This window comes from Pseudothioclava alba (genome assembly GCF_033100795.1).
In the GTDB taxonomy this organism is placed as follows: Bacteria; Pseudomonadota; Alphaproteobacteria; order Rhodobacterales; family Rhodobacteraceae; genus Pseudothioclava.
In genome coordinates this window covers 276,635-330,332 of the sequence record NZ_JAWLVI010000004.1, presented here as the reverse complement: position 1 = coordinate 330,332, position 53,698 = coordinate 276,635, and the positions used below count along the sequence as shown (strand labels likewise).

The 53,698-nt window shown below is 62.4% G+C and carries 58 protein-coding genes, 1 tRNA gene and 2 pseudogenes (2 of these 61 cut by a window edge); 30 read left to right on the top strand and 31 right to left on the bottom strand.

Going from position 1 to position 53,698, the window contains the following annotated elements; genetic code table 11:
• A protein-coding gene (locus tag RYZ20_RS11720; protein ID WP_036700979.1) for an HlyD family secretion protein crosses the window boundary here: on the bottom strand, positions 1-736 show its 5' portion. It extends 332 nt beyond the left edge of the window; the window shows 736 of its 1,068 coding nt (coding positions 1-736); its start codon is at positions 734-736; its stop codon lies beyond the left edge, outside the window.
• A gap of 261 nt (positions 737-997) precedes the next feature.
• On the opposite strand from RYZ20_RS11720, the gene RYZ20_RS11715 reads away from it, so the two are divergent.
• Positions 998-1,630 (top strand): TetR/AcrR family transcriptional regulator, encoded by a 633-nt coding sequence (locus RYZ20_RS11715; RefSeq protein ID WP_170294000.1) that lies wholly within the window; start codon positions 998-1,000, stop codon positions 1,628-1,630.
• A 527-nt stretch (positions 1,631-2,157) separates the two neighbouring features.
• Here the strand turns inward: RYZ20_RS11715 and RYZ20_RS11710 are convergent.
• The 4 genes and pseudogenes from RYZ20_RS11710 to istA form a co-directional block, all read right to left on the bottom strand.
• Positions 2,158-2,355 (bottom strand): annotated as a pseudogene (locus RYZ20_RS11710) (ATP-binding protein); the annotation flags it as partial.
• Entirely contained in the window at positions 2,292-2,618 is a 327-nt protein-coding gene (locus RYZ20_RS11705; RefSeq protein ID WP_071166597.1) for a Rossmann-fold NAD(P)-binding domain-containing protein, read from the bottom strand. The pseudogene RYZ20_RS11710 and the gene RYZ20_RS11705, both read right to left, overlap by 64 nt.
• Positions 2,619-2,653: 35 nt before the next feature.
• On the bottom strand, positions 2,654-3,448 hold the full coding sequence (gene istB, locus RYZ20_RS11700) for an IS21-like element helper ATPase IstB (RefSeq protein ID WP_071166598.1): 795 nt from the start codon (positions 3,446-3,448) through the stop codon (positions 2,654-2,656).
• Entirely contained in the window at positions 3,438-4,970 is a 1,533-nt protein-coding gene (gene istA, locus RYZ20_RS11695; protein ID WP_071166599.1) for an IS21 family transposase, read from the bottom strand. The genes istB and istA overlap by 11 nt, the downstream gene beginning before the upstream one ends.
• A 109-nt stretch (positions 4,971-5,079) precedes the next feature.
• Here istA and RYZ20_RS11690 point away from each other — a divergent pair.
• The 3 genes and pseudogenes from RYZ20_RS11690 to RYZ20_RS11680 form a co-directional block, all read left to right on the top strand.
• Positions 5,080-5,442 (top strand): annotated as a pseudogene (locus tag RYZ20_RS11690) (YcbK family protein); the annotation flags it as partial.
• Complete coding sequence (locus RYZ20_RS11685; protein ID WP_071166600.1) at positions 5,439-5,684, top strand: hypothetical protein; 246 nt, start codon at positions 5,439-5,441, stop codon at positions 5,682-5,684. The pseudogene RYZ20_RS11690 and the gene RYZ20_RS11685, both read left to right, overlap by 4 nt.
• Complete coding sequence (locus RYZ20_RS11680) at positions 5,647-5,838, top strand: hypothetical protein (protein ID WP_299913590.1); 192 nt, start codon at positions 5,647-5,649, stop codon at positions 5,836-5,838. Before RYZ20_RS11685 ends, RYZ20_RS11680 begins: the two co-directional genes overlap by 38 nt.
• Positions 5,839-5,890: 52 nt before the next feature.
• Here the strand turns inward: RYZ20_RS11680 and RYZ20_RS11675 are convergent, their stop codons facing one another.
• Positions 5,891-6,604, bottom strand: coding sequence for a B3/B4 domain-containing protein (locus RYZ20_RS11675; protein ID WP_071167252.1), 714 nt, complete (start codon positions 6,602-6,604; stop codon positions 5,891-5,893).
• Between the two features lie 165 nt (positions 6,605-6,769).
• Here RYZ20_RS11675 and RYZ20_RS11670 point away from each other — a divergent pair, with 165 nt between their 5' ends.
• The 6 genes from RYZ20_RS11670 (at position 6,770) to RYZ20_RS11645 (ending at position 11,042) form a co-directional block, all read left to right on the top strand.
• Positions 6,770-7,387, top strand: a complete 618-nt coding sequence (locus RYZ20_RS11670) for an XRE family transcriptional regulator (protein ID WP_071166602.1) — start codon at positions 6,770-6,772, stop codon at positions 7,385-7,387.
• A 6-nt stretch (positions 7,388-7,393) separates the two neighbouring features.
• The gene (locus RYZ20_RS11665; protein WP_071166603.1) at positions 7,394-8,029 is read left to right on the top strand and encodes an FMN-binding negative transcriptional regulator; all 636 of its coding nucleotides are present in this window, start codon (positions 7,394-7,396) and stop codon (positions 8,027-8,029) included.
• The gene (locus tag RYZ20_RS11660; RefSeq protein WP_155065521.1) at positions 8,026-9,210 is read left to right on the top strand and encodes a trans-sulfuration enzyme family protein; all 1,185 of its coding nucleotides are present in this window, start codon (positions 8,026-8,028) and stop codon (positions 9,208-9,210) included. The genes RYZ20_RS11665 and RYZ20_RS11660 overlap by 4 nt, the downstream gene beginning before the upstream one ends.
• Before the next feature lie 14 nt (positions 9,211-9,224).
• On the top strand, positions 9,225-9,887 hold the full coding sequence (locus RYZ20_RS11655) for a pyridoxamine 5'-phosphate oxidase family protein (RefSeq protein WP_317673662.1): 663 nt from the start codon (positions 9,225-9,227) through the stop codon (positions 9,885-9,887).
• Between the two features lie 215 nt (positions 9,888-10,102).
• Positions 10,103-10,306 carry a DUF4172 domain-containing protein gene (locus RYZ20_RS11650; protein WP_317673660.1) on the top strand — a complete coding sequence of 68 codons (204 nt, stop codon included), beginning with the start codon at positions 10,103-10,105 and terminating at the stop codon, positions 10,304-10,306.
• 31 nt (positions 10,307-10,337) lie between these two features.
• The gene (locus tag RYZ20_RS11645) at positions 10,338-11,042 is read left to right on the top strand and encodes an IS6 family transposase (RefSeq protein ID WP_317673658.1); all 705 of its coding nucleotides are present in this window, start codon (positions 10,338-10,340) and stop codon (positions 11,040-11,042) included.
• Between the two features lie 634 nt (positions 11,043-11,676).
• On the opposite strand, the gene RYZ20_RS11640 is transcribed toward RYZ20_RS11645, so the two are convergent.
• Both RYZ20_RS11640 and RYZ20_RS11635 read right to left on the bottom strand, forming a co-directional pair.
• Positions 11,677-11,752 (bottom strand) — tRNA-Ala (locus tag RYZ20_RS11640).
• 231 nt (positions 11,753-11,983) lie between these two features.
• Entirely contained in the window at positions 11,984-12,307 is a 324-nt protein-coding gene (locus tag RYZ20_RS11635; protein ID WP_317673656.1) for an FYDLN acid domain-containing protein, read from the bottom strand.
• A 156-nt stretch (positions 12,308-12,463) separates the two neighbouring features.
• On the opposite strand from RYZ20_RS11635, the gene RYZ20_RS11630 reads away from it, so the two are divergent.
• From RYZ20_RS11630 to RYZ20_RS11610, 5 genes are all read left to right on the top strand, one after another.
• A complete protein-coding gene (locus tag RYZ20_RS11630) occupies positions 12,464-13,147 on the top strand; it encodes a M48 family metallopeptidase (protein WP_317673654.1) in 684 nt (227 codons plus the stop codon).
• Positions 13,148-13,182: 35 nt separating this feature from the next.
• Positions 13,183-13,830 carry a GntR family transcriptional regulator gene (locus RYZ20_RS11625; protein ID WP_317673652.1) on the top strand — a complete coding sequence of 216 codons (648 nt, stop codon included), beginning with the start codon at positions 13,183-13,185 and terminating at the stop codon, positions 13,828-13,830.
• A gap of 464 nt (positions 13,831-14,294) precedes the next feature.
• A complete protein-coding gene (locus tag RYZ20_RS11620) occupies positions 14,295-14,945 on the top strand; it encodes a protein-L-isoaspartate O-methyltransferase family protein (protein ID WP_317673650.1) in 651 nt (216 codons plus the stop codon).
• Positions 14,946-15,070: 125 nt separating this feature from the next.
• Positions 15,071-16,462, top strand: a complete 1,392-nt coding sequence (locus RYZ20_RS11615; protein WP_317673648.1) for a TolC family outer membrane protein — start codon at positions 15,071-15,073, stop codon at positions 16,460-16,462.
• Between the two features lie 132 nt (positions 16,463-16,594).
• Positions 16,595-17,584 (top strand): hypothetical protein, encoded by a 990-nt coding sequence (locus RYZ20_RS11610; protein WP_317673646.1) that lies wholly within the window; start codon positions 16,595-16,597, stop codon positions 17,582-17,584.
• 76 nt (positions 17,585-17,660) lie between these two features.
• On the opposite strand, the gene RYZ20_RS11605 is transcribed toward RYZ20_RS11610, so the two are convergent.
• The 3 genes from RYZ20_RS11605 to RYZ20_RS11595 form a co-directional block, all read right to left on the bottom strand.
• On the bottom strand, positions 17,661-17,984 hold the full coding sequence (locus RYZ20_RS11605) for a DUF6280 family protein (RefSeq protein WP_317673644.1): 324 nt from the start codon (positions 17,982-17,984) through the stop codon (positions 17,661-17,663).
• A 335-nt stretch (positions 17,985-18,319) separates the two neighbouring features.
• On the bottom strand, positions 18,320-19,063 hold the full coding sequence (gene ygfZ / locus RYZ20_RS11600) for a CAF17-like 4Fe-4S cluster assembly/insertion protein YgfZ (RefSeq protein ID WP_317673642.1): 744 nt from the start codon (positions 19,061-19,063) through the stop codon (positions 18,320-18,322).
• A gap of 47 nt (positions 19,064-19,110) precedes the next feature.
• The gene (locus tag RYZ20_RS11595) at positions 19,111-20,829 is read right to left on the bottom strand and encodes an ABC transporter ATP-binding protein (RefSeq protein WP_317673640.1); all 1,719 of its coding nucleotides are present in this window, start codon (positions 20,827-20,829) and stop codon (positions 19,111-19,113) included.
• 183 nt (positions 20,830-21,012) lie between these two features.
• Between RYZ20_RS11595 and RYZ20_RS11590 the strand changes: the two genes are divergently transcribed.
• Positions 21,013-22,215, top strand: a complete 1,203-nt coding sequence (locus tag RYZ20_RS11590; protein WP_317673638.1) for a pyridoxal-phosphate-dependent aminotransferase family protein — start codon at positions 21,013-21,015, stop codon at positions 22,213-22,215.
• Here the strand turns inward: RYZ20_RS11590 and RYZ20_RS11585 are convergent.
• Positions 22,206-22,385: a hypothetical protein gene (locus tag RYZ20_RS11585; protein ID WP_317673636.1), complete on the bottom strand. Its 180-nt coding sequence runs from the start codon at positions 22,383-22,385 to the stop codon at positions 22,206-22,208. The two genes, RYZ20_RS11590 and RYZ20_RS11585, sit on opposite strands and share 10 nt — an antisense overlap.
• A gap of 93 nt (positions 22,386-22,478) precedes the next feature.
• Positions 22,479-23,585 carry a pyridoxal phosphate-dependent aminotransferase gene (locus tag RYZ20_RS11580; RefSeq protein ID WP_317673634.1) on the bottom strand — a complete coding sequence of 369 codons (1,107 nt, stop codon included), beginning with the start codon at positions 23,583-23,585 and terminating at the stop codon, positions 22,479-22,481.
• A 121-nt stretch (positions 23,586-23,706) separates the two neighbouring features.
• Here RYZ20_RS11580 and RYZ20_RS11575 point away from each other — a divergent pair, with 121 nt between their 5' ends.
• Positions 23,707-24,492: a crotonase/enoyl-CoA hydratase family protein gene (locus RYZ20_RS11575; RefSeq protein ID WP_317673632.1), complete on the top strand. Its 786-nt coding sequence runs from the start codon at positions 23,707-23,709 to the stop codon at positions 24,490-24,492.
• On the opposite strand, the gene RYZ20_RS11570 is transcribed toward RYZ20_RS11575, so the two are convergent.
• The 4 genes from RYZ20_RS11570 to RYZ20_RS11555 all read right to left on the bottom strand — a co-directional run bounded on the left by RYZ20_RS11570 (position 24,493) and on the right by RYZ20_RS11555 (position 29,232).
• Positions 24,493-24,828: a DnaJ family domain-containing protein gene (locus tag RYZ20_RS11570; protein WP_317673630.1), complete on the bottom strand. Its 336-nt coding sequence runs from the start codon at positions 24,826-24,828 to the stop codon at positions 24,493-24,495. It lies immediately after the preceding gene.
• Positions 24,828-27,863: a valine--tRNA ligase gene (locus RYZ20_RS11565; RefSeq protein WP_317673628.1), complete on the bottom strand. Its 3,036-nt coding sequence runs from the start codon at positions 27,861-27,863 to the stop codon at positions 24,828-24,830. Before RYZ20_RS11565 ends, RYZ20_RS11570 begins: the two co-directional genes overlap by 1 nt.
• Before the next feature lie 96 nt (positions 27,864-27,959).
• Positions 27,960-28,730, bottom strand: a complete 771-nt coding sequence (locus tag RYZ20_RS11560; RefSeq protein ID WP_317673626.1) for a VOC family protein — start codon at positions 28,728-28,730, stop codon at positions 27,960-27,962.
• Between the two features lie 70 nt (positions 28,731-28,800).
• Entirely contained in the window at positions 28,801-29,232 is a 432-nt protein-coding gene (locus RYZ20_RS11555) for an Lrp/AsnC family transcriptional regulator (RefSeq protein ID WP_317673624.1), read from the bottom strand.
• Between the two features lie 225 nt (positions 29,233-29,457).
• Between RYZ20_RS11555 and RYZ20_RS11550 the strand changes: the two genes are divergently transcribed.
• Positions 29,458-30,603 (top strand): type III PLP-dependent enzyme, encoded by a 1,146-nt coding sequence (locus tag RYZ20_RS11550; protein ID WP_317673622.1) that lies wholly within the window; start codon positions 29,458-29,460, stop codon positions 30,601-30,603.
• A gap of 140 nt (positions 30,604-30,743) precedes the next feature.
• Positions 30,744-31,931 carry a DUF2235 domain-containing protein gene (locus RYZ20_RS11545; RefSeq protein WP_317673620.1) on the top strand — a complete coding sequence of 396 codons (1,188 nt, stop codon included), beginning with the start codon at positions 30,744-30,746 and terminating at the stop codon, positions 31,929-31,931.
• Here RYZ20_RS11545 and RYZ20_RS11540 read toward each other — a convergent pair.
• Complete coding sequence (locus RYZ20_RS11540) at positions 31,833-32,318, bottom strand: PaaI family thioesterase (RefSeq protein ID WP_317673618.1); 486 nt, start codon at positions 32,316-32,318, stop codon at positions 31,833-31,835. The two genes, RYZ20_RS11545 and RYZ20_RS11540, sit on opposite strands and share 99 nt — an antisense overlap.
• 125 nt (positions 32,319-32,443) lie before the next feature.
• Entirely contained in the window at positions 32,444-33,310 is an 867-nt protein-coding gene (gene metF, locus RYZ20_RS11535; protein ID WP_317673616.1) for a methylenetetrahydrofolate reductase [NAD(P)H], read from the bottom strand.
• Positions 33,311-33,401: 91 nt separating this feature from the next.
• On the opposite strand from metF, the gene RYZ20_RS11530 reads away from it, so the two are divergent.
• The 3 genes from RYZ20_RS11530 (at position 33,402) to RYZ20_RS11520 (ending at position 35,855) form a co-directional block, all read left to right on the top strand.
• Positions 33,402-34,307: a LysR family transcriptional regulator gene (locus tag RYZ20_RS11530; RefSeq protein ID WP_317673614.1), complete on the top strand. Its 906-nt coding sequence runs from the start codon at positions 33,402-33,404 to the stop codon at positions 34,305-34,307.
• Positions 34,308-34,368: 61 nt separating this feature from the next.
• Positions 34,369-35,160 (top strand): inositol monophosphatase family protein, encoded by a 792-nt coding sequence (locus tag RYZ20_RS11525; protein ID WP_317673612.1) that lies wholly within the window; start codon positions 34,369-34,371, stop codon positions 35,158-35,160.
• Between the two features lie 101 nt (positions 35,161-35,261).
• Positions 35,262-35,855, top strand: coding sequence for a hypothetical protein (locus tag RYZ20_RS11520; RefSeq protein WP_317673610.1), 594 nt, complete (start codon positions 35,262-35,264; stop codon positions 35,853-35,855).
• Here RYZ20_RS11520 and RYZ20_RS11515 read toward each other — a convergent pair.
• A complete protein-coding gene (locus RYZ20_RS11515; protein WP_317673608.1) occupies positions 35,852-36,547 on the bottom strand; it encodes a glutathione S-transferase family protein in 696 nt (231 codons plus the stop codon). The genes RYZ20_RS11520 and RYZ20_RS11515 overlap by 4 nt on opposite strands.
• Positions 36,548-36,658: 111 nt before the next feature.
• On the opposite strand from RYZ20_RS11515, the gene mscL reads away from it, so the two are divergent.
• A complete protein-coding gene (mscL, locus tag RYZ20_RS11510) occupies positions 36,659-37,087 on the top strand; it encodes a large conductance mechanosensitive channel protein MscL (protein WP_317673606.1) in 429 nt (142 codons plus the stop codon).
• Positions 37,088-37,132: 45 nt separating this feature from the next.
• Here mscL and ald read toward each other — a convergent pair whose 3' ends face one another.
• A complete protein-coding gene (gene ald / locus RYZ20_RS11505; RefSeq protein WP_317673604.1) occupies positions 37,133-38,251 on the bottom strand; it encodes an alanine dehydrogenase in 1,119 nt (372 codons plus the stop codon).
• A 147-nt stretch (positions 38,252-38,398) separates the two neighbouring features.
• On the opposite strand from ald, the gene RYZ20_RS11500 reads away from it, so the two are divergent.
• Positions 38,399-38,857 (top strand): Lrp/AsnC family transcriptional regulator, encoded by a 459-nt coding sequence (locus RYZ20_RS11500; protein WP_317673602.1) that lies wholly within the window; start codon positions 38,399-38,401, stop codon positions 38,855-38,857.
• Between the two features lie 76 nt (positions 38,858-38,933).
• Here the strand turns inward: RYZ20_RS11500 and rpsU are convergent, their stop codons facing one another.
• Positions 38,934-39,140 (bottom strand): 30S ribosomal protein S21, encoded by a 207-nt coding sequence (gene rpsU / locus RYZ20_RS11495; RefSeq protein WP_011748553.1) that lies wholly within the window; start codon positions 39,138-39,140, stop codon positions 38,934-38,936.
• Between the two features lie 104 nt (positions 39,141-39,244).
• Between rpsU and RYZ20_RS11490 the strand changes: the two genes are divergently transcribed.
• Both RYZ20_RS11490 and RYZ20_RS11485 read left to right on the top strand, forming a co-directional pair.
• Positions 39,245-39,913 carry a COQ9 family protein gene (locus tag RYZ20_RS11490; RefSeq protein WP_317673585.1) on the top strand — a complete coding sequence of 223 codons (669 nt, stop codon included), beginning with the start codon at positions 39,245-39,247 and terminating at the stop codon, positions 39,911-39,913.
• A complete protein-coding gene (locus RYZ20_RS11485; RefSeq protein ID WP_317673583.1) occupies positions 39,913-40,908 on the top strand; it encodes an NAD(P)H-quinone oxidoreductase in 996 nt (331 codons plus the stop codon). Before RYZ20_RS11490 ends, RYZ20_RS11485 begins: the two co-directional genes overlap by 1 nt.
• On the opposite strand, the gene RYZ20_RS11480 is transcribed toward RYZ20_RS11485, so the two are convergent.
• Entirely contained in the window at positions 40,901-41,548 is a 648-nt protein-coding gene (locus RYZ20_RS11480) for a ribonuclease T2 family protein (protein ID WP_317673581.1), read from the bottom strand. The genes RYZ20_RS11485 and RYZ20_RS11480 overlap by 8 nt on opposite strands.
• Positions 41,549-41,680: 132 nt before the next feature.
• Between RYZ20_RS11480 and RYZ20_RS11475 the strand changes: the two genes are divergently transcribed.
• Positions 41,681-42,427 carry a DUF1013 domain-containing protein gene (locus RYZ20_RS11475; RefSeq protein WP_317673579.1) on the top strand — a complete coding sequence of 249 codons (747 nt, stop codon included), beginning with the start codon at positions 41,681-41,683 and terminating at the stop codon, positions 42,425-42,427.
• A 46-nt stretch (positions 42,428-42,473) separates the two neighbouring features.
• On the opposite strand, the gene RYZ20_RS11470 is transcribed toward RYZ20_RS11475, so the two are convergent.
• The 6 genes from RYZ20_RS11470 to RYZ20_RS11445 all read right to left on the bottom strand — a co-directional run bounded on the left by RYZ20_RS11470 (position 42,474) and on the right by RYZ20_RS11445 (position 49,106).
• Positions 42,474-43,403 carry a Hint domain-containing protein gene (locus RYZ20_RS11470; protein ID WP_317673577.1) on the bottom strand — a complete coding sequence of 310 codons (930 nt, stop codon included), beginning with the start codon at positions 43,401-43,403 and terminating at the stop codon, positions 42,474-42,476.
• 156 nt (positions 43,404-43,559) lie between these two features.
• A complete protein-coding gene (locus RYZ20_RS11465) occupies positions 43,560-44,300 on the bottom strand; it encodes an SDR family oxidoreductase (protein WP_317673575.1) in 741 nt (246 codons plus the stop codon).
• 24 nt (positions 44,301-44,324) lie between these two features.
• Positions 44,325-45,770 carry an aldehyde dehydrogenase family protein gene (locus RYZ20_RS11460; RefSeq protein WP_317673573.1) on the bottom strand — a complete coding sequence of 482 codons (1,446 nt, stop codon included), beginning with the start codon at positions 45,768-45,770 and terminating at the stop codon, positions 44,325-44,327.
• Positions 45,767-47,353, bottom strand: coding sequence for an ABC transporter ATP-binding protein (locus RYZ20_RS11455; RefSeq protein ID WP_317673571.1), 1,587 nt, complete (start codon positions 47,351-47,353; stop codon positions 45,767-45,769). Before RYZ20_RS11455 ends, RYZ20_RS11460 begins: the two co-directional genes overlap by 4 nt.
• Complete coding sequence (locus tag RYZ20_RS11450; RefSeq protein ID WP_317673569.1) at positions 47,350-48,165, bottom strand: ABC transporter permease; 816 nt, start codon at positions 48,163-48,165, stop codon at positions 47,350-47,352. Before RYZ20_RS11450 ends, RYZ20_RS11455 begins: the two co-directional genes overlap by 4 nt.
• The gene (locus RYZ20_RS11445; protein ID WP_317673686.1) at positions 48,162-49,106 is read right to left on the bottom strand and encodes an ABC transporter permease; all 945 of its coding nucleotides are present in this window, start codon (positions 49,104-49,106) and stop codon (positions 48,162-48,164) included. The genes RYZ20_RS11450 and RYZ20_RS11445 overlap by 4 nt, the downstream gene beginning before the upstream one ends.
• Before the next feature lie 187 nt (positions 49,107-49,293).
• On the opposite strand from RYZ20_RS11445, the gene RYZ20_RS11440 reads away from it, so the two are divergent.
• Positions 49,294-50,250: a L,D-transpeptidase gene (locus tag RYZ20_RS11440; protein WP_317673567.1), complete on the top strand. Its 957-nt coding sequence runs from the start codon at positions 49,294-49,296 to the stop codon at positions 50,248-50,250.
• A 56-nt stretch (positions 50,251-50,306) separates the two neighbouring features.
• On the opposite strand, the gene RYZ20_RS11435 is transcribed toward RYZ20_RS11440, so the two are convergent.
• The gene (locus RYZ20_RS11435; protein ID WP_317673565.1) at positions 50,307-51,779 is read right to left on the bottom strand and encodes an ABC transporter substrate-binding protein; all 1,473 of its coding nucleotides are present in this window, start codon (positions 51,777-51,779) and stop codon (positions 50,307-50,309) included.
• Positions 51,780-51,983: 204 nt separating this feature from the next.
• Between RYZ20_RS11435 and panB the strand changes: the two genes are divergently transcribed.
• Both panB and panC read left to right on the top strand, forming a co-directional pair.
• Complete coding sequence (gene panB / locus RYZ20_RS11430) at positions 51,984-52,808, top strand: 3-methyl-2-oxobutanoate hydroxymethyltransferase (RefSeq protein WP_317673561.1); 825 nt, start codon at positions 51,984-51,986, stop codon at positions 52,806-52,808.
• The gene (gene panC / locus RYZ20_RS11425; protein WP_317673559.1) at positions 52,805-53,644 is read left to right on the top strand and encodes a pantoate--beta-alanine ligase; all 840 of its coding nucleotides are present in this window, start codon (positions 52,805-52,807) and stop codon (positions 53,642-53,644) included. Before panB ends, panC begins: the two co-directional genes overlap by 4 nt.
• Here panC and RYZ20_RS11420 read toward each other — a convergent pair.
• Positions 53,641-53,698 carry the 3' end of an acetylornithine deacetylase/succinyl-diaminopimelate desuccinylase family protein gene (locus RYZ20_RS11420; RefSeq protein ID WP_317673557.1) on the bottom strand. The gene runs 1,223 nt beyond the window's last position, so only the last 58 of its 1,281 coding nucleotides appear in the window; the start codon falls outside the window, past its right edge; its stop codon occupies positions 53,641-53,643. The genes panC and RYZ20_RS11420 overlap by 4 nt on opposite strands.

The following is a 53,698-nucleotide window of genomic DNA, read 5'->3' as shown; positions in this document are numbered from 1 at the left end:
GATCGACAAGGCTGAGGATACGTCCGCCCGAGCCGACGATCTCACCCTCTTGCGCGATACGATACTGGATGCGGCCAGAGCGCGGCGCTTTCAGCGTGGCATCGTCCAGCGTGGCCTGGATCGCATCGATCGAAGCCTTTGCCGCATCTACGGCGGCACCTGCATCAACGACCTGAGCCTCGGCGCTGCTCACCCCGGCCAGCGCCGCTGCATGGCTTGCTTCTGCCGAAGCCACCCCTGCACGGGCCTGGGCGTCACGGGCACGATCATCATCGAGCACCTGCTGCGAAATCGCGTTGGATCTGACCAGCTGCTCAGAGCGCGCCAGCCGCAGTGCGGCGGCTTCGGCAACCGACGCCGCCTGATCAACCGCTGCCAGCGCCGCGCGTTCCTGCGCCTCTGCCTGAGCCACCAGCGCCTTTGCGGTCTCGACACCGATCTCGGCCCGGGCAAGCTGCGCCTCGGACTGGCGTTTCTGCGCGTTCAGCTGAACGACGTCCATCTGAACCAGAACATCGCCGGCCTTGACCAGATCACCCTCAGCTGCATTGATTGCAGCGATCCGCCCGCCGGTCAGTGCCGCGATATCGACCTCCGTTGCCTCGATCCGACCATTGGCACTGGTAAAACCTGTCGGCAGACCCGCAGGCTGCAGCCGGTTCCAGGTCAACCACCCAAGTGCAGCTACAACGGCGAGGCCGCCCAGAATGATGGTGTTCCTGCTCGGTTTTGCCATGACCCGCCTCTGATGATGTGCTGATAGATACGTTGCGTATATTCTTCTGCGGTTTTCACTTTACAGATTGCAGTTGTCAACACTCGCTGACGCTGGAGAAATCCTATATTTTAAATACACATAAGTAAGCTGCCGATTGTTATCAGTCGATAAAACAGCTAAGCATAGCACCCTGATCTGAGCTAGATACGAAATATGTCATCGATCAGGGAACGACCACCAGTTGCATTTGTCAGGCACAGCGAACGAAACGAACAACGTATGCCCAGAACAGCGACATTAGCCAGCGGCACCGGCCGCAATTCGGGCCGCCAAAGTGGCAAAGAACGCATTTCGAATGCAGCGATGCTGCTTTTTGCCCGGATGCCTTATTGCGACACCAGTCTACGCGACATTGCGGCCGCCGCAGAGGTCGATGTGGCCTATGTCCATCGATCCTTCGGCTCCAAGGCAGAGATCTTTCGCCACGCGTTGGCGGCGCTTGATCCCTTGGATGACATCATGGTGGCGACAGATGGCCGCTCCATGATCTCCCGGCTCTGTGATCTGGCTTTCCTTCGCGATCCGCGGATACAGGAAGATGTACGCCCGCTACATCTGCTGATTCAATCCAGTCTCTGCAGCGAAGCGCGTGACATCATTGCGCAATTCATTGACACATCGCTTGCTCTCCCTCTGAGCAAGGCTTTCGGCTTTGAAAATCCGGGGCGAGCACATTTTGCTCTTAGCCTTTTGAGCGGATTTGTGACCCATCGTGCGGTGATGGGACCAGCAAACTTTCCGGGTATTCCCGAAGCAGATCAACGACGAATGCTCGAGACTGCACTGACCAATGCAATGTGTGACACAGACGGGAGAAGCGGTCCTGTCGACAAGTCAGCCGATATTGTATGATTTTGGAATCATAATTTTTAGGGGGCACTTCAACCGATACCTGGGAACTATTCTGTAGAACGGGTAGGGTGCGAGGTTCAATGCAGCTACTTGCCCTTCTGGCCGCCAGGGTCTGCAATTGCGCGTTCCATCTCATGCAATTTGCAAAGCATCTGAAACCGTCCGGTAAGCTGTATATGGGTGAGATTACCGTCCTGGTGCTGAACCCAGGATGCACGGATTGAGAAAGATTGGATGCATCAGCGCGCGGGTCCGCGATGACTGGCCTGATGGGCAGTGCAGACCCGCCGTGTCGGGGTTTGTCGACCCATCAGGTCAGAATCGCGACTCTGGAGGCAGCAGATCACGCGGATCTGGGCTGACCTGCGGGTTCATACGGTCCACTTCCATGCGTTGTCGCGCTCGGCGCGGATTCTGTCGATATGCGTCGCGGGCAGGACAGTGCGGAAGGGAGTGTTGAATGTTGCTGAGAACTGACCCGGGTTTGTCACCGAGAACTGACCCACCTTTCAGTTATGTTCTGTGGGTCATGTTTGGGTCAATGCACTTGCGGCTCCCTTCTTTGGTTTGACGGCTGCGGTGCTGGCCCTGAACCTGAAGCTGTCGTTTCCGGTCTCCAGAATATGGCAGCGATGAGTGAGGCGATCGAGCAGCGCGGTGGTCATTTTCGCATCACCGAAGACTGCGGCCCATTCGGCGAAGCTGAGGTTGGTGGTGATGACGACGCCAGCTTATCACGATGACCCGGCTCATGCCCGTTGAAGCCTTTGACGGCCGCGGCCTTCTCCCTCGTCGCTTCTGCATAGTCGTCGATGACGTTCTCAGGAAAGACACTCCGGGCGCGATCTTTCGGCGGCTTCGTGCGGAAGGCGCCCGGTTCGACGATGGTCGTGGTGATGCCGAACGGCGCCACCTCGTCCGCCAGCGACTCCGCCCACCCCTCCAGCGCGTTGTTGATTTCCACCCAGAACTGAGCCGGCATTTCCATCGAGAAGTGAGCCACCTCTGACTATGGATTTCCGGTCATTCAGTGGTCAAGGCGTGATTGTTCTCCTTCTTTTGGCGCGTTGCGGCGGCTGAACTGGCTTTGAAGCGGAAGCTGTCGTTTCCGGTCTCCAGGATGTGGCAGCGGTGGGTGAGGCGGTCGAGGAGCGCGGTGGTCATCTTGGCATCGCCGAAGACCGTGGCCCATTCGCTGAAGCTGAGGTTCGTGGTGATGACGACGCTGGTGCGTTCGTAAAGCTTGCTCAGCAGATGGAAGAGCAGCGCCCCGCCCGAGGCGCTGAACGGTAGATAGCCCAGTTCATCCAGGATCACGAGATCAAGGCGGGTCAGGCTTTCGGCAAGTTGCCCGGCTTTTCCCTTGGCTTTTTCCTGTTCGAGGGCATTGACCAGTTCGATGGTGGAGAAGAAGCGGACCTTGCGGCGGTGATGCTCGATGGCCTGGATGCCAAGGGCGGTCGCCACATGGGTCTTGCCGGTGCCCGGTCCGCCGATCAGGACCACGTTCTGTGCTCCGTCCATGAACTCGCAACGATGCAGTTGTCGCACCGTGGCTTCGTTGATCTCGCTGGTCGAGAAGTCGAAGCCCGAGAGGTCCTTGTAGGCCGGGAAGCGCGCCGCTTTCATATGGTAGGCGATGGAGCGGACCTCGCGCTCGGCCATCTCGGCTTTCAGCAGTTGGGACAGGATCGGCACGGCCGCTTCGAAAGCCGGCGCAGCCTGTTCGATCAGGTCCGTCACGGCTTGTGCCATGCCATGCATCTTCAGGCTGCGGAGCATGATGACGATGGCGCCACTGGCAGGATCATGACGCATGACGGCCTCCTGCAACGGGGGTGCGCAGGCCGTCATAGCGCTCGACATTGGCCTTGGGCTCGCGATGGAGAACCAGAGCCTGCGGGGTATCGAGCGGCGGCCCGCCAATGAGCTTGCCGTCGACCAGCCGGTGCAACAGGTTCAGCACATGGGTCTTGGTTGCCACGCCCTCGGCCAGGGCCAACTCCACCGCGGTCAGCACGGCCTGTTCGTCGTGCTGAAGAACCAGGGCGAGAATGTCGACCATCTCGCGGTCTCCGCCGGGTTTGCGGAGCATCTGCTCCTGCAGTTGCCGGAAGGCAGGCGGGAACTCGGCAAAGGGCGCGCCATTGCGCAAGGCACCGGGCTTGCGCTGAAGAACAGCAAGATAATGCCGCCAGTCGTAGATCGTCCGCGGCGGCACCTGGTGATTGCGCTGGAACACGCGACCATGCTCGCACAGGATGTTGCCCTCGGCCGCGACAACCAGCCGGTCCGGGTAGATCCGCAGGCTGACGGGGCGATTGGCAAAGGACGACGGCACGCTGTAGCGATTGCGCTCGAAGCTGATCAGGCAGGTGGGCGAGACGCGCTTGCTCAGCTCGATGAAGCCGTCAAAGGCGGGCGGCAACGGCATCAGTGCGGCCCGCTCCGCAGCCCAGACGTCATGGATCGTGCCGGGCAGCGTGCCGTGCGGGGTCTCCTGCCACACCTCCAGGCAACGCTGCTGCAGCCAGGCATTCATCATGTCAAGATCGGGAAAGCCCGGCATCTTCTGCAGGATCTGGCGGCGGGAGTCCTGAACGTTCTTCTCGACCTGTCCCTTCTCCCAGCCTGCGGCAGGATTGCAGAACTCCGGTTCGAAGACATAGTGGTTCGTCATGGCCAGAAAGCGGAGGTTGACCTGCCGCTCCTTGCCTCGGCCGACCCGGTCCACCGCCGTGCGCATGTTATCGTATATGCCGCGCTCGGGCACGCCGCCGAACACACGGAAGCCATGCCAGTGGGCATCGAACAGCATCTCGTGGGTCTGGAGCGGGTAGGCGCGCAACAGGAAGGCCCGGCTGTGGGACAGCTTGATGTGGGCCATCTGAAGCTTGGTGCGATCGTCGGCCAGATGCCCGTAGTCTTCGCTCCAGTCGAACTGGAACGCTTCGCCCGGTCGAAAGGACAGCGGAACAAAGGTGCCGCGTCCCGTGGTCTGCTGTTCGCGCTGGCGATCTGTCCGCCATTGCCGCGCAAACGCTGCAACCCGGCCGTAGGAGCCGGTGAAGCCAAGCTTGACGAGATCGGCATGCATCTGCTTCAGCGTCCGCCGCTGCTTGCGCGACTTGCCGGCTTCTGTCTTCAGCCAGCCGGCCAGCTTCTCGGCGAAAGGATCAAGCTTGCTCGGCCGGTCCGGCGTGGCGAACTTCGGCTCGATCGTGCCCCCCGCCAGGTGCTTGGTAATCGTGTTGCGCGACAGGCCGGTGCGCCGCGCGATCTCGCGGACCGACAGCTTCTGCCGAAAGTGCATGCGTCGGATGATGTTCAAAAGTCCCATGTGGATCACTCCCGTTACCCCCGCCGCTCACCGCTTTGGGGAAAGGTTCACATGGCTCACTTCTCAGTGGAAATTACGCGCCGATCCGGCTCAGTTCTGGGTGGAAATCAACATCCTGGGGTTCGGATACTACCCGCGGTCGGGCTTCATGCACATCGATCTTGGCCCTGCCCGGTCCTGGGGCGATCCCTTCCCGGCGCGAGCGGTGCCGTTTGCCCCGGAACTGCCACCCGCGCGCGAAGTCCTGTCGGACAGCCGCACCCTGCGCGGTGGCGGTGCTGCAGGCGCCGCAACTGTCGGCGCGGCCGGGGTCGAAGTGCTGCAGGACGTTCTTGCCGAAACGCAGACCACGATCCAGCCGCTGGTCCCCTACCTCGACACCCTACGCTGGGTACTGATCGCCATCGCGCTGATTGGCATCGCTGTCACGATCCACGCCCGGCTCGACGACTGGAAACGGGGCCAGCGGTGACCCTTTGGCTCCTCGCCCATGGCCCGGCGCGGAAGGCGCTGGGCCTGATCCTCACCGCGGCAGCGATCCTGCTGTTCCTCCTGAACCTGCGCCGCGCCGGTGAACGCGCCGAGCGCGCGGCCGAACGACTTGAAGCCCGAGAGAGAAACGATGCCATCCACCGCCAGATGCTCGACGCCGCCGCCCGCCGCCCTGCTAATCGTGATGCTCTGGCTGACCGGCTGCGCGATGGCAGGTTCTGATGCCCGTGCGCCATGTCCGCCTGTCGTCGACTACACGGCCGCGGATCAAGCACAGGCGGCCGACGAGGTCGAAGCACTGCCGGAAGGGGCCGTCATCGTCAGGATGCTGGGCGACTACGCCGTGTTGCGCGATCAGGCGCTGGCGTGCAGGTAGGGGCGGATAGCAGACAGTCGATGTTACTTCGTTCTTGCCGGATGCCAGGCCGTCACATCCCTGCAAGTGGCTCGCCGCGCGGGCTTGCGGCATCGAACATTTGGACCGACAGCGCCAATTCCGGTGCAATCCTCCGCAAGCCATCCACCAGCATCCGGCCCGCATCCAGCAAAGCCTCCACTGGCATCGGGTCGAGCCGTTCCAGAACGAACCACATGTCCTGGCTCGCTTCGGTGATCTGTGTGCGCGGACCCTGTCGCCAATTCCAACGACGGCAGGTGACGCCGAGGTCGTCGCGCCAGATGACCTCGGCCGCCTCGGGTGCTTCGATCACGGGCTGGCCTTCGGCCGTCGTATGGAAGGGTTCGTTTCCCCTGGCGAGACATAGGCGCGGTAGGCCCGCGTAGGTGGTGGCGTCCTCTCCGCCAACGGGAATAGCGAAGCGTAGGCTGACGGCGTTGTAGAGATCGACGACCGCGTTGAGCGGGCGCATCGCGCCATCCTTCACGGCGCGCTTGCGAAGGGCTTCGGCCGAGCACGGCGTTTTCTTCGGTTTCGCCCCGAAGGCGCGGTAGGCATCGCGCCATGCGTCCAGATGCGCCTCGGCCCAAGGAAAAGCGTCGAGGGACAGCAGCGCCTCGGCCAGCAGGGCCTCGCTGGTGGCATCGCTCGGGCCGTTGCGTCCTCCGCTCACATGGATGCTGAGGGCCATGAAATCCGGACGCAGGGCGAAGATCTCGGCGTCGATGATGGGGTGGAGTGTCATGTGGTCCTCGGTCCGTTGGGCGGGGNCGTCGATGATGGGGTGGAGTGTCATGTGGTCCTCGGTCCGTTGGGCGGGGGACTTCGTCGCATGCGACGCGCTACGTGTCAACAAAGTGAACCGAGATGGTCGTTGACTGTGGACTTTGAAGGGAAGTATCACATCATAATGACCGAAATAGCACGCCCACCCAGCCCCCCCCGCGCAGACGAACAGGAAGCGGTCCTCGCCGCCACGGTCGCCGCGCGTATCTTCGAACTTCGCAAAGCGAAAAGCCTGTCCTTCGACGCTCTCTCCCAGAAGGCCGGCGTCGCCAAAGGCACGCTGGTCCAGATCGAACAGCAGCGCGGCAATCCGAGCATCTCGACGCTTTGCCGCCTTGCCGCGGCGCTGGATGTTTCGGTGGCTGACCTCGTGGCACCGACCGAGGCGACCGCTCAGGCCGTGACAGTCCTTGGCCGTGACGATGCTCGGCAACTCTGGACGGGCCCATCCGGCGGCACCGCAACACTGCTTGCGGGGACGCAAGGTCCCGACATGCTCGAGATCTGGGACTGGGTCTTGATGCCCGGCGAGAGCTTCGAGGCGGCCGTGCATGGGGCCGGAACGCGGGAGCTGATCCATGTGACCGACGGCACGCTGGCACTGACCGTGGATGGGGCGACCCATCTGGTCTCGGCGGGAGGATCGGCCATCGCGCTGACCGACAGGCCACACGCCTACGCCAACCCCGGCAAGGAGCCGTTGCGCTTCACAATGACCGTCCACGAACCCGCTGCGGAGTAGCCCTCGATGTATCAACCCGAACAGCACCGCGAGGACCGTCTCGACGTCCAGCACGACCTGATCGAAACCCACCCCTTCGGCCTGTTGATCTCGCACGACCGCGAAGGCCTTCAGGCGAATGGCTTGCCGTTCCTGCTGCAACGCTCCATCGGACCGTTCGGCCGGTTGCAGGCCCATATTGCCCGCGCCAACTCGCAGTGGCGCGAGCTCGACGGGGCGGAGGTGCTGGTCGTCTTCCAAGGCCCGCTGAATTACGTGACGCCCGCCTTCTACGAGACAAAACGCGAGACTGGGAAGGTCGTGCCGACCTGGAACTATGCGATGGTTCAGGCGCGCGGCACGGCGCGGGTGCGGGCGGATACCGAGTGGCTCGACACGCAGATTTCCGCGCTGACCGACCGGCACGAGGCCGACAGGCCCGAGCCCTGGCACGTCTCCGACGCGCCGCGCACCTATATCGAGGCGCAGCTGCGGGGCATCGTCGGGATCGAGATCGACATCCAGCGCCTCGAAGGCAAGTGGAAGGTCAGCCAGAACCGGCCCGAAGGTGATCGCAAGGGGGTGGCCGCAGGACTGGCCGAGGCGCATCCGGAAATGGCAGCGCTCGTCCGGCGCTACGGCAGGATCGGAGAAGGGGCATGAAGATCGAAACCATGGCTGTCCACGCTGGCGAAGCGGTGGACCCGACGACCCGCGCTTCCTCCCCGAACCTCGTCATGTCCGCGACCTTCCTGCCCCGCGAACTGACCGGCTTCTCGGCCTTGGACGAGGACGAGAGCGCAGGATACATCTATGCCCGCTCGGGCAATCCGACGGTGCGGCAGCTCGAAGAGAAACTCGCAGCACTGGAAGGGGCCGAGGATGCACGCTGCTTCGCCTCGGGTATCGCTGCGACCCATGCGGTGATCATGGGGCGTCTCAGCGCGGGCGATCATGCGATCTTCCCGGAAAACGCCTATTCCGGCACGGCAGAGTTCATCCGCAACAGCCTGCCGCGCTTCGGCATCAATACGAGCTTCGTGGACACGACCGATGCGGACGCGGTCGCCGCCGCGATCACCCCCGCGACCCGCATGCTCTGGCTCGAGACGCCCTGCAATCCGACGCTCCAACTCGCCGATATCGCGCTTCTTGCCGATCTTGCCCATGCGCGTGGCCTGCGCGATGTGGTTGTCGATGGCACCTTCGCCTCGCCCATCGGCACACGGCCGTTGGCGCTCGGCGCGGATTTCGTGGTGCACTCGCTGACCAAATACATCTCGGGCCATGGTGATGCGATGGGCGGCGCTGTGCTGGGTCGCAAGGCCGATCTCGATGCGCTGAACCTCGAAGCTGCGGTGCATTTCGGCGGCGTCCTGTCGCCCTTCAACGCCTGGCTCATCATGCGCGGAGCCGAGACATTGCCGATCCGGATGCGTGCCCATCAATACAACGCAATGGTGGTCGCAAAATGGCTCGAGTTGCACCCTGCCGTGTCCCGCGTGTTCTACCCCGGCCTGCCCTCGCACCCCCAGCACGACCTTGCCCGCAGGCAGATGGCGAACTTCTCCGGCATGATTGCCTTCCAGACGCATCAAGACGGGTCCGAGATCGCCCGCCGGATGGTGAGCGACCTGCAACACGTGCATTTCGCCGTCTCGCTCGGCCATCTCCGCAGCCTGATCTACTGGATCGGCACTGACGACATCCTGCAATCGACCTATCAGCACCCTCCCGAGGCCGAGGCGCGGTTCCGTGCGCTTACGGGGCGGGGCATCTTCCGCCTGTCGGTCGGGCTGGAACACCCCGACGACATCTGCGCCGATCTGGCCCGCTGCCTGTGACCGGAGCGCTGAAGATGACCGAAACTCTCCCCCTGACCGACCGCAGCCGCCTCCGCCGTATGCATGACCTCGGCAGGTTCGACGTCGCCACCATCCACGCCATCCTCGATGCCCAACCGCTCTGCACCGTGGCCTACGTCCGCGACGGCAAGCCCTACCTCACCCCGACGCTGCAATGGCGCGAGGGGGATCGGGTCTACTGGCACGGCTCTTCCGCCAGCCACGCCCTGTGCGCAGGGAAGGGGCAGGATGTCTGTATGAACGTGACGATCCTCGACGGCTTCGTCCTCGCCCGTTCCGGCTTCAACCATTCGGTCAATACGCGCTCCGTCACGCTGTTCGGCATTGCCGAGGTGGTGCCAGAGGAGGAAAAGGCCGCGCACCTCACCGCGATGATCGAGGGCCTCTGGCCGGGCCGCAGCGCGCTCTTGCGTCCGATGTTGCCGCAGGAGGTGAAGGCTACAACGATCCTCTCGCTGCCCATCACCGAAGGCAGCGCCAAGATCCGATCTGGCCCGCCCACGGACGAACCCGACGACTACGATCTGCCGATCTGGGCCGGTGTCTTGCCCGCATCTGTCACGCTGGGTGCTCCCATCGCCGACCCACGCAACAAGGATGGTGCCGATACGCCGGACCATGCAAAGGGAGTTGCTCGCATAGCCGGGCAAGCCTGAGCGCGACCGGCGGTTTTATTTACCTGAACGTCCGCTTTGGGCCGAGAGAAGTCGTTGCAGCGCGACGGGCCAATGGCCGCGCCTGGCGTCAGGTCCCCGACTTATCAAGCTCATGCGGAGATTAGCGTCCATATTCTCCGCAAGTTCTGCGTCGCTTAGTCTTGCATATGCGGAGAATGCAGCCCACAATCGCCGCACCTAGCGCGGAGAATATGATGTACATCTGGGAGCAACCAGACTGGCCAAGGCTGACCTGGCAGGATGGCAGCATCGCCGCGCCCCTAGCTGCCGTGCGTCACGACCAGGGGCGACTGATCGGCCGGATGGAAGCGCTGGGCTTCAAGCTGCGCGAAGAGGCGGTCCTTCAGACGCTGACCCAGGATGTCGTCAAGAGGCATTGTCAAAGGAAACCGGGTTGAGGGGGGCAGGGCGGTTCCGTAGCGTCCTGTCATGACACAACGCAGCCCCTTCCGTTACTTCAAAACCAGCCCCGAGATTATCCGCTTGGCGGTGATGCTCTATGTCAGGTTTCCTTTGTCGCTAAGAAATGTCGAAGACCTGCTGCATGAGCGGGGGATCGATGTCAGTCATGAAGCTGTTCGATATTGGTGGCACCGGTTCGGTCCGATGTTCGCCGCAGAGATCCGGAAACGTCGTATCGAGGGGATGCGGTCGAGCCGTTGGCGCTGGCACCTCGACGAGGTTTTCGTGAAGATAAACGGCGAAAGGCACTACCTCTGGCGAGCGGTGGATCACGAAGGCGAAATACTGGAAAGCTACGTGACAAAGCGCCGGGATAAGAAGGCGGCGTTGAAATTCCTCAGAAAAGCAATGCGTAAGCATGGTCGTCCGGAAGTGATTGTCACAGATCGATTGCGTTCGTACGGGGCCGCGCTGAAGGAAATTGGCAATTCTGATCGCCAAGAAACCGGCCGCTGGTTGAATAATCGTGCTGAGAATTCGCACCTGCCGTTCCGAAGGCGAGAACGGGCGATGCTGCGCTTCCGACGGCTACGAAGTCTGCAGAAATTCGCCGCCGTCCATGCTTCCATCTACAACCTATTCAACTCGGAGCGCAGCCTTTCCTCCAGATCAAATTTCAAGCTGAACCGCCACGCCGCTCTCGCCGAGTGGCGCGGGCTTCTTGCGGGGTAAGGCTGGTGCTAATTTGGCAAACGGAGACTGGTTCGCATTGGTCTGACAGCTCCCTGAACAGAGCTAACCAATAAACGAGGACACCAAGGGGAGCAGGTCAGGGCCGACACCCTAGCCGAGGACCCCATGTGTGCGGGTATAGAGGACATGTTGAGTGCACTGACGCCGAGCGCAGCGGGTCTTCAGTTGTTTCAAACGTTCGTTCGGGATGCCTATCGTCGGAAGGTCCAACACTCGGAACGAGACAAGCTAGAGGTAACTAAGAATCTAGATAAACTGGCCGCTCGTCGCAGCCGATTGCTGGATAGGATAATCGACGAAGAGGATCCAGAAATTGCTTTTGCGCTCAAGGCGAGGCTTAGAGATTATGATCTGAATCTGAAGTTGATGGAGCGGCAGAAGGAACAGTTTCATCAGATTTCGCACGCTAGCCCGAATTTGTTCGAACACTCTCGTGGTTTTCTTGCAAGCCCTTTGAATCTTTGGAGAAAAGGGGGGCTTTCGGTGAAACAAGCTATAATGCGAGCGTGCTTTGCTCAGCCTCCACGATATTCATTAAAAAATGGATTTCGAACACCCGAACTAACGTTTATTTTCAAGGTGTTGGCAGATTCTGAGGGCGGAGAAGAGAATTTGGTGGAGCCAAGGGGGGTCGAACCCCTGACCTCTTGAATGCCATTCAAGCGCTCTCCCAACTGAGCTATGGCCCCACCGGAGGTCAAATCCGAGCGATGCCCGGTCTGTGGGGAGGCGTATATTCAGATCGCCGGATGGGTGCAAGTGGAAAGTTTGCCAGTTCCCGACGAAATATTCGCGGGTGAAATTTGCCATGCCGGGCTGCCTGGTGATGCGAGGCGGGTCCGTGCCGAAACGCGCGCACGACGTCTAAAAAACAAAGGGCGCGGAAAGCCCGCGCCCTTTGTCCTGGTCTCATGTAACGATCAGTTGTCGTCGTCGTCTTTGCCGACATCCGCGATTTCGTCGAGCGAGACATTGTCGTCATCGTCGTCGTCGAGCAGATCATCATCCAGATCCACATCGCCCGCGTCGTCATCCAGATCCTCGTCGTCGATATCGTCAACTTCGACCTGGTTTTTCATCTCCGCCTTATCCGACACAAGCGACCGCGAGCGGCCGTCGTTCAGGCTCTCGAGGGAGAAGCTGTTCGAGCAGACCGGGCAGGTCATCGGGTCCTGGTTCAGGTCATAGAACCGGCTGGCGCAATGCGGGCAGAGGCGCTTGACGCCCCATTCCTCTTTCGGCATGGAAATCTCCTAGCATCGCTCTAAAAGTCAGAGTCGAGGCCAACTGCCATAATGACTGCGGGGTGTCAAAGGCTTTTCGCCTTCAATTGAGTGAAGCCGCGCCTTCCCTGCCGAACAAATGCGAAAATTGCCCCGAAAGGACAAGTCCTGACCCGTTTGACCCTGACCGATGGAACCGAGGTTCCGATTACGCTGCGCCGTTCGTTGCGGGCGCGGCGGTTCAGTTTGCGGGTGTCGCGGGTGGATGGAGCCGTGACGCTGACCCTGCCGCAGCGGGCCTCCGAGCGCGAGGGGCTGAATTTTGCGCGCGGGCAGGTGGCGTGGCTTGATAAGGTGATGGCCGATATGGTGCGGCCCGAGCTTGTCGCGCATGGGGCGACGCTTTGGTTCGAGGGGCGCGACCATATCATTACGCCTGCGCCGGTCCGCGCGGCGCGGGCCGAAGACGGGGCGATTCTGGTGCCGCGCGATTCTGCACGTCTTGGATCGAGCCTTGAGGCGTTTCTTAAACTGGCGGCACGCCAACGCCTGCAAGCGGCAAGCGAGCGCTATGCGGCGCAACTGGGTGCGCGGTTCAGCAAGATCTCTTTGCGCGATACCCGTTCGCGGTGGGGCTCGTGCAGCCATACCGGCGCGCTGAGCTATAACTGGCGGCTGGTGATGGCTCCGCCAGAGGTGCTGGACTATGTCGCGGCGCATGAGGTGGCGCATCTGCGCGAGATGAACCACTCGCCCGCGTTCTGGGCGGTGGTGGCGGGGCTGCGGCCCGATTATGCGCGCGAACGGGCGTGGCTCAAGCGCGAGGGCGGGCGACTTCATGCGATCCGGTTTCGTGCCTGATTGACGGGCGCGGGATTTGTGATCACAAAGACCCTATGACAACGATCACAACCCGCCCGATCGAGGGTGCTGCCCATGACAGGCTTTATCGCACGCTGCGTCAGCAGATCATGCATGGCGAACTGTTGCCGGGTCAGGCGCTGACGCTGCGTGGCCTTGGCAACCAGTATGGCGTCTCGATGACCCCCGCGCGCGAGGCGTTGCGCCGCCTTGTGGCCGAGGGGGCGCTGATGCTGTCCTCCTCGGGGCGGGTGGCGACGCCTGAACTGTCGAACGACCGGATCGAGGAACTGGCGGCGCTGCGCGCTCTGATCGAGCCGGAACTGGCCGCCCGCGCCCTTCCGCGCGCCCACCTTGCGCTGATCGACCGCCTGAGCACGATCAACACAGCCAATGCCGAGGCCGTCGCCAAGCACGACCCCGTGGGCTACATCCGCACGAACCTCGAATTTCACCGCACGCTTTACCTGCGTGCCCAAGCGCCCGCGATGCTGGCGGTGATCGAAACGGTCTGGCTCCAGCTTGGGCCGACGATGCGCGCGCTGTATAATCGCGTGTCGCGCAACGAGCCGCCCCGCCATCACCGGATGATTCTGGCCGCTTTGCGGGCCGGGGACGAGCCGGGATTGCGTCTTGCCTTGCGCGCGGATGTTACCCACGGGCTGCGCCATCTGGCGGGGTAGGTGCTGGCGGCGATGGGCTTCAGCATGTCTGTTATGCCAACGGGACCGCGCGTCGCATGGCTGCGCATCCATCTCGGGCGGGCGGATTGACGCGCCGCAGGGTCCGGAAGGTTTCCGTCAAACACATATCCCGCGAGGCCACGATCTGCGGAAATGCCGCTCGGGGTGGCAATTTGTCGCGAGGTGTTTGCCGACGTGGCTGAAAGGCACTCCGCTGCAGGTTTTGTGGGGGGGGAGCATTCCATTGAGGCCAAGCGCGTCGAAAATGGCCGGTCTGTGGTCCGCAATATCGAGCGCGTCTTGTGTCAGGGCGCAAAATCGAACCCATAAATTCGTTTTTGCGGGTTGAGATACGAGGGCGCCGGACCAGAAAAATAATGGTCTCTCCGGTTTGCCGCGGTTGCCCAAGCCTGCCTAATATGTCAAAACGCCGCGAGACTTCCTTTTGCCGAAAGAGTCAGGCCATGCAAGATTTCGCAGCGCGTCGCACAATGATGGTCGATACGCAGGTTCGCCCGAACGATGTGACGAAATATCCGATCATCGAGGCGATGCTCAACGTCAAGCGCGAGGCTTTTGTGCCCGATGCCCGCCGCGAGGCCGCCTATATCAGCGAAAACATCGAGATCGCGGATGGTCGCGTGCTGCTGGAGGCGCGCAATTTCTCGAAAATGCTGGAAGCGCTGAATATCCAGTCGGACGAGCTGGTGCTCGATATTGGCGCGGGGCTTGGCTATTCGTCGGCCGTGATCGCGCGGTTGGCCGAGGCTGTGGTCGCCGTCGAGGACGAGGCGCTGGCAAAGCTGGCCGAGGCAAAGCTGGCCGAAGCGGGCGTGGATAACGCCGCTGTCGTCGCCGGTGCGCTGGCCGAAGGGGCGCCCAAGCATGGTCCCTATGACGTGATTATTCTGCAAGGCGGTGTCGAAGAGGTTCCGGCGGCAGTTTTGGCGCAGCTGAAAGAAGGCGGCCGTATCGCGGCAATCTTTATGGATGACGCGCTTGGCACTGTGCGGATCGGTCACAAGATGGACGGACACGTCGCGTGGCGCTTTGCGTTCAACGCAAGCGCGCCGCTTTTGTCCGGTTTTGCCAAGGAAAAATCGTTCGAGTTCTGAGAGGCTCTTGCCTTCCTTGGAACATATCGGCACAGTTGAATGTAAACCGTGCGGTTCGGTCGCGCGGTTTCGTCCGTAGACGAGCAGGCGGACATAACAAAGGCTGGATGAGGAAGGCAGGCAAAATGAGCAAGGGCTTCAAACCGGTTGTATGTGCGGCGATCGCGTCGCTTGGGCTGATTGCCGCGCCGCTAAAGGCCAGCGCGGAGACGTTGGCGGATGCGCTGGTCTCGGCCTATCGCAACTCCAATCTTCTGGAACAGAACCGCGCGACGCTGCGTGCTGCGGACGAGGATGTCGCAGGGGCTGTTGCGGCGCTGCGCCCCGTCGTAAGCTGGATCGGTTCGGCGGGTTATAGCGATTATCTGCATTCGTCTTCGGCAGGTGGCATGGGCACAAGCCTGAAACTGCTGGGCGAGATGACGCTTTACGATTTCGGGCGCAGCAAGACGGGCGTCGAGATTGCCAAGGAATCGGTGCTGGCCACGCGCGAGGCGCTGGTCAACGTCGAGCAAGGCGTGCTTCTGGCCGCCGTGCAGGCCTATGCCGATGTGAAATCGGCCTCGGAACAGGTCGCGATCAACCAGAATTCGGTGCGTGTGATCGGCGAAGAGCTGAAGGCCGCGCAAGACCGGTTCGAGGTGGGCGAAGTGACCCGCACCGATGTCTCGCTGGCCGAGGCACAACTGGCCGCGGCGCGCGCACAACTGGCGGCATCGCAGGGCACGCTCTCTGTCGCCCGCGAAAGCTATAAGGCGGCGACGGGGCATTATCCCAAATCGCTGAACGGTTTCCCGAAGGCACCGAAGCTGCCGCGCTCGGTCGATGAAGCGCGCGCAACGGCGGTTCAGGCGCATCCGGCGATCAAACAGGCGCAGCACACCGTTTCGATTTACGAGTTGCAGATGCAGCTTGCCGCGCAAAACCGGATGCCGGTGATCGGTGGGTCGGCGTCGGTGACGATTAACGAAGGCGGCTCAAATACCCTGCAGGGAGCGGACCCGCTGAGCATCGGCGTGCAGGCGCAGCAGACGATCTATTCGGGCGGCGCGCTGTCATCGGCGCACCGCAAGGCGATTGCGGGCCGCGACGGGGCGCGCGCCGGTCTGAACGACGCTGCGGCTCAAGTCAGCGAGAGCGTCGCGAATGCATGGGCTGCAATTGACATCTACCGCGCGCAGATTCGCGCCTTTGATGAACAAGTCCGCGCCGCGCGTCTGGCCTATCAGGGTGTCAAGGAAGAGGCGACCTTGGGCGCCCGCACGACGCTGGATGTTCTGGACGCCGAGCAAACCTTGCTGGACGCGCAGGCCTCGCGCATTGATGCCGAATCCGCGATGCAGGTAGCATATTATCAACTTTTGGCCGCTATGGGTCTATTGACGGTAGAAAACCTCAATCTCGGGATCGCGACATATGATCCGGCGGCCTATTACAATGCGGTGCGCAGCGCGCCTTACAGTAGCACACAAGGTAAAAGCCTTGACCGTGTGCTCAAGGCGATTGGCAAAGAGTAACCTGAACCTACCGTTTTCGGGCGGGCGACCCTTTTGGGTGGCCTGTTCCTGCATTTTGAACAAAGACTTGTGCGCTATTTCCGCTTCGGGGGCTGGACAGGTGCGCAGGCTCGCAGCAGGATGGTAAACATGATGTCAGATCCGCGTACCAATATCGAAGTTGAAGATGTTCTGTCCTCCATCCGGCGCCTGATTTCGCAGGATGCGGCGGTTCGTCAGTCCCCCGTCCCGCATCGTTCGGCCTCCGGTGAGGCGTTGGAAGACGATGCTCCGATGCTGGTGTTGACGCCAGCACAGCGGATCAGCGCGGAGTGCGAGGCGGAGGATGTCTCGACTGACGTGGACGCGGCCCCTTGCGGCGATCTCGGGGAAGAGCTGACCCGACTGGAAGCGACGATTGCCGAAATGGAAGCTGTTGTTGCCGAAAGCCCTGTGGACTTCGAGCCAGAGCAGGGGGATGCTTTCGCACCGGAAGGAACCGAGCCTTTGCAGGAATTGCCCGAAACCTTCGACGAGACCCGGTTCGAGCCGGTCGAAGGCGCAGCGCAAGAGACGGCGATCGTTTTCGAACACAGCCCGCCCGAAGCCGAAGAGGAGCAACTCATGACCGAGGAGGAGCCGGATCGGGCCGCCTTGGCGGACGATGGACTTCCGCCGCTGGAAGAAGCCGAGATTGTCGACGAAACGGCTCTGGACGATGCTGACCCCGACTTGCAGGACGAGGCCTGGGCGCAATCAGCTAGCGACGACTGGGCCGAAGACCTGCGCGAGGAAGCTGAGGCGGCGGTTGAAAGCCTTGCGATGGGCGCGGTGGCAGACGAGCTGCGGCACCTGACGCTGGAGGATGCGCAGGAAACCGGGAACGAGCACGAGCCTCGCATGTCCAGCTATGACGAGATGCGCGAAGACCTGGCGCTGGAAGAGGCGCTGGACATGGATATTGCATCGGACGGGATGGATGGCAGCGCGCTTCCGTTTGATGCCGAAGATCTGCGGGACATGGTCGCGATAATGATCCGCGAAGAATTGCAAGGGACGCTCGGCGAGCGGATCACGCGCAACGTGCGCAAGCTTGTTCGTCGCGAGATCCAGCGCGCGCTTCTGAGCCGCGATATGGAGTAACGGCGCGTCCTGTGCCTGAGAACGAGAACGGCGCGCCAATGGCGCGCCGTTCTCGTTTTGAAAGACAGTCCGTCGCTTATGCGGCTTCGGCGTCATCCAGTGCCGCCATCCGGCGTTCGCTCTCTTCGCGCGAGAGCGCAACCGAGGTGCGGACACCTTTCGACACAAATTCCATCAGCCCTTTGACCACCCGCTCGTTCGGGTCGATGCCCGCACAAGACAGCACTTCGCGACCATCGCGCGAGCGCGCCCAACGGGCGATCTGTTCCGGCCCGTTGCCGTATTTCTTGTCATCGGCAATCGCATCATCCAAGGCAGCAAGCACCACCGCGGCAAACAGTTTGCGCGCGCGCTGGCCTTGTTCGTAGTTGAAGGCCGAGCCGTCTACGAAGTCGCGCATTCCTACTGTCCTTTATTCTTGCTCTTGAATTTCGGCGTGAAGGGCAAGTAAAGCGTTTTGCCCCCGATTCGATATGCCTCTGGCTGCATAGCACATATGCGATGAGCGCATACCTTGGATTGGTTAATACTTGATCTTGTTGGGTATCCCCCTGAAGACCGACCACATCTAGACACGAAAAACCTGTTTTCAAGGTGAATATTTGCATTTGTTGCAAAATCGCTGAGAAAAGCAGCGTTTTTGAAAATGGGTCGGTGCGGCCCTTCGCCGCGATTTTGCCCTGGATGCCTGTTGGCGCTAACGTGATTGTGAGCGAAAAGCTGGCGCGAGGGGCGTCAGATCACCCGAATAGCTGCGGTTTGGGCTTGCAATTCCCCGTCGATGCGGTCGAGCCGCAGGTAGGCGAGGCCCGTTCCGCCGGCCTGCGTATAGAGTGTTCCGACTGTTTTCGGACCGGAAGACCCCACTGAAACGATCTCTGTCCCGACCGGCACGGGGGCTGAAACCGACACCTGAACCAGCCCTTTGCGCAGTTCGGTCTTGTGCTTCATGCGGGCGGTGACTTCCTGCCCGACGTAGCAGCCCTTGCGAAAATCGACGCCGTTCAGGCGCTCGAACCCCATTTCAAGGATATAGCTGTCGGGGGTCAGCTCGATCCCGCTTGCGGGGACGAGATGGGCGACCCGAAGCGCGTCCCAATCGGTGCCGTCGTCGCCCTCGACGTCACCGTAAAGACGCCAGCCCATCGCGGGGGAGCGCGGGTCTGCAAACGCGCCCTCGGGGGGCGTGCCCGTGCCGCGGAACACATGCAGCGGACTGGGAGAAATCGTGGCATCCGCGCGCAGCTTATACATCGACAGCCGCTTGATGGTCGCCTCGGCCAGATCGCGGTCGACGTCCAGAAGGATGCTCTCGCCCCATGGGATCAAAAAGAAATCGGCCAGATATTTTCCCTGCGGCGTCAGAAGGGCCGCATAAACCGCGCCATCCTTCAGTTTGCGCAGGTCATTGCTGACCAGCCCCTGAAGGAAATGCTCGCGGTCCTTGCCGCTGATTTCATAGATCGCACGTCCGGCCATGGCTGCCTCGTTTGTCATTGCCTTGCAGATATAGGGTCGGTTCGGGCTTACTCAACCAGTTGCATCCGGCAGAGCGCGGCATAGGCTCCGTCGCGGGCCAGCAGCGCGTCATGCGTGCCTTCCTCGGCCACGCGGCCTTCGGTGAGCACGACGATCTTGTCGGCCTTGCGCACGGTGGACAGGCGGTGCGCGATGACCAGCGTGGTGCGCCCATGCGCCAGATCGTCAAGGGCGGCGGCGACCTTGCTTTCAGAGGCCGTATCCAGCGCCGAGGTCGCCTCGTCCAGAAGAAGGATCGGTGCATCGCGGTGCAGGGCGCGCGCGATCGAGACCCGCTGGCGCTGCCCCCCCGAAAGTGCCGAGCCGCGCGGGCCGACGCGGGTGTCCAGCCCTTGCTGCATCGTGCCAAGGAACTCTTGCACATGGGCCGCGTCGAGGATGCGGCGGATGTCCTCGTCCGAGGTGTCGGCGTGGCCCAGCAGGATGTTCTCGCGGATCGTGTCGTCAAAAAGCGCAGGTTCCTGCGAGACCGAGGCAAACCGCGCCCGCAGATCGGTCAGATCCATATCGCGCAGGTCGGTGCCGCCAAGGGTGATCCGCCCGCTGGTCGGGTCGACGAGACGGGTCAGCAGGCTGAAAACGGTGGTCTTGCCCGCGCCTGAGGGGCCGACAAGGGCGGTGGTCTTGCCCTGCTCGGCGGTGAAGCTCAGGCCATTCAGCGCGGGCTTGTCGCCGTAGGACAGATGCACGTTATCCAGAACCAGCGTGCAATCGGCAGGCACGGGCTTGGGCTGCGCGGGCTGGCGCACGGCGGGCACCATATCGAGAAGGGTATAGATCCGCTCAAGGCTGGCGGCGGCGGCCTGCCAGTTGCCGACCGCATTACCAAGGCGGCGCAGCGGTTGAAACGCCAGAGCGATGGCGGTGAAGAAGGACATGAACTCGCCCACGGTGCGCTCGCCGCCGATGATCTGCGCGCCACCAAACACCAGCACCAGCAGGAACCCGAGGCCGGTGATGATGTCGATCAGAGCGGGGATCGTCGCGTTCGAGCCGTCCATCTTGACCTGCTGGCGGCGAAGCTTGTCGATCTCGCGGGCGTAGCGGTCGGCCTGATACGCCTCGATCTGATACAATTTCACCGCGTTGATGCCGTGAAAAATCTCGTCCAGATGGGTGACGCGCGCGCCGGTTTCTTCGCGCAGGTAGCGGTTTTTCTTGCGCAGGTAGCGCTGCGCGATGGACACGGGCACAACCAGCAGAGGCACCCCCAGAACGGCCAGTAGAGTCCAGATCGGATCAATCGAGATCGCCACGCCGAAAAGCGCGATCAGCGACATGACATCTCGCCCGCCGCCGGTGATGAAATTACGCCACACGCCCTGCACCTGAAGCGCATCGCCTTGGACGCGGTTGATCAGATCGCCGGGCGAGTTTTCGATGAAATACGCCTGATCGAGCCGCAGGATCTGACGTAAAAGATCAGCCTGTATCCGCGTCGAGGTTTTCAGCGAGACATTTGTCATCACCACGCGCGAGAGCACCGAAACGATGCCGCGGATCAGGAACAACGAGAAAATCGCGCCGCCAACAAGCGGGATCATATCGGCGCGTTTTTCGGTGAAGACCAGATCGAACAGCGGCTCCAGCAGCCAGCTCAGCGCGCCAAGGGTCGAGCCGTCGATCAGCATCAGCACCAGCGCCACCGACATCATCGGCAGGTGCGGGCGCAGGTAGTCGCGCCACATCCGGCGGAAAAGCGTCATCGAAGAGTGGTCAGCCGAAGGGTTTGCCAAGTTGGGCCTGCTGCATAAGGCGCACGCGCGCGGTTACGCACGGGTCTAGCCCGACCCGCCCCGTCACGCAAGCGCGGGCGGATTGACGCCCGCGCGACGCCTCGCTACCGATACAGGGGTCGGCAGGTGCCGATGACCTTCCCGGAGCCTCTGATGCCGCTTTCTCATGGACGTCCCTATCTTGCCATTCCCGGTCCGTCGGTCATGCCCGACCGCGTGCTGCGCGCGATGCACAGGGCAGCACCGAATATCTATGCGGGCGAACTGGTCGATCTGACGGCGCGGGTGATTGCCGATCTGCGCCGCGTGGCGATGTCTTCGAGTCATGTTGCGATCTATATGTCGAACGGGCATGGCGCGTGGGAGGCGGCGATCTCGAACGTGTTTTCGCGCGGCGACAAGGCACTGGTGCTGGTTACGGGGCGGTTCGGCGAAGGCTGGGCGCATCATGCGCGCCAGATGGGTGTCGCGGTCGAGACGATCGACTTCGGCCTTGCCTCGCCCGCCGATCCGGCGCGGCTTGAGGCGGCCTTGCGTGCCGATACCGCGCATCAGATCAAGGCGGTTCTGGTCAGCCATGTCGATACCGCAACATCCGTGCGCAACGATATTCCCGCGATGCGGGCGGCAATTGATGCGGCGGGGCATCCGGCGCTTTTGCTGGTGGATTGTATCGCCTCGCTCGGGTGCGACGAGTTTCGCATGGATGACTGGGGCGTCGATGTGATGGTCGCGGCCAGCCAGAAAGGGCTGATGGTGCCGCCGGGTCTGGGGTTTGTCTGGTTCTCGGACAAGGCGCTGGAGGAGGGGCGCGCGGCCGATCTGCGCACGCCCTATTGGGACTGGACGGCGCGCGCCTTCCCCGAGTTTTACTACCAGCATTTTGGCGGCACTGCGCCCACGCATCATTTGTTCGGGCTGGCCGAGGCCTTGCCGATGATCCTTGACGAAGAAGGTCTTGCGCAGGTCTGGGCGCGTCACGGAGCGCTTGCCCGCGCGGTCTGGGCTGCGTTCGAGGCTTGGGGGCAGGGCGGTGATCTGGCCCTGAACATGCCCGATCAGGCCTGTCGTGCCCATTCGGTAACGGCGGCGCGGATCGGCTCTGGCGGCGCGGGGCAGCTTCGAAAATGGGCCGAAGAGGTAGCGGGCGTTACCCTTGGCATCGGTCTTGGGATGGTGCCCTTCGGCGATCCGCGTGAGGGGGATTTCCTGCGCGTCGCCCATATGGGGCATGTGAACGCCCATATGACGCTTGGCGTTCTGGGGGTTATGGAGGCGGGGCTTCAGGCGTTGAATATCCCCCACGGCAAGGGCGGTCTGGCCGCCGCCGCAGGGGTTCTGGCGGTTCAGGCCTGACCGGACTTTTCGATCCAGTCGAGCATCCAGTCCAGATCGGCCGAGGCTTCGGCGGCGGTTTGGTCTTGAAGCCGTGCCATGCTTGTCACCGGCGTTTCGGCATAGGCGCCGAAGGCCAGTGCGAAGGCCAGGGGGCTTAGGATTGCGGTGCGCTTCTTTGCTCTGCTCATGATGGGTTCTCCCTTTTGGACAGGGAGTAACGGGCAGCACCCTTGCGCGCAAATCACCAGCGCGCGAGGGATGCGTGATCGGTGGAATAGCGCCTAGCCGCGCGCTTTTGCCAAGGCGCGCGGCAGTGCCTCGGCCAGAATGCCCAAATCGGTATCAGGCGCGCAGGAGATGCGGATGCAGCGATCCATCGGCGCCGCGCCCGGCATCCGCACGAAAACGCCCTCATCCGCCAGCGCTTGCAGCACCGCGCGGGCGAAGGCTCCGTCCTGCCCGCAATCGACCGCGACGAAATTGGTGGCCGAAGCCAGCGGCACCAGCCCGTTGTCGCGCGCAGTCTGCGCGATGCGGTCACGCGCGGCGGCAATCAGGCGGCGCATGAAGCTGGCCCAGGTCGTGTCTTGCAATGCGGCCAAGGCGCCCGCCTGACTGATCCGGCTCATCCCGAAATGGTTGCGGATTTTGTCGAAGCTCTGGATCAGATCGGGCGCGCCGATCGCATAGCCCACGCGCGCACCTGCCAGGCCATGCGCCTTTGAGAAGGTGCGCATACGGATGACCCGCGGGTCGTTCGGGTCGATCTGCGGCGCGGTGCCGTCGGGAGCGAACTCGATATAGGCTTCGTCCAGCACCAGAAGGCTGCCCTCGGGGAGGCGTTCGATCATCCGCTCGATGGTGGCGGCGGGGTGATGGCTGCCCATCGGGTTATCGGGATTGGCCAGATAGACAAGCTTCGGGCGGTGCAAAAGCGCGGCCTCGATCAATGCGTCAGGGTCTTCGAAATCGCCCGCATAGGGGACCATCTCCAGCCGTCCGCCAAAGCCCGTGACATGAAAATTGAAGGTCGGATAGGCGCCTAGCGAGGTGACGACTATATCGCCCGGCGCGATCAGCATCCGCACCAGATAGCCCAAAAGCCCGTCGATCCCTTCGCCCACAGCGATATTTTCGGGCGTGCACCCAAGATGCGCAGCCAGCGCGGTTTTCAGATCATGGTTGGTCGGGTCGCCATATTGCCACGCCTCCCCCGCCGCTGCAGCCATTGCGGCAATTGCGCGGGGGCTGGGGCCGAAGCCGTTTTCATTCGCGCCAAGGCGCGCGCGAAAGGGCTGTCCGGTGGTGCGCTCGATGGTCTCGGGGCCGACAAAGGGCACCGAGGAGGACAGGGACGAGACAAGCGGGGTGTAGCGAGGACCAGTCATGAGTGCAGGCGTAGGGCATGACCTCGCGTCGGGCAAGCGTGTTTCGTTGCGTCAGGCCGCGGCTGAGGGGCTGGGGGGGCGCGTTTGAACGGCTATAGTTTGGGAAACAGCGGAGGGGATGATGGATCGGGTTACTGTTGAATGGCAAGGTGGGGTCGCGCTGGTGCGGCTGAACCGCTCTGACAAGATGAACGCGGTCGATATGGAGATGATCGACGCGGTTATCGCGACCGCCGGGGAGCTGACCAAGCGCCCCGATCTGCGCGCCGTCGTGCTGACGGGGGCGGGAGAGGCCTTTTGCGCGGGGCTTGATGTGGCGATGTTCTCGGTTCTTGCGGGCGGCGATATGGAGGCGCTGATCATGCCGCGCACGCATGGGACGGCCAACCGGTTCCAGCAATTCTCGCTGGCGTGGCGTGCGCTTCCGGTGCCGGTAATCGCCGCGCTGCAGGGGGTGGCCTATGGCGCGGGGCTGCAACTGGCGATGGGGGCCGATATGCGGATCGCGGCGCCCGGGACGCGCCTGTCCGTGATGGAGATGAAATGGGGGCTTATCCCCGACATGGGCGGCATGGTGACCCTGCCCGAGCTGGTCCGCGCCGATGTCTTGCGCCGCCTGACCTACACGGCCGAGCCCGTTTTGGCGGCGCAGGCCGAGCAATGGGGGATGGTGACCGAGATTGCCGACGATCCGCTGGCGCGTGCGCTGGAACTGGCGCAAGGGATCGCCATGCGCAGCCCCTCGGCGATCCGCGCGGCCAAGCGGTTGGTGTCGCTGGCCTACACGGCGGATGAAGCGGCGGTTCTGATGGCCGAAAGCCGCGAGCAGACCGATCTGATCGGCAAGCCCGACCAGATGGAGGTCATCGCCGCCAATCTGCAAAAACGCGCCCCGAATTTCGGTTGATCAGCCTTTCAGAAACTTGCGCCGCGCCTCTTCGGCAATCGCCTGTTTCATCATCAACTCAGAAAGCCGCGCCATTGCGGCTTTCTCGTTCTCGGTGCCCTTGGCCGCCTCCAGTGCCTCACGCGCGGCTTCGACCTGCTTTTTCAGGGCGATCTCTTCGGGCAGGACGCCCGCCGCGGCCATCATCCGAAAGCCCACAGCCTCGCCCGCGCTCAGATGCGCTTCGCCCGAGCGGTCGGGCAGGGGTTTCCCCTCGCCCGCCAGTTTTTCCATCTGGCCTTCGGTCCGTGCCTTGAGCATCCGTCGTTCTGCCAGACGCTCAAGCCAGTTTGCCATCAGCCAAGCTCCGCCAGACGTTTGACGGCCTCGGCCACCTTGCCGGCCTCTTCCTCTTTCAGCGCCAGCGCCTCACGGGTTTCCGTGATGACCTCTTCTTCGGCTTTCTCAAGGAATTTCGGGTTCGACAGACGCCCGCTCAGGCCGCCGATTTCCTTTTCCATCTTGGCCAGAGCCTTTTCAAGCCGCGCTTTCTCGGCGCCGATGTCGATGACGCCCTCAAGGGGCAGGCCAAACAGTGCACCCTGCGCGGGGATCGAGATCGCGCCTTTCGGGATCGCCGTTTCGGTGATGCTGTCGATGCGCGCAAGGCGGAAGATCAGCGCCTCGTTACGGGCAATCGCGGCGCGGGCGGCCTCGTCTGCCTCGGCCAGAACCATCGGCAGTTTCAGGCCAACCGGCACACCCATCTGCGTGCGCGAGGACCGGATCGCCTCGATCAGTTCGATCACCCAGTTCATCTCGCGGTCGGCGGCTTCGTCCACCAGATCGGCGGTGGTGTAGCCGGGCCAGTCGGCATGGACGAGCATCTTCGCGCGCTCGCCCGTCAGTTCCCACAGCTCTTCGGTGATGAAGGGCATGACCGGGTGCATCAGGACGTAGGACTGATCCAGCACCCACCGCATGGTTTCGCGCGTCTCGGCGGCGTGCTCGCCATCGAACAGCGGTTTGGCGAATTCGACATACCAGTCGCAGACCTTGCCCCAGACAAAGGCGTAAAGGCCAAGGGCGGCCTCGTTGAAGCGGTAGGCGCCGAAGGCCTCGTCCACCAGCTCGCGGATTTTCGCGGTCTCACCGATGATCCACTTGTTCACGGTGTGCGTGGGCTGCGGGATGCCTGCGACGGGCGCGCCCTCGAACACGCCGTTCATCTCGGCAAAGCGGGTGGCGTTCCAGATTTTCGTGCCGAAGTTGCGATAGCCCGCGATCCGGTCTTTCGAGAGCTTGAGCACGCCGCCGATCGAGGCCATCGCCGCATTCGTCATGCGCAGCGCGTCGGCGCCGTATTCGTCGATGATCTCCAGCGGGTCGATGACGTTGCCCGTGGTTTTCGACATCTTCTTGCCCTTCTCGTCGCGGACAAGTTGGTGCAGGTAGACGGTGTGGAAGGGGATTTCGTCGACGACGGCAAGCTGCATCATCATCATCCGGGCGACCCAGAAGAACAGGATGTCAAAGCCGGTCACAAGGACGTCGGTCGGGAAGTATTTCGAGGTGCTCTCGTCCCAGTTCGGCCAGCCAAGCGTGCCGATCGGCCAGAGGCCCGACGAGAACCAGGTGTCGAGCACGTCGGGGTCGCGGATCAGTTCAATCGCTGCGTATTTCCCGTCGCCGTCGCTGAAAATAAGTCCTCTGTTCAGATTCAGAACCGCCTCGACAAGGCCGTCCTCTTCCTCGGCAAGCGAAACATCAATCGGGCCCAGAAGATCGCGATAATACGCCTGTGCCTTCGCCAAAGCATCAGTCCCCGTGGGCGCGCAAAACGGGATGAGGCCGGTCGTCACGGTGCCAGTTTCGTCGAATGCCGGACCATACCACACCGGGATCTGGTGGCCCCACCAAAGCTGACGCGAGATGCACCACGGCTCGATGTTTTCCAGCCAGTGGAAATAGGTCTTTTCGCCCGCTTCGGGCATGATCTTGGTGCGGCCGTCGCGCACGGCGTCGAGCGCCTTGCCGACGATTTTCTCGGCATCGACATACCACTGGTCGGTCAGCATCGGCTCGATCACGACCTTGGAACGATCCCCGAAGGGCTGCATGATCGGCTTGTTCTCGACGTAGGGCACAAGGGTCTCGACCTCGTTGCCTTCGTCGTCCTTCACCAAAGCGGTCGTCATCACGGCCAGCCCTTCGGCGTTGATCTGGTCAACCACCGCCTTGCGGGCGTCCATCCGGTCGAGGCCGCGCAGTTCCTCGGGGATGAGGTTCAGCGTGTCGATCTCGGCCTCGGTAAAGGAAGCGCCGCGCGAGATTTCCATCGCACGCTTGGCGCAGTCTTCATAGCTGGCGCCATCGGCCCGCATCGCGCCTTTGGTGTCCATCAGGCGATACATCGGCAGATTGCCGCGCTTGGCGACCTGATAGTCGTTGAAGTCATGCGCGCCGGTGATCTTGACCGCGCCCGAGCCGAAGGTCGGATCGGGGTATTCGTCGGTGATGATCGGGATCAGGCGGCGGTGCTCTTTCGGCCCCACCGGAATTTCGCACAGCATCCCCACGATCGGGGCGTAACGCTCGTCCGACGGGTGCACGGCCACTGCGCCATCGCCCAGCATGGTTTCGGGCCGCGTCGTCGCGATGGAAATGTAATCGCGGGTCTCGCGCAGGGTGACGTTGCCGTCTTCGTCTTTCTCGACATATTCGTAGGTGGCGCCGCCCGCGAGCGGGTATTTGAAGTGCCACATATGGCCCGCGACTTCGATGTTTTCGACCTCAAGGTCGGAAATCGCGGTTTCGAAATGGGGATCCCAGTTCACCAGCCGCTTGCCGCGGTAGATGAGACCCTTGTTATACATCTCCACAAAGACCTTGATCACGGCATCGTGGAAGTTGCCCTCTTCGCCCGCCGGTGCATTGGGCGCACCCGACATGGTAAAGGCGTTGCGCGACCAGTCGCAGGACGAGCCAAGGCGCTTGAGCTGGTTGATGATGGTCGAGCCATACTGGCCCTTCCATTCCCAGACTTTCTCAAGGAAGGCGTCGCGGCCCATGTCGGTGCGCTTGGGCTGGCCGGTCTTGGCGAGTTCCTTTTCCACCATGAGTTGGGTCGCGATGCCCGCGTGGTCCTGTCCCGGCTGCCAGAGCGTGTCGAAGCCGCGCATCCGGTGCCAGCGCACCAGAATATCCTGAATCGTGTTGTTGAAGGCGTGACCGACGTGGAGCGCGCCCGTGACGTTGGGTGGCGGGATCATGACGCAGAAGGTCTCGGTGCGGGACGCATTCGCCCCCGCCTTGAAGGCGCCTGCCTCTTCCCATTTGTCATAGATGCGCTTTTCTGCGGATTGCGCGTCGAAGGTCTTTTCCATCGTCATCAGTCACGTCCTTTTAGGGCTTGAGCGCTCTTTAGCGCGCAGACCCTGCAAGGAAAAGCCTTAGACGCCTGTCCGGCCTCGAAATGCGGCGTAAAATCAGGGTTTCGGGCCGACAATCGCGAACCATGCGCCCTGCGGGTCTTGCGCGACGCAGATCAGCGCGGGGCCGGGAACCTCGACGGGGCCGTGTGAGAGGGTGCCGCCGTTGCTGCGGATAGCCTTGATCGCTGCTGCCACATCATCGACCCCGAAATAGGGCAACCAGTTCGGGACGGGGGCGGGGCCAAGCCCCATCATGCCGCCGATCTGCGCGCCGTGATGGGTGAAGAGGTGGTATTTCCCCATCGCGCCCATATCCATCGCCTGATCGGGCGCCCATCCCAAAAGCCGACAATAGAAGGCCATCCCTGCCTGAGGGTCGGTGCTCATCAGTTCCAGCCAGTTGCCATGCCCCGCCGCGCGCTGATCCCATGCGCCGCCTTCGGGGGGCGTGTCCATCGGTTCGGGTTCGAGGATGCCAAACACCGCGCCCTGCGGATCGGCCAGCACCGCGAATTGGCCCGTTCGCGGAATGACGGTCGGCTCTTGCAGAACATGGCCGCCCGCCTCGGCCACATCCATCGCTGCCGCCTCGCAGTTGTCTACGGCGAAATAGACCAGCCAATTGGGGGGCACGCCCTCGGGACACATCTCAAGCGGCATCATGCCCGCAACCATATCCTTGCCCGCGCTGGCAAGGCGGTATTCGAAATCGGGCATAACGCTATCGCTGGTTTTCCAGCCAAACACCGCCCCATAGAAAGATTTTGCAGCATCAAGATCGCTGGTTGCCAGTTCGAACCAGCACGGCGTTCCATGGAATGACATTTGCCCCTCCTGTCAGTCTCTCGGGCCAGTCTACCACGGGGCGGGGCTGCGGGCGCTATGATTCGACGGGTTATACCGCTCGGTCGAGTTTCGTCGTCAGATGAATCAGGCTTTCCGAGTTCTGCACGCCGGGCAGGGCGCCCACCTCGTCCAGCACCTTGTCGAGTTGCGGTGTCGAGTTCGCAGCAACCTGCAAAAGCAGGTCAACGCGCCCGGAGGTGGTGGAAATCCGTTCGATCTCGGGGATGGATTTGAGCTTCCCCAGAATCGCGGGCTGCGCCTTGAGGTCGATCTCAAGCAGAACCGTTGCGCGCAGACGGCCCGCGCGCGCCGCCTCGCCCAGCTTCACCGTGTAGCCCGCGATGACGCCGCTGGTCTCCAGCCGCTCCAGCCGCGCCTGTATGGTCGAACGCGCGACCTTAAGGCGCCGCGCCATCACCGCGAGGGAGATACGTGCATCCCCCGAAAGCAGCCCGAGAATCGCGCGATCTAGGTCATCCATGCAACACCTATCAATTTGACCGGAAATTTCGTCATTATAACGATATTTCGCGTTATTTTTGCTCTTTCGCTCGGTGCATTTGTGCATCATATGGCGCAATATGAAAAGACAGGAAAAGGGCGGCTCATACGTACCTTGCCTGGTTGGTTGAAACGCGTAAGCGCGCTCCCAACCCGCACAGGGGCAAGAGGTGGCTGCCACTCATTTGGCGAAGGAGAAAGCCTTATGGGACTGTCGAAGACTATCTGGGCGAACCCGGTCGAAGTGATCCGTAACAAGCAACCCGACCATCCGGTTCTGGTGTTCTCGCCTGCGGTTCTGCAAGCGACGGCGCACCGTTTTATCAAGGGCTTTCCGGGGCTTGTGACCTACGCGGTCAAATCGAACCCCGAAGAAATGGTGATCGAGAACCTCGTGGCCGCCGGTGTGCGCGGCTTCGATGTCGCCTCGCCCGCCGAGATCGAGATGATCTCGCGCCTCGCGCCCGGTGCTGCGATGCACTACCACAACCCCGTGCGTTCGCGCGCCGAGATCGCCTATGCGGTCGAAATGAACGTGAAGACCTGGTCGGTCGATTCGATCTCCGAGCTGGAAAAGCTGATCGAGCTGGTTCCGGCGCAAGGGCGTGAAATCTCGGTGCGCTTCAAGCTGCCGGTGAATGGCGCGGCCTATAACTTCGGTGCGAAATTCGGTGCGACCGCCGAGCTGGCGGCGGTGCTGCTGTCGCGCGCGGCGGCGGCGGGCTTTATCCCGTCGCTCACCTTCCATCCGGGCACGCAATGCACCGATCCGGCGGCTTGGGATACCTATATCCGCACCGCCGCCGAGATTTGCCAGAATGCGGGCGTGCAGGCGCATCGTCTGAACGTGGGTGGCGGCTTCCCGAACCACCGCACGCAAGGTCCCGCGCCCGAGCTTGAGGCGATTTTCGCGCTGATCGACCGCGTGACCGGCGAAGCCTTTGGCGAAAACCGCCCCGCGCTGGTGTGCGAGCCGGGCCGCGGCCTGGTTGGCGACGCGTTCAGCCATGTGACCCGCGTCAAAGCGGTGCGTGACGGCGTGCATGTGTTCCTGAATGACGGCGTTTATGGCGGTCTGGCCGAGCTTCCGCTGGTCGGCAATATCGACCGGATCGACGTTTACTCGCCCGAGGGGCTGCGTCGCGAGCGAAATGCCGATCCGCGGATCGTCTTTGGCCCGACTTGCGATTCCGTTGACCGGCTGCCCGGTGAAGTGCCGCTGCCGGCGGACCTGCAAGAAGGCGATTTCGTCGTGTTCCGTGGTATGGGCGCCTATTCGACGGCAACCAACACGCGCTTTAACGGCTTTGGCCAGCTTGAGATCGTGACCGCTCTGTCGCTGGGGGCGTAAGCGCCCCTCGCCAGAGTGTGACGCGCTCTGCCGCGACTTCGCCATAACATTGTTAAGGTTCTTCCCCTATATTGGGGGGAGTTAACCAATGGTGCGGCGATGTTCGAGGATACCTCTTTCCGCCGCCGTGAGGGACCGCCATGCGCGGCCTGATCGAGCGGTTCATGCTGGCGCTGCGGCGCCTGCCGGGGTGGTCCCCAATGCCGGGGCCAAGCCCGCGCAAGGGGCGCGAGCCGGTCGATCATGTAATCCTGCTGGATGGCACATTGGGGTCGCTCAAACCCGAGAAGATCACATCCATCGGGATTCTTTATCATTTTCTGCGTCGCGCGGCTCCGCGTCTGTCGCTGTATTACGGCAAGGGACTGCAATGGCGCGAATGGCGCGATCTGTCCGAGGTCTGGCTGGGCTGGGGGGTGGATCGTCAGATCGAGCGCGCCTATGGCTGGCTGGCCTCGCGTTATCGCCCCGGCGACCGGATCTATCTGATTGGCTATTCGCGGGGCGCCTTTGCCGCGCGCTCGCTGGCGGGAATGATCGGGCAGATCGGACTTTTGCGCAGCGAAGAGGCGATCGAGCGGCATGTGATAGCGGCGTGGCGCCTGTATGAAGGACAGGGGACGGATGATACGGTGGCCGAGTTTCGCGCCGCCCTCTGTCACCCCGAAACCCCGATTGAGCTTGTGGGCGTGTTCGATACCGTGATGGGGCTGGGGATCCAGTTGCCGGTGCTCTGGATGCTCTCCGAGCCGAAATACCGCTTCCATAACCACCACCTTGGCCCGCATGTCCGCTTTGGCGCACAGGCGTTGGCACTGGATGAAACGCGCTCGATCTTTGAGCCGCTGATCTGGGATTCGGACGAAACCGGGGCCGACCGGATCGAACAGAAATGGTTTCGCGGAAGCCATGCCGACATCGGTGGTCAGCTTGGCGAGGCAGAGGAGGCGCGCGCCTTGGCCAATATCCCGCTGGTCTGGATGATCGGGCGGATGCAGCGGGCGGGTATTCCGTTGCCCGACGGCTGGGCAGAGCGGTTTGAAACCGATGTGAGCGCGCCTTCGGTCGGGACGTGGCACGGTGTCGGGCGGCTGTTCTGGCTGCGTGCGCCGCGTGTCGCGGGGCGTGACCCTTCGGAAAGCCTGCACCCGAGCGCACTGCAACGGTCGGGCAAACCCAAGGCCAACCTGCGCCCGCATCTTAAAGCGGCCTTTATGCAGGTGTCGGGGTCAGTTCGGCGTCCCCATGATAAAGCAGGTGGTGGTTCCGGTGGCGTAAAGGCGGCCATCCTCGACGCCGCGAATCTCGCCGCGCGCGACACCGGTTGAGCGCCCAAGATGCTCCAGCGTGCCGATGGCGCGCACCTGCGCGCCAGTCGGGATCGCGCGGATCATGTTGACTTTGTATTCCAGCGTCGTCTGGTATTGCCCCGCCTTGAGGCCAGTCATTACCGCGCAGGTCATGCAGGTGTCCATGATCGTGCCATACCAGCCGCCATGAATGCCTCCGTAGGCGTTGGTATGCTCGAACTCGGGACGCCCCAGAACCTCGACCCGCCCCTCTTCGGCGCTGGTGATTTCGTAATTCATCAGGCGTGCGAGCGTCGTTGTCGGCAACTCCCCCGCTACGATCTTCTGCATGAACTCCAGCCCTGAAATTTCCTTCAGCGCGTCAAGCGTCATGAAATCGGCGGGGCTTTGCGCAAATTTGGCCATGGTCGTCTCCCTTTTGCCGCGAGGTTAGCGCAGCCTCGGGCGGGCGAAAGGGGGCAGGCAAAGTGCCGTAGCGTCACAAAGAAAAAGGGGCCGTGATGGCCCCTTCAAGGTGGGAGTTTCCAGTCTCAGGCAACGTTCTCAAGCGTGACTTGCGGCTGCAGGCCAAGCGCGAAGCAGACGTCGCGTGTCAGGCCCGGGCGGTTGAGGGTGTAGAAGTGCAGGTCTTCCACACCGCCCGCGATCAGATCGTCGCAAAGCTCGGTGCAAAGGGCGGTTGCCAGCAGTTGTTCGCGGTCGTCGCGGGTGGCGGCTTCGAACGCCTCTTCGACCCATGCCGGGATCGAGGTGCCGCAACGAAGTGCGAAGTTTTTGGCGCCCTTCCACGACTGGATCGGCAGGATGCCCGGAATGATTTTCGCGTCGATGCCCTCTTTTTCGCAGGCGTCGCGGAAGCGGAAAAAGGTCTCTGCCTCAAAGAAAAACTGCGTGATCGCCGAGGTGGCGCCCGCTTCGACCTTGCGCTTGAGCCATTTCACATCGGCCAACGTATCGGCGGCTTCGGGGTGCGGCTCGGGGTAGGCGCCGCAGCGGATATTGAAGCGGCCATCCTGCGCCAGCGTCTCGATCAGTTCGACCGACGAGGCAAACCCTTCGGCGTGCGGCTGAAAGCGGGCAGCCCCCTTCGGCGGGTCGCCACGCAGCGCGACGATCTCGGTCACGCCGGCTTCGGCATAGGCATCGACGATCTCTTTCGTCTCGGCTTTGGTCGCATCGACGCAGGTCAGGTGCGCGGCGACGTTCAGCCCGTAATTGGCGTGGATCGCGCCAACGGCCTCATGGGTCAGTTTGCGCGTGGTGCCGCCAGCCCCGTAGGTCACCGACACAAAGTTCGGGTTCATCGGCGCCAGCGCCTGCACGGTTTCCCAAAGGCGGAAAGACGCATCAAGCGATTGCGGCGGGAAGAACTCAAAGCTGATGTTCGGAGTGGTCATGGCGGTATCCTTTCGTTGCACCCCTTGTGCCCGAATGTTTTGTGTGAGACAAATTCATAATTCTCACAATCTTTATGAGTCAGACAGCAAGATGCATCTGGAATTCCGGCACCTGCGCACGATCAAAGCCATCCACGATGCGGGCGGATTGGCGCGTGCAGCCGATGTTTTGCACATCACGCAAAGCGCCTTGTCCCATCAGATCAAGGGGTTAGAGGATCAGGCGGGGGTCGAGCTGTTCGTGCGGCGCTCAAAGCCGCTTAAATTGTCTTCGGCGGGGATGAAGCTGTTGCGTCTGGCCGAGCATATCCTGCCCGAGATCGACGCGGTGGAAGAAGAGTTCCGCGCGCTGCGTGAAGGCCGTGCGGGGCGGCTGCATATCGCGATCGAATGCCACGCCTGCTTTGACTGGCTGTTCCCTGTGCTGGAGCAGTTCCGCCGCGCCTGGCCCGAGATCGACGTCGACATTCGCCCGGGGCTGGCCTTCAACGCCATGTCCGCACTGATGCGCGAAGAGGTGGATCTGGTGATTTCCTCGGACCCTGAAAAGCTGGATGGCGTGACCTTTAACCCTCTGTTCGACTATCATCCGACTTTTGTTGCCGCCGCCAATAACCCGCTGGCCGAAAAACCATTTGTCGTGGCCGAGGATTTTGCCGACCAGACCTTGATCACCTATCCGGTGGATCGCGGGCGGATCGACATTTTTACACAGCTTCTGATGCCTGCGCGGGTTGAACCCAAAGCGCACAGACAGGTCGAACTGACTGCCGTGATCCTGATGCTGGTGGCCTCGAACCGCGGGGTTGCCGTGCTGCCCGACTGGGTGCTGCGCGAGGTGAAATACCAGCCCGATTATATCACGCGCCCCGTCACCGAAGGCGGTCTGACCAAGCGCCTGTATGCCGCGACCCGCAGCGAGGATGCGACCGAACCCTATATGGCGCATTTCCTGCGGTTGGCGAGAACCGAGCCGGTTAAGCTGCAACGCGCCTAAACCTCTTGGAATCCTGCGCGCACGCGTGTAAGGCACGCGCTTGAACGTAAGGAGCCCTCCGATGCAAGGCAGCGCAAACCTCAACCTGATGATCAAGGCCGCACGCAAAGCAGGCCGCACGCTCGTCAAGGATTTCCGCGAAGTCGAAAACCTTCAGGTCTCGGCCAAGGGGCCGGCGGATTTCGTGACCAAGGCCGACCGCGAAGCCGAACGCATCATCAAGGAAGAGCTGCGCGGCGCGCGTCCGTCCTATGGCTGGGTGGGCGAGGAAACCGGAACCGAAGAGGGCGAAGACCCGACACGCCGCTGGATCGTGGACCCGCTGGACGGCACCACCAACTTCCTGCATGGCCTGCCGCACTGGGCTGTCTCGATCGCCCTTGAACACAAAGGCGAAATCGTTGCGGGCGTCGTGTTCGACGCGGCCAAGGACGAGATGTATTTCGCGGAAAAAGGTCTGGGTGCCTATATGAACGAGACCCGCCTGCGCGTGTCTGGGCGCCGCAATATGATGGAAGCTATCTTCGCGACGGGCATTCCGTTCGGTGGGCGTGGCACGCTTCCGGCGACCTTGCAGGATTTCGCACGCCTGATGCCGCAATGCGCGGGTGTGCGTCGGTTCGGTTCTGCCTCGCTGGATCTGGCCTATGTTGCCTCGGGTCGTTTCGATGGTTTCTGGGAACGCGGCCTGAAGATCTGGGATTGCGCAGCCGGGCTGATTCTCGTGAAAGAGGCAGGCGGCTTTGTCGGACCGATCCGCGAAGGGCAGGATATGCTTGAAAGCGGGTCTCTGATCGCGACGAACGCCGAGATGTTCGCGCCGCTCACCAAGATATTGCGTCAGCCCGCCTGATACTCCACCACCAGAGGTAGGCGCGCGGGAACGGTTTTCGTTCACGAGTTGTTCACTATGATCTGACAGCTTTGTTCCGTCACTAGCACGGGGATAAAGCAATGGCTCAGGTCCACAACTGGACGCGCATCAGCAACTATCTGACACCGGTCGGGGGTGGGCTGCCCTTGCAGGGGGTCTCCGTGATGGTCGAGGAACTGGCGCAGCTTATCGGCGATGCGGCTTTCGTCGAACAGGCGGATATGGCCGCTCGCAAGCGAATTTCCCAGCTAGAGGATATGCTGGCGGCCTGCGAGCAGGATCTTGACGGGCAAGAGGGGGAAGCCGCCCGCGAATTGGACAGTGCGATTGCCGATTTGCGCGAGGAGCTGGCCTATCACCGGAACCTTGCGTTGCTGGACGCGGCCTTCCGTGAGGATCAGCGCGATGCGATCCGTGCGCGGCTGGAGCGGTTTCGCGAGGGTGTGCGAAATGCGATTCATCGCGAAGCGCCCCTTGAAATCGCGGGGGCGATCCTGATGCGTGAGGATCTGGATGCGCTACTGCGCATCATGATGACCTGCGATGCCGAGCAGATTTTCCGCATCGCGCGGATGCAGGCGGCCGGGCCGGACAGTGAGTGGCTGCGCGCCGATGGCAGCGGGCCGCGTCTGATGGCAGGGCACGCGACGGGCGCGCCCTGCCACGAAGTTTAATCTCGCGCGGGGATGTTCAGGCCGCGCTGCACTGCCGGGCGGGCGAGAAAGCGATCGAGATAGGCCGGAACATTCGCCAGCTTGCCCCATCCGGTCAGATCCGTGACCTGATACATATCGCGCAGGGTGCGTAGCCAGGGTGCGATCGCAATATCGGCAATCGAATATTCGCCCGCGATCCATTCGCGCCCGTCAAGCGCGCCATCCAGCACCTTGAGCAGACGTTCGGCCTCGGCGCGGTAGCGTTCTTTCGGGCGGGGGTCCTCGATCTCGCGACCGGCGAATTTGTGGAAATACCCAAGTTGGCCGAACATCGGTCCCAGGCCGCCCATCTGGAACATCAGCCATTGCAGGATTTCATAGCGCTTTGCCTCGGGCAGAAGCTGGCCCGTTTTCTCCGCCAGATAAATAAGGATCGCACCGCTTTCGAAGAGCGGCAGGGGGGCGCCGTCCGGGCCGTTCGGGTCGATGATCGCGGGGATCTTGTTGTTCGGGTTGAGCGACAGAAACTCGGGCGTCATCTGGTCGTTTGCGTCAAAGCGCACCAGATGGGGTTCGTAGGCCAGCCCGGTTTCCTCTAGCATGATCGAAACCTTTACGCCGTTCGGCGTCGGCAGCGAGTAAAGCTGAATGATCGACGGGTCGTGGGCGGGCCAACGGGAGGTGATCGGGAAGGAAGAGAGATCGGTCAAGGGGAATCTCCGGGCATTTTGGACAGTGAATTTGCGTTTGTGCGGCTCTATTCGAAAATGGTAACGTTCGGCACTTCGGGCAAGACCCGCGTGAGAGTAAAGGGGCAAATAATGATTCAAGAGTTCAAGAACTTCATTGCCAAGGGCAATGTTATGGATATGGCCGTCGGTATCATCATCGGCGCGGCCTTCACCGCAATTGTGACCTCGCTTGTGTCGGATCTTCTTAATCCGGTCATCGGGCTTGTGCTGGGCGGAATCGACTTCACCAATATGTATGCGGTGCTTTCGGGTGATGTGCCTGATGGTTCCAGCCTTGATGCTGCGCGCGAGGCAGGGGCTGCGGTCTTTGCCTACGGCGCGTTCCTGACGGCTGTCATCAACTTCCTGATCGTCGCCTTTGTGGTGTTCCTGCTGGTCAAGGCGGTGAACCGCGTCAAAGAAGCGACCGAGACGCCGGAAGAGCCTGCGCCCGCTGCGCCTGCTGGTCCGTCGGAACTGGATGTTCTGCTGGAAATTCGCGACGCGCTGAAGAAGTAAGCGATTGGATGCCCCGGCCCGCACACGCAGGCCGGGGCGTTTGTTTCAGAGGCCGAGGACCTCTTCGGGGGTAACCGAATTGAGGCCAAGCGCCTCGCCCACGGGCGGACAGGTCAACTGGCCAGCGTGGATATTCAGGCCCGCGCGCAGATGCGCGTCGTCGATGCAGGCCTGCTTCCAACCTTTGTCAGCAAGGGCCAAAACGAACGGCAGCGTGGCGTTGCCAAGAGCTTGCGTCGCGGTGCGGGCGGCCGCGCCCGGCATGTTTGCGACACAGTAGTGAATGACGCCGTCCACTTCGAACACCGGGTCTTGGTGGGTTGTCGCGTGAGAGGTCTCAAAGCACCCCCCTTGGTCGATCGCGACATCGACAATAACGGCGCCGGGCTTCATCGTCGAAAGCATCGCGCGGGAAACGAGCTTCGGCGCTGCTGCACCCGGGATCAGCACAGCGCCGATCACCATATCGGCCTCGGCCACCTTTTCCGCCAGCGTCGCCGCCGAGGAATAGGCAGTGCCGAACTGGCCGCCAAACATATCGTCCAACTGGCGCAGACGCGGCAGCGAACGATCAAGAACCGTGACATCGGCCCCCATTCCGGCGGCCACGCGGGCCGCATTGGTGCCGACGACGCCGCCGCCGATCACCACCACCTTTGCCGGTGCAACGCCGGGCACGCCCCCCATCAGAACGCCTCGACCACCATTGGCCTTTTGCAGTGCCCATGCGCCCATCTGCGGCGCGAGCTTGCCCGCAACCTCGGACATCGGTGCCAGAAGCGGCAGCCCGCCCATGCGGTCGGTAACGGTTTCAAAAGCGATGCAAACAGCGCCTGATTTCAGCAGGTCCGCCGTTTGTTCCGGATCGGGCGCAAGGTGCAGATAGGCGAACAGAAGCTGACCGGGGCGCAGCATTGCGCGCTCTGACGGTTGGGGTTCTTTCACCTTCACGATCATATCGGCGCTTGCGAAAACCGCAGCCGCATCCGGCACGATCTGGGCGCCAACGGCCTCGTAGGCCGCGTCATCATAGCCCGAGCCAAGCCCCGCGCCGCTTTCGATCAGCACCTCATGCCCGTGTGCGACAACTTCCTGCGCGGCTTCCGGCGTCAGGCCGACGCGAAATTCCTGCGCTTTGATTTCACGGATGCTTCCGACTTTCATTCTACCCTCCCTGGGGGCTTGTATGGTGTTCTTCATGAACTGTGACGGATTTCGTGAAGAATGTGCTTGGAAAAATACACCTCGATAGGGTAGGAGCTTGGAATGATCGCCGTCATTATTGAATATTAGTCGAAGAAAGTTGCGCATATGACGCTAGATGCCACAGATCGCCGCATTCTGACGGTGCTGCAGAAACAGGGCCGGATTTCGAATGCCGAACTGGCCGAGCGGGTCAACCTGTCGGCCTCGGCCTGCCACCGACGTGTGCAACGCCTTGAGGACGATGGCTTTATTCGCGGCTATGTCGCTCTGCTTGATCGCCGCAAGATGGAGCGCCCGACGACCGTCTTCGTCGAGATTACCCTATCGACGCAAGCTGACGAAGTGCTTGATTCTTTCGAGCGTGAGGTGCGCAAAATCCCCGATATTCTGGAGTGTCATCTGATGGCCGGCACGGCGGATTATCTGCTCAAAGTGGTCGCTGCCGATTCCGAAGATTTCGCACATATCCACCGTGCCAAGCTCGCGCGTCTGCCCGGCGTTGCGCAGATGAAGTCCAGCTTTTCACTGAAATCGGTGGCCGACAGCACGGCTTTGCCGGTCTGAAGCGCACGAAAAAACCCCCGGTGGCGTGCCACGGGGGTTCCTCGTTGCGGGCGAACCCGCCAGCATTATCAAACGCTTAGAGAGCGCCTTCGCGCTGGGCCTTCTTGCGTGCCAGTTTACGGGCACGGCGGACGGCTTCAGCTTTCTCGCGCGCTTTCTTAACGGACGGCTTCTCGAAATGTTGCTTGAGCTTCATTTCACGGAAAACCCCCTCGCGCTGAAGTTTTTTCTTCAGAGCACGAAGCGCCTGTTCGACGTTGTTGTCGCGAACGCTGACCTGCATGTGGTGTCACCACCTTCCTAAGTTAGAGTTGCATCAATCTGCAGGAAGCGGCCATATAGCAAAGCCCGACTTTTATTACAACTCCTGCCGGAACGAGTTTTGCCATGAAAAACGACCATTTGGATTATGCGCGCACGCGGGCCGAGCTGTTGCAGGCCATCGCGCCGCATGTGCCCTTTGATGGCTGGTCGGAGCCTGCGTTCAAGGCGGCGGTCGAGGATCTGGGGATGGATGTGGGGCTGGCGCGCGTGATCTGCCCGCGCGGTGCGGTCGATCTGGCGGCAGAGTATCATCGGCAGGGCGATCGTCTGATGCTTGAGAAATTGACCGATGAAAACCTGCAAGGGCTGAAATTTCGCGAGAAAATCGCCTTTGCCGTTCGAACGCGCTTGCAGGTGGTGGATCGTGAGCTGGTGCAACGCGGCGCAAGCGTATTCGCGCTGCCGCAAAATGCCGCGACGGGGTCCAAGCTGATCTGGGAGACCTGCGACAAGATATGGAATGCCTTGGGCGACACGAGCGAGGATTACAACTGGTATACGAAACGTATGACGCTTTCGGGGGTGTATAGCGCGCTGGTGCTGTTCTGGCTGGGCGATGACAGCGAGGATTACGCCGATAGCTGGGCCTTCCTTGATCGCCGGATCGAGAACGTGATGCAATTTGAAAAGGTGAAAGGCAGCCTGTTGAAGCTGCCGTTTGTCAGCGCCGTGCTGGAAGGCATCAAGGCACCCTCTGGCCGAAATGACCTGCCCGGCAAGGAGGCACGCTGATGCAACTTCCCGATCAGATGACCGTCGTTGAAATTTCTGCTGCGGGCGGCCCCGAGGTCTTGCGCCCTGCGACCCGCGCGGTGCCCGTGCCTGCTCAGGGCGAGTTGCTGATCGAGGTGGCCTATGCGGGTGTGAACCGCCCCGATGCGTTGCAGCGCGCGGGGGCGTATAAGGCTCCGCCCTGTGCCTCGGACTTGCCGGGGCTGGAATGCTCGGGGCGCGTGGCGGCGATTGGCGCGGGCGTGAGTGGTTGGGCGGTCGGTGATGCCGTTTGCGCGCTTTTGCCGGGTGGCGGCTATGCCGAATATGCGCTCTGTCCGGCGGCCCATGCGCTGCCTGTGCCTGCGGGCGTCGATCTGAAATCGGCGGCGTGTCTGCCCGAAACCTGCTTTACGGTCTGGTCGAATGTCGTGCAGCGCGGCGGGTTGAAGTCGGGCGAGCGGTTCTTGGTGCATGGCGGCTCAAGCGGCATCGGCACCACAGCAATCCAGATCGCCAAGGCGCTTGGGGCGCGGGTTTTTGCGACGGCTGGCTCGGATGAGAAATGCCGCGCCTGCGCCGATCTTGGCGCCACTGCGATCAATTATCGCGAGGCCAATTTCGTTGACGTTCTGCGCGCAGAAGGCGGAGCCGATCTGATCCTCGATATGGTTGGCGGGAGCTACATCGCGCGCAATATCAAGGCCTTGGCGGATGACGGGCGGATGGCGTTCATTGCCTTCCTTGAAAGCCCGAAGGCCGAGATCAACTTTGCGCAGGTGATGCTGCGCCGCCTGACCATCACCGGCTCGACCCTGCGTCCGCAGTCCGATGCGGCGAAGGCGGGTATTGCACGGGAACTGCGCGAAAAGGTCTGGCCGATGGTCGAGGCAGGCAAGCTGCGCGTCGTGCATGACAGTTGCTTCCCGCTGGCCGAGGCCGCGCAGGCCCATGCGCGGATGGAAACCAGCCAGCACATCGGCAAGATGGTCTTGCAGGTGCGCTCGCCTATTTGATCCGCGCCATCAGCGCATCGCTAAGCGAGCAATCGCGGCGCGTGTCTGGGGCGCAGTCGCGCGGCGTCAGATCTTTGGTCAGGCAGATGCGGACCTCCTGAATCCGGCGCTGGTCACAGGTCACCGTGATCATGTTGCGCGAAAGCGACGGGTTGACCTCAAGGAAGGCGGCCTCCACGACCGAGGCGGGCAGGCGGTAATCCTTTTGCATCCTGGCGAAGACCGAGGGCCGCTTGATCCGCTCAAAGGCTGTGCGTGCGGTCGCAAAAAAGTCGGAAGGCGACAGCCCCGAACAGCGACCGTGCTTTTTCCACTGATACCACGCCGTGCCTGGGGCGCCCATGATGTCCTCCATCGCGGCGGTTTCGGACCGCGACGGATCGCGTGCGGTGGTCAGGCAAAAGCTTGGCCAGCCGTCCTCGTATTGCGGCCAAAGCCCGTGCAGGACAAAGCCGTAATCCTTGGCCGGATCACATTGCGGAGAGTTGCGCGCCTCGCCCTCAAGCGCGCACCATGTGGGCGACCAGCTCAGCGCGAGCACATAATAATCGAAATCTCCGGCCTTTTCGCCATCGGCCTGCGCGGTCAAAGGCAGCAAAACCGCGATAATTGCGGCGATGATACTTGTTACAAATCTCATTTTCTCTTTCCTAACACGCGACAAAGCACTATATGGGGCGCAATTCCCCTTCCAGAAATGGACCGCGGCCTCGGGAATCTCCAGCCGCAGCCGATTTCACGGCACGGGAGAGATTTGTAAAGGATGGCTCTGATGACGAACAAGCCCCTGATGGCCAAAGCGACCGCCGTGTGGCTGGTTGACAATACTACGCTGACCTTCAAGCAGATCGCGGATTTCTGCGGTATGCACGAGCTTGAGGTTCAGGGTATCGCGGATGGTGACGTTGCGACCGGCGTGAAAGGGTTTGACCCGATCGCCTCGAACCAGCTTGACCAGAAAGAAATCGACAAGGGCGAGGCTGATCCGCTGTATAAGCTGCGCCTCAAGTTCAACGCGGCCGCCGTGGGCGAAGACAAGCGTCGCGGCCCGCGCTATACGCCGCTGTCGAAGCGTCAGGACCGCCCGAACGCGATCCTGTGGCTGGTGAAGTTCCACCCCGAGCTGGCCGATGCGCAGATCGCGCGTCTGGTGGGCACCACCAAGCCGACGATTGCCTCGATCCGCGAGCGCACGCACTGGAACATCCAGAACATGACGCCGATTGATCCGGTCGCTCTGGGGCTGTGCCGCCAGTCCGAACTGGACAGCGAAGTGCAAAAGGCCGCGAAGAAGCGTGCTGCCGAAGGCGTGATGAGCGATGACGAGCGTCGTAAACTGGTCTCGACCGAGCAGTCGCTTGGCATGTCGGACGAGCCGCGCCTGCCGACCGCGATTGCGGGGCTCGAGAACTTCTCGCTCTCGGATGGCAAGCCTGAGGAAGACAAGAAAGACTACTCGGACGCGGAAAGTTTCTTCAATCTGCCGAACGATGAAGATGACGAGGACGACGACGCGTAATCGTTCTGTGTCGAAACAGATCTGGGCCGCCCTTCGGGGCGGCCTTTTACGTTCCGGTGGTCTGTTGCATCACTTTGCGCGCGGCCTGCATTGTCAGGAACGGGGCTGCCCGCGCCGGATTGGCACCCATGATCGCACGGATGCGCGCGGCCAGATGGCCTGGCATCTGTGACAGGGCGACGGGGCCGGGCCAGAAACTCTCGCATGGCAGACCCTCGGCGATCAGCAGCGCGTGTTGGTGCAACACTATGTGGACATAGTGGAAATCCGGTCCTGTCGCGGGCAGATGGCCTATGCGGGGTTGCGAGGTCAGCGCGCGCGCGGGAACAAGTGCCGCCAGTCCGGGCAGATAGACCCGATGTTGCGGCGATAACACCAGATCTGCGTGCGGACCCTGCGTGCCCAAGGCATGGGCACGGATCCGCACGGGGCGACTGATGCCGCCTGCACGATGGGGTGCGCGCACATGGATCAGAAGTGCGATACGAGCCAGGTCGCCGCCATAGAGCCGCACCTCGTCGCCGATGCTCAGCTCACCAGCTGCGCGCCAGCTGCCGGAGGCCAGCTTGAGTCGGGCGTTGGCGGCAAAACAGGACGGGCTGGAGGTGGAATAAGCGTAGGTCAAGACAACCCCGTCTTGCGCCTGAATGACGGTCAGTGGTTCGTTAAAGGGCGGCAGCGCCCCCTGAACCACAAAGGCTTGAATATTATAGGCATCACTGTTCAGCGACACGAATTGCAAGATGTAATTGGTGCCAAGAGAATCCTGCACAGTCAGGACATATTCCGCTTCGATCACCGTTCCGTCGGGGTAGAAAATCCCGTTGATTGTGGAGCCTCCGCTGAGGACCTGTGCGAGCCCCGCGTCGTCATCAAAGGTTGCATCGTTCCAGTCGGTGACGGCAACGGGCTGGCTCGAGGAGCCGGGAACCAGCGTGACTGTGTCAAAGCCGGGGAAGAATTGTTCCCCGCCCACGCTGGAAAATCCGCTGGGGTTGCTTGTGGTGATAGCGCTCAGATCAAAAATATTGAGCGAGTAAAGAGCCATAGAATTCGGCGCCCCTTGCGTGAAGGATGCCGGTGAGTATGCGTGTTTTGGCCTAACCGCGCGTTAACCGCCTTCGGCGTGAAGTCAGATGCAGCGCCCGCCGTCCACTTCCATCGCGACCCCTGTGACCATTGACGCCTCGTCCGAGCACAGGAACAGCGCGGCATTGGCCATATCTTCCGGCGTCGAGAACCGCCCCAGCGGAATGGTCGACAGGAATTTCGCGCGGATTTCCGGCGTGTCCTCGCCCATAAAGCTTTTCAAAAGCGGCGTTTCCCCGGCGACCGGGTTGATCGCATTGACGCGGATGCCCTTGGGGGCCAGCTCGACCGCCATCGCTTTGGTCGCGGTAATCATCCAGCCCTTCGAGGCGTTATACCAGTTCAGGTTCGGGCGTGGGCTGACACCTGCGGTCGAGGCGACGTTCAGAATCGCGCCGCGGCCTGCCTGCTTCATCGCTGGCACGATATGGCGCGCGGTCAGGAAAACCGATTTCGCATTGACCGCCAGCACACGGTCGAATTCATCCTCGCTGACCTCTTCCATCGGTTTGGGCAGATGGGTGATGCCCGCGTTGTTCACCAGAATGTCGATGCGCCCCCATTGCGCCAGCGCAGCCTCGGTCATTGCCTTGACGGAGGCATCATTGGCCACGTCGACCGTGCAGGCCAGCCCACCGATCTCGGCGGCCAGCGCGGCGGCGGCATCGCTGTTAATGTCTGCGACCATCACCTGCGCTCCTTCGGCTGCAAAGCGCCGCGCGATCCCCGCGCCAAACCCCGAGGCGGCCCCGGTGACGATGGCGGTTTTGTTTTCAAGTCTCATGCGTTTTGTTCCTGTCGAAAAGGGTCAGCCATGCCATGCGGCGACGGTTTTGAGGGTCGAAAATCCGTAAAGTGCCTCGAAGCCCTTTTCGCGGCCATGACCGGATTTTCCGGTGCCGCCGAAGGGGAGTTCAACCCCGCCGCCTGCGCCGTAATTGTTCAGAAAAACCTGCCCGGCACGCAGCCGTTTCGCAAGCCGCATCGTGCGCGGGCCGTTTTCCGACCAGACCGAGGCGACAAGCCCGTAGTCGGTGCCATTGGCGATGCGGATCGCGTCGGCTTCGTCCTCGAACGGAATGACGATCTGCGCGGGACCGAAGATTTCCTCTTGCGCCAGCCGGTGCGCGCCATGCCCACCCCCGATCAGCGTGGGGGCGACGTAATGGCCGCCCGCGGGGGCGTCGGCGGCAATCTGCCCTTGAGCCGCGATGGTCAGGTCCGACGCAAGGCCAAGATACCCCTCGACGATCTGCTTTTGCCGCGCAGAGATCAGCGGGCCAACCTCCAGATCGGCCATTGCGGGGCCGACGCGCAACCGGCGATAGGCGGTGGCCATCCGCTCCAGCACCTCGTCATAGCGCGAGCGCTCTACCAGAATGCGCGAGGCGGCCGAACACGTCTGGCCTGCGTTCTGCACGCCCGCATTCACAAGGAAGGGCAGCGCGCGGTCCAGATCGGCATCGGCAAAGACAAGCTGGGGCGACTTGCCACCCAGTTCCAGCGTGACAGGCACGACGTGGTGCGCCGCCGCCTCTTGGATCAGTTGGCCCACCGGAACCGAGCCAGTGAACGAGATATGGTTGATGCCGGAATGTGCCGACAGCGCCGCGCCCGCCTCTTCGCCAAGGCCCGGCACGATGTTGACGGCGCCAGCGGGCAGTCCGGCTTCCTCGGCGATGCGGGCAAAGGCCAGCGCGGTGAGCGAGGCTTCCTCGGCGGGCTTCAGAACCGTCGCGTTACCCATCGCCAAGGCCGCGCCCACCGAGCGCCCGATGATTTGCATCGGATAATTCCACGGCACGATATGGGCGGTAACTCCGTGGGGTTCGCGCAGGGTGTAGGCGGTATAGCCATTCTGGAAGGGGATCGTCTCGCCCATCACCTTATCCGCCGCGCCGCCATAGAATTCGAGATACCGCGCGAGAGCCACAACATCGGCGCGCGCCTGTTTCAGCGGTTTGCCCACATCCATCGCCTCAAGCACGGCCAATGCGTCTGCGCGGTCTTCGACGATGCGCGACATGCGCAGCAAAAGGCGCCCGCGTTCGGCGGCACTCAGCGCGCCCCAGTCGCCCTCGAATGCGGTGCGGGCGGCAGCGACGGCCTCGTCGATTTCAGCCTGCGTCCCCCGCGCGATTTCGGCAATCGTGGTGCCGTCCGAGGGGTTCTCGACGGGCAGGCGCTCGGGCGTTTGGCGCCAGCGGCCTCCGGCAAGATATTCGGTCGGGTCGAACCAGAGTGGCAGGGTCATGCGGGCTCCTTAATCCAGGCTGGGGGGATGCGCGGCGCGGCGGCAACCAGCGCGCGGGTGTAACTGTGGCGCGGGGCGGTGAACAGGGCTTCGGTCGGGCCTTCTTCGACCAGCTTTCCGGCCTGCATCACAAGGCAACGGGTGGTGACGTTACGCACGACCGACAGGTCATGCGAGATGAACAGATAGGCAAGGTTATGGCTTTTTTGCAGAGCGGCCAGCAGGTCCAGAACCTGCGCGCGCACCCGCACATCCAGCGCCGAGACCGCCTCGTCCAGAACGATCAGTTTGGGGCGGATAATCAAGGCACGCGCGATGGCGATGCGTTGCCGCTGGCCGCCCGAAAACTCGTGGATGAACCGCCGCCCGTCATCGGGCGACAGGCCGACCTCGCGCAGGGCTTGCGATACGCGGTCGCGCCAGTCGGTAGGGCGACCGGTCAGGTGAAACGGCTCTGCGACCAGACGCTCGACCCTTTGGCGCGGGTTGAATGAGCCGTAGGGGTCTTGAAACACCACCTGCACATCCGCGCGCAGGCGCATCGGCATGTCCGGTGAAACCAAATGGCCCGAGAGCATGATCCGCCCTTCTTGCAGCGGGTCAAGCCCTAGGATCGTGCGCGTCAGCGTGGACTTGCCGCAGCCGGATTCCCCGACCAGCCCAAGGCTTTCCCCCGCGTTCAGCGTGAAGCTTACGCCATCCACCGCGCGCAGGTCCGGGTGGGGCGCAAAGGGTGTCGGGCGAGGCAGGCGATAGAGGCGCGTGGCCCCTTCGACCGATAGCAAGGGTGCGTGTGTGTCGCGCGTTTCAGGGCGCGCCCGATGGGTCGAGGCGGCCAGCAGGTCGCGGGTATAGTCCGCTTGCGGCGTGCGGAATAACGGCTCGGTCTCGCCTGTCTCGACCACGCGGCCCGCGTTCATTACCGCCACGCGGTCGGCCATCCCCGCGACGACGGCAAGGTCATGGGTAATCAGGATCAGCCCCATACCCTCGTCGCGAGCGAGGTCTTGCAGGAGCGCCAGAACCTCGGCCTGAGTTGTCACATCCAGCGCGGTCGTGGGTTCGTCGGCAATCAAAAGCTGTGGTCGCAGCGCGATGGCCAGCGCAATCGCAACCCGCTGGCGTTGCCCGCCCGAAAGCTCGTGCGGGTAAAGCGTCAGCGGAAAACGTGGCGCGCGCAGGCCCACGCGGTCGAGCCTCTCGCGCGCGATGCGCAGGGCGTCTGCGCGCGGCATCCGCTCATGCACCATCAGGGTTTCCGCCACCTGATCGCCGATGGTCATCAACGGGTTCAGCGCGGTCATCGGTTCTTGAAAGATCATCCCGATCGACTTGCCGCGTATCTGGCAGAGCGCCTTTTCGGGCAGGGGCAACAGGTCGCGCCCCTCCAGCATGATCTGGCCGCTTGCCTTGGCGCGATGCGGCAGCAACCCCATGATCGCCAGCGCGGTCATTGATTTGCCCGAACCGCTTTCTCCCACCAGACCAAGGATTTCGCCTTTGCCCAGATCAAGGCTGACGTCTTGCAGGATTGCGGCGCGGTCGATGCTTACCGACAGGTTTTGCAGGCTCAGCAGGCTCATGTCAGGCGCCCCTTCAGCCGTGGGTCCAGCGCATCGCGCAGCCCGTCCCCCAGCAGGTTCAGCCCGAGCACCGTCAGCACAATCGCCAGCCCCGGCGCCAGTGCGACATGGGGGGCGAGGGTGACGAATGTCTGTGCCTCGGCCAGCATCCGGCCCCAGCTTGGGATGGGGGGCTGCGCGCCAAGGCCGACGTAACTTAGCCCCGCCTCGGCCAATATCCCCAGCGAGAACTGGATCGTTCCCTGCACGATCAGAAGATTGGCGATATTGGGCAGGATATGCTCGGCCGAGATGCGCGCGCGCGACTTGCCTGCGACCTGTGCCGCGCGGATGAAATCCAGCGTCCAGAGCGACAGCGCGCCTGCGCGCGAGACGCGGGCAAAGACGGGGATGTTGAAAATCCCGATGGCGATGATTGCGTTCAGCGCCGAGGGGCCGAAGGTCGCGGTGATCAGAATGGCGATCACCAGCGAGGGGAAGGCGAAAATCAGGTCATTGCCGCGCATGATCAGCTCGTCCAGCCAGCTACCGCGCCGCGCCGCCGCCATCAGGCCCAAGGGCACGCCAAGCCCTGCGCCAATGCCAACCGCCACCAGCGCCACCGCCAGCGAGACCCGCGCCCCCGCCATCAGCATCGAGAGAATATCCCGCCCGAAATGGTCGGTTCCGGCCCAATGCGCGACCGATGGCGCGCGCAGCTTCTCGGCAATCGCCATTTGGGTCACGTCATAGGGCGTCCAGACCAGCGAGACGAGCGCCGCCAGAAGCGCCGCAACCGACAGGACCAGACCAAGGCGGAGCATCGGCTTCATGCGCGGCTCCGCAATCGGGGGTCTACGGCGGCATAGGCGAGATCGGTCAGGAAGGTCACGCAGATCACCGCGCAGACCAGCACCATCACGGCGGATTCGACGACAATCAGATCGCGCTGCGTGATCGCCTGAAAGATCAACCGCCCGAGGCCGGGCAGGTAAAACACGTTTTCAATGATGATCGCGCCTGCCAGCAGGAAGGAAAACTGCATCCCGAGGATTGTCAGGACGGGGATCAGTGCGTTGCGCAGCGCGTGGGCGGTCAGCGCGCGGGTGCGGCTAAGACCCTTGGCGCGGGCGGTGCGGATGTAGTCTTGGCCCAAGGTTTCAATCAGCGCCGAGCGCAACACGCGGGCAAGGATCGCCCCTTGCGGCAAGGCGAGGGCGATGGCGGGCAGCGCCAGTGACTTCAGCGCGGCGAGTGGGGAGTCCCATCCCGCAAAGCCACCGGCGGGCAGCAGGCGCATCTTCACGGCGAAGACCAGCACCAAAAGCATCGCGAACCAGAAGTTCGGCACAGCGATCCCCAGCTGCGTGCCGGCCATGATGGCGCCGTCGCTTAGCCTGCCACGGCGCGCTGCCGCCCAAAGCCCGACCGGAAACGCCACGATCACCGCCAGCACCAGCGCCAGCACCGCCAGAGGCAAAGACACCACCAGCCGCGCGGTAATCAGGTCGATCACCGGCACCTTATAGGTAAAACTCTGCCCGAAATCGCCCGCGAGCATGCCCCCCGCCCATCGCAGGTAGCGCAGCGCCAGCGGGTCATCCAGCCCCATCTGCGCGCGCAGCGCCGCCACCGTATCGGGCGCTGCATTCAGCCCCAGCATATAGCTTGCCGGATCGCCGGGGATCACCTCGATCAGGGCGAATATGACAAGGCTTGCCACGAAAAGGCTTAGACACAGGATCAGGATGCGTTTGAACAGATAGCGCAGCATGGCACGAGGTTTGTCCGCCTGCCGCGCGGGGTCAAGCGAAAGCCGCGTCAGGGCGTTGCCATTTTTCACAGTTCTGTGCGCAAATGCACTGGTTCGACCCTCGGGACTTGACGCGAACGAGGGGGGAGGGTTTGTGGACAGCGGAAGCCCGCACTGCCATGTGGGCGAAGCTGGGGAATGTTGTTTCGTGTTCAAGCATCTGATGTCGGGCGCTCGCCCGTCGCGCGGCGGCATGGCTGCGCTTTCTGTTATAGCTGCGCTGATGCTGGCGGGGTGTAACCCCGATGCGCCGGTGAGCGGGCCGCAGACGGCCTCGGGCCTTTCAAGCATGAATGTGCCGATGGAGTATCGCGCCCGCCCCGATGGCGAAAAGATCGTGCCGATGGTGCCCTCGCTGTTCCTGACGGAGCGGAACAAACGCCAGTGGGTTGCCTATGACGGGCCGGAAGAGCCGAACACGCTGATCGTCGATCCCTATGCGCGGCTTTTGTATCACGTTGTCGAACCGGGCAAGGCGATGCGCTTTGGCGTGGCCGTGGGCAAGGCGGGGCGCGGATTTGCCGGAACCGCGCGCGTGCAGGTCAAGAAGGAATGGCCGGGCTGGACGCCGACGCAAAACATGATCCGCCGCGACCCCGAGCTGTATGGGCCTCTTGCCGGCGGGTTGAAGGGCGGACTGTCGAACCCGCTTGGGGCGCGCGCGCTGTATCTGTTCCGGGGTGGGCGTGACACGATGTATCGCATTCACGGGACGATGGACCCGGCCTCGATCGGGCGCGCGACCTCGGCGGGGTGCATCCGGCTGTTCAATCAGGACGTGATGGATCTTTATGACGAGATGGAGATCGGCGCGAAGGTCAAGGTGCGCTCAAAGGCGGAAAGCATCGCCGCCGAGGGCGAGATGGTCGAACTGCACACCGGCTATGTCGTGCCAGCGACCGAAACGGCGGTGATCGAGGCCGACCAGAAAGCCTATGACGAGGGGCTGATCCGTGACCTGTCGCTGGTCGAGGCCGAAGCCTACGCCCGTTCGGTCGCGGCCGCCGAGGCTCAGGCGGCGGGGCTTAGCCCCGAGGAAATCCGCGCTGCCGCCGATGAGGCCGCGGCCAGATTCCACCCCGAAGAAACGCCGGAAGAGGGCTAAGCCAAAATAAAACGGGCGCCGCCATCTGGCCGCGCCCGTTTCGGTTTCGGAAAGGCTTAGTCGGTCCAGTAGACACCGGTCAGATCGGTCGCCTGTGTCGGCGCATTCGCCCATAGCCCTTCGATTTTCGCGTTTGCTACCCCGGTTTGGGCCAACTGGAACAGGAAGCCGTTGACGAAATCCTCTGCGATGATCGTCTGCGCCTTGTGCAGCAGATCGCTGCGCGCGCCCGTGTCCGAGGTGGTCTCGAGCGTCGCCATCACCTCGTTGAAGGCAGGGTTCTGATAGCCGAAGTAATAGTCGGGGCGGGCATAGATGCCGATGTCCATAGGCTCGGTATGGCTGATGATGCTCAGGTCGAAGTCATGGCCCTTGAACACGGTCTCCAGCCAGCCCGCCCATTCGAAATTGGTGATCTCGGTCTGGATGCCGACTGCGGCCAGTTGCGCGGCGATGATCTCGCCCCCGCGGCGCGCATAGGTGGGGGGCGGCAGGGCAAGGCGCAGTTTCAGATTGCTGAACCCCGCCTCTGCCAGAAGTGCCTTGGATTTCTCGGGGTCATAGGCAGACAGGCCGGTCAGATCGAGGTAATCGGGGTTATGCGGCGCGAAATGGGTGCCGATCGGCGTGCCATAGCCGAACATCGCCCCGTCGACGATTTCCTGACGGTTGATCGCGTGGGCAATCGCCTCGCGAACGGTTTTGTCGGCCAGCGCCTCGGAGCGGTGGTTCATCGAGAGGATTGTCTCGCCCTCGGTCGAGCCGACGATGACTTTGAAGCGCGGATCGGCCCCGAATTGCACCAGCGTTTCGGGCGCGGGGAAGCGGGGGAAGACATCAACATCGCCCGCCATCATCGCGGCGAAAGCCGCCGTCGGGTCCGAGATGAAGCGGAAGGTTGCCTGAGCCAGTGCGGGCTTTTCACCCCAATAGCCCGGATAGGCGGCCAGCGTCACATGATCGCCCTGCGCCCAATCCTGAAACGCAAAGGGGCCAGTGCCAACGGGATGGGTAGCCGCCTCGGCCACGCTTTCAGGCGCGACGATTACCGCATCGCCCCAGGCCATCTTGAACGGGAAGGCGCCGTCAGGAGCCTTAAGCGTTACCGTCACGGTCTGCGGATCGGTCTCGGTGACATCAGAAATTCCCGCGAACAAGGTTTTTTGGGCGTTGGCGCTGTCTTCTGCGCGCGCACGATCAAGCGTGAATTTCACGTCCTCTGCATCAAACCCGCTGCCGTCATGAAAAGTGACGCCCGCGCGCAGGTGGAAGGTATAGCTCAGCCCATCTTGCGATACGTCCCAGCTTTCGGCCAGCGCGGGGCGGACCGAGCCATCGGGACCAAACCGCGTCAGCCCCTCGAACAGGTTGGCATAGACCACCTCGTCGATCGCGGCGGCAGCGCCTGCTGTCGGGTCAAGGTTCGGCGGCTCCAGCCCCAGTCCGACGGTAATCGTATCGGTCTGCGCCCATGCAGAGCCGGTCATCAGGGCCAAGGCTGTGGCTATCGTCAGCGTGCGTCTGGTCATCAAAGAGCCTCCCGTTTCATGGTTTGGATCACGGCTGGGGCACATGATTGACCCGATCCCGCGTTCGATCAAGGTAAATACTATCTTCGCCAAAGGGGGAATTTCGGGCCGGAACTCCCCTGCGACGCTGCGTTGCGGCATGAAATACTTTGCCTGAATTCCACGGGGCGGCTATGTCTTCCTCAAGGGAAGAAGGAGGGCATCATGTCTGCAACCGGATTCGAGCGTCGGCTCATGCCGTCGGATATTCAGGCGATGAAAGGCGGCGCACCCGTCGTGTGTCTGACCGCCTATACCACGCCGATGGCGCGGCTGATGGATGACCATGTCGATCTGGTGCTGGTCGGGGATTCGGTGGGGATGGTGGTGCACGGGCTGCCCTCGACCATCGGGGTGACGATGGAGATGATGATCCTGCACGGGCAAGCGGTCGGGCGCGGGCTGAAGCGGGCGCTGATGGTGATCGACATGCCGTTCGGTTCGTATGAGGAAAGCCCCGCGCAGGCGTTTCGCAATGCCGCGCGCCTGATGGCCGAGACCGGCGCAGGCGCGGTCAAGCTTGAAGGCGGGCAGCACATGGCCGAGACGATCCGCTTTCTGGTGCAGCGCGGTATTCCGGTGATGGCGCATATCGGGCTGACGCCGCAGTCGGTCAACACGCTTGGCGGATACAAGGTGCAGGGGCGCGGCGATGACCGTGCGCGCCTGATCGCCGATGCGCAGGCCGTGGCCGATGCCGGGGCGTTCTCGGTTGTGCTTGAGAAGGTGCCGGCCTCGTTGGCCGACGAGATTACCGCCGCGATTGCCATTCCAACCGTGGGTATTGGTGCAAGCGCGGGTTGTGACGGGCAGGTGCTGGTCGTCGATGACATGCTGGGCCTGTTCACGGCGTTCAAACCGAAATTCGTCAAACGCTTTGGCAATCTGGGCGAAGAGGCTGAAGCCGCCGTCGCCGCCTATGCTGCCGAGGTGCGTGCGCGCAGCTTCCCCGCCCCCGAACATGTCTTCGCTGATGAGGTAAAGAAATGACCGAAGTTATCCGCACCTCCGCCGAGCTGCGCGACAAGGTTGCCGCGTGGAAACGCTCGGGGATGCTGGTGGGCGTCGTCCCGACGATGGGGGCGCTCCATGATGGCCATCTGTCGCTGGCACGCGCCGCGCGAGAGCAATCGGATCGTGTGATCGTGACGATTTTCGTCAATCCGATGCAGTTCAACAACGCGTCTGATCTGGACAAATACCCCCGCGACGAGGCGCATGATCTTGCGCTTCTGGAGGCCGAGGGGGTGGATGTGCTTTTCGCGCCCGGTGTGGACGAGGTCTACCCCGATGGCTTTGCGACCAAGGTGTCGGTGACAGGGATTTCCGAGCCGCTTGAGGGCGCGATGCGTCCGGGGCATTTCGATGGGGTGGCGACGGTGGTCTCCAAGCTGTTCGGGATGACACAAGCGGGCCGCGCCTTCTTTGGCGAGAAGGACTGGCAGCAGTTGCAGGTGGTCAAGCGACTGGTCGACGACCTGAATATCCCTGTGCGGATCATGGGCTGCCCGACGATCCGCGAGGAAGACGGGCTGGCGATGTCCTCGCGCAACGTGCGGCTAAGCGCCGAGGAGCGCGCGCAAGCCCCGGTTCTGCATCAGCAAATGCAGGCGGCTGCCGGGGCGATCCGCGCGGGCACGGATGCAGGTGCCGCGCTGGAGACGGCCAAGGAGGCCATTCTGGCGGCTGGGTTTCACGATGTCGAATATCTGGAATTGCGCACTGTGGATGGCCTCAAGCCCGCAACCGATGCGGCCAAGCCTGTTCGGATGCTTGCGGCTGTCTGGCTGGGTGATGTGCGCCTGATCGACAATATCGCCGTTTAAGGCGCGAGCAATTCGGCCAGAACCAGCGCCATCACTTTGGCGCTGTCTTCCATA

What these genes read in the sequence shown, in the direction of transcription:
- RYZ20_RS11540 (WP_317673618.1), bottom strand. Translation starts at nt 32,318, where the DNA reads ATGGCCAAATTTGCGCAAAGCCCCGCCGATTTCATGACGCTTGACGCG.
- RYZ20_RS11680 (WP_299913590.1), top strand. Translation starts at nt 5,647, where the DNA reads ATGCTCTGGCTGACCGGCTGCGCGATGGCAGGTTCTGATGCCCGTGCG.
- RYZ20_RS11610 (WP_317673646.1), top strand. Translation starts at nt 16,595, where the DNA reads ATGTCAGATCCGCGTACCAATATCGAAGTTGAAGATGTTCTGTCCTCC.
- RYZ20_RS11665 (WP_071166603.1), top strand. Translation starts at nt 7,394, where the DNA reads ATGTATCAACCCGAACAGCACCGCGAGGACCGTCTCGACGTCCAGCAC.
- RYZ20_RS11435 (WP_317673565.1), bottom strand. Translation starts at nt 51,779, where the DNA reads ATGACCAGACGCACGCTGACGATAGCCACAGCCTTGGCCCTGATGACC.
- RYZ20_RS11705 (WP_071166597.1), bottom strand. Translation starts at nt 2,618, where the DNA reads ATGGAAATGCCGGCTCAGTTCTGGGTGGAAATCAACAACGCGCTGGAG.
- panB (WP_317673561.1), top strand. Translation starts at nt 51,984, where the DNA reads ATGTCTGCAACCGGATTCGAGCGTCGGCTCATGCCGTCGGATATTCAG.
- RYZ20_RS11455 (WP_317673571.1), bottom strand. Translation starts at nt 47,353, where the DNA reads ATGAGCCTGCTGAGCCTGCAAAACCTGTCGGTAAGCATCGACCGCGCC.
- RYZ20_RS11635 (WP_317673656.1), bottom strand. Translation starts at nt 12,307, where the DNA reads ATGCCGAAAGAGGAATGGGGCGTCAAGCGCCTCTGCCCGCATTGCGCC.
- RYZ20_RS11655 (WP_317673662.1), top strand. Translation starts at nt 9,225, where the DNA reads ATGACCGAAACTCTCCCCCTGACCGACCGCAGCCGCCTCCGCCGTATG.
- RYZ20_RS11650 (WP_317673660.1), top strand. Translation starts at nt 10,103, where the DNA reads ATGTACATCTGGGAGCAACCAGACTGGCCAAGGCTGACCTGGCAGGAT.
- RYZ20_RS11675 (WP_071167252.1), bottom strand. Translation starts at nt 6,604, where the DNA reads ATGACACTCCACCCCATCATCGACGCCGAGATCTTCGCCCTGCGTCCG.
- RYZ20_RS11575 (WP_317673632.1), top strand. Translation starts at nt 23,707, where the DNA reads ATGGATCGGGTTACTGTTGAATGGCAAGGTGGGGTCGCGCTGGTGCGG.
- panC (WP_317673559.1), top strand. Translation starts at nt 52,805, where the DNA reads ATGACCGAAGTTATCCGCACCTCCGCCGAGCTGCGCGACAAGGTTGCC.
- RYZ20_RS11670 (WP_071166602.1), top strand. Translation starts at nt 6,770, where the DNA reads ATGACCGAAATAGCACGCCCACCCAGCCCCCCCCGCGCAGACGAACAG.
- RYZ20_RS11660 (WP_155065521.1), top strand. Translation starts at nt 8,026, where the DNA reads ATGAAGATCGAAACCATGGCTGTCCACGCTGGCGAAGCGGTGGACCCG.
- RYZ20_RS11585 (WP_317673636.1), bottom strand. Translation starts at nt 22,385, where the DNA reads ATGAGCAGAGCAAAGAAGCGCACCGCAATCCTAAGCCCCCTGGCCTTC.
- RYZ20_RS11560 (WP_317673626.1), bottom strand. Translation starts at nt 28,730, where the DNA reads ATGTCATTCCATGGAACGCCGTGCTGGTTCGAACTGGCAACCAGCGAT.
- RYZ20_RS11460 (WP_317673573.1), bottom strand. Translation starts at nt 45,770, where the DNA reads ATGACCCTGCCACTCTGGTTCGACCCGACCGAATATCTTGCCGGAGGC.
- mscL (WP_317673606.1), top strand. Translation starts at nt 36,659, where the DNA reads ATGATTCAAGAGTTCAAGAACTTCATTGCCAAGGGCAATGTTATGGAT.
- RYZ20_RS11445 (WP_317673686.1), bottom strand. Translation starts at nt 49,106, where the DNA reads ATGCTGCGCTATCTGTTCAAACGCATCCTGATCCTGTGTCTAAGCCTT.
- RYZ20_RS11555 (WP_317673624.1), bottom strand. Translation starts at nt 29,232, where the DNA reads ATGGATGACCTAGATCGCGCGATTCTCGGGCTGCTTTCGGGGGATGCA.
- RYZ20_RS11465 (WP_317673575.1), bottom strand. Translation starts at nt 44,300, where the DNA reads ATGAGACTTGAAAACAAAACCGCCATCGTCACCGGGGCCGCCTCGGGG.
- istB (WP_071166598.1), bottom strand. Translation starts at nt 3,448, where the DNA reads ATGCGTCATGATCCTGCCAGTGGCGCCATCGTCATCATGCTCCGCAGC.
- RYZ20_RS11625 (WP_317673652.1), top strand. Translation starts at nt 13,183, where the DNA reads ATGACAACGATCACAACCCGCCCGATCGAGGGTGCTGCCCATGACAGG.
- RYZ20_RS11485 (WP_317673583.1), top strand. Translation starts at nt 39,913, where the DNA reads ATGCAACTTCCCGATCAGATGACCGTCGTTGAAATTTCTGCTGCGGGC.
- RYZ20_RS11620 (WP_317673650.1), top strand. Translation starts at nt 14,295, where the DNA reads ATGCAAGATTTCGCAGCGCGTCGCACAATGATGGTCGATACGCAGGTT.
- RYZ20_RS11590 (WP_317673638.1), top strand. Translation starts at nt 21,013, where the DNA reads ATGCCGCTTTCTCATGGACGTCCCTATCTTGCCATTCCCGGTCCGTCG.
- RYZ20_RS11715 (WP_170294000.1), top strand. Translation starts at nt 998, where the DNA reads ATGCCCAGAACAGCGACATTAGCCAGCGGCACCGGCCGCAATTCGGGC.
- RYZ20_RS11500 (WP_317673602.1), top strand. Translation starts at nt 38,399, where the DNA reads ATGACGCTAGATGCCACAGATCGCCGCATTCTGACGGTGCTGCAGAAA.
- RYZ20_RS11545 (WP_317673620.1), top strand. Translation starts at nt 30,744, where the DNA reads ATGCGCGGCCTGATCGAGCGGTTCATGCTGGCGCTGCGGCGCCTGCCG.
- RYZ20_RS11530 (WP_317673614.1), top strand. Translation starts at nt 33,402, where the DNA reads ATGCATCTGGAATTCCGGCACCTGCGCACGATCAAAGCCATCCACGAT.
- RYZ20_RS11580 (WP_317673634.1), bottom strand. Translation starts at nt 23,585, where the DNA reads ATGACTGGTCCTCGCTACACCCCGCTTGTCTCGTCCCTGTCCTCCTCG.
- RYZ20_RS11550 (WP_317673622.1), top strand. Translation starts at nt 29,458, where the DNA reads ATGGGACTGTCGAAGACTATCTGGGCGAACCCGGTCGAAGTGATCCGT.
- RYZ20_RS11520 (WP_317673610.1), top strand. Translation starts at nt 35,262, where the DNA reads ATGGCTCAGGTCCACAACTGGACGCGCATCAGCAACTATCTGACACCG.
- RYZ20_RS11645 (WP_317673658.1), top strand. Translation starts at nt 10,338, where the DNA reads ATGACACAACGCAGCCCCTTCCGTTACTTCAAAACCAGCCCCGAGATT.
- istA (WP_071166599.1), bottom strand. Translation starts at nt 4,970, where the DNA reads ATGGGACTTTTGAACATCATCCGACGCATGCACTTTCGGCAGAAGCTG.
- RYZ20_RS11570 (WP_317673630.1), bottom strand. Translation starts at nt 24,828, where the DNA reads ATGGCAAACTGGCTTGAGCGTCTGGCAGAACGACGGATGCTCAAGGCA.
- RYZ20_RS11565 (WP_317673628.1), bottom strand. Translation starts at nt 27,863, where the DNA reads ATGACGATGGAAAAGACCTTCGACGCGCAATCCGCAGAAAAGCGCATC.
- RYZ20_RS11595 (WP_317673640.1), bottom strand. Translation starts at nt 20,829, where the DNA reads ATGACGCTTTTCCGCCGGATGTGGCGCGACTACCTGCGCCCGCACCTG.
- RYZ20_RS11480 (WP_317673581.1), bottom strand. Translation starts at nt 41,548, where the DNA reads ATGAGATTTGTAACAAGTATCATCGCCGCAATTATCGCGGTTTTGCTG.
- RYZ20_RS11475 (WP_317673579.1), top strand. Translation starts at nt 41,681, where the DNA reads ATGACGAACAAGCCCCTGATGGCCAAAGCGACCGCCGTGTGGCTGGTT.
- RYZ20_RS11605 (WP_317673644.1), bottom strand. Translation starts at nt 17,984, where the DNA reads ATGCGCGACTTCGTAGACGGCTCGGCCTTCAACTACGAACAAGGCCAG.
- rpsU (WP_011748553.1), bottom strand. Translation starts at nt 39,140, where the DNA reads ATGCAGGTCAGCGTTCGCGACAACAACGTCGAACAGGCGCTTCGTGCT.
- RYZ20_RS11525 (WP_317673612.1), top strand. Translation starts at nt 34,369, where the DNA reads ATGCAAGGCAGCGCAAACCTCAACCTGATGATCAAGGCCGCACGCAAA.
- RYZ20_RS11615 (WP_317673648.1), top strand. Translation starts at nt 15,071, where the DNA reads ATGAGCAAGGGCTTCAAACCGGTTGTATGTGCGGCGATCGCGTCGCTT.
- RYZ20_RS11490 (WP_317673585.1), top strand. Translation starts at nt 39,245, where the DNA reads ATGAAAAACGACCATTTGGATTATGCGCGCACGCGGGCCGAGCTGTTG.
- ald (WP_317673604.1), bottom strand. Translation starts at nt 38,251, where the DNA reads ATGAAAGTCGGAAGCATCCGTGAAATCAAAGCGCAGGAATTTCGCGTC.
- metF (WP_317673616.1), bottom strand. Translation starts at nt 33,310, where the DNA reads ATGACCACTCCGAACATCAGCTTTGAGTTCTTCCCGCCGCAATCGCTT.
- RYZ20_RS11450 (WP_317673569.1), bottom strand. Translation starts at nt 48,165, where the DNA reads ATGAAGCCGATGCTCCGCCTTGGTCTGGTCCTGTCGGTTGCGGCGCTT.
- ygfZ (WP_317673642.1), bottom strand. Translation starts at nt 19,063, where the DNA reads ATGGCCGGACGTGCGATCTATGAAATCAGCGGCAAGGACCGCGAGCAT.